Origin of the sequence: Enterobacter sp. EC_64, assembly GCF_019584165.1 — a bacterium.
GTDB classification, from domain to species: domain Bacteria; phylum Pseudomonadota; class Gammaproteobacteria; order Enterobacterales; family Enterobacteriaceae; genus Enterobacter; species Enterobacter roggenkampii.
Genome location: NZ_VDAS01000001.1, coordinates 1 through 57325, shown reverse-complemented (window position 1 = coordinate 57325; position 57325 = coordinate 1). Strand labels below are relative to the sequence as shown.

General features: G+C 56.8%; 51 protein-coding genes and 3 tRNA genes (1 of these 54 cut by a window edge). 39 read left to right on the top strand and 15 right to left on the bottom strand.

Features of this window, described 5'->3' with window-relative positions; translation table 11 throughout:
- Positions 1 to 1200, top strand: partial view of an N-acetylmuramoyl-L-alanine amidase AmiC gene (amiC, locus tag FHC52_RS00270; protein ID WP_021242006.1) — the 3' portion only. The gene continues 54 nt to the left of window position 1, outside the view; only the last 1200 of its 1254 coding nucleotides appear in the window; its start codon lies beyond the left edge, outside the window; its stop codon occupies positions 1198 to 1200.
- 87 nt (positions 1201 to 1287) lie between these two features.
- Here amiC and FHC52_RS00265 read toward each other — a convergent pair.
- From FHC52_RS00265 to FHC52_RS00255, 3 genes are all read right to left on the bottom strand, one after another.
- Positions 1288 to 1364, bottom strand: a tRNA-Met gene (locus FHC52_RS00265).
- A 44-nt stretch (positions 1365 to 1408) separates the two neighbouring features.
- A tRNA-Met gene (locus tag FHC52_RS00260) sits at positions 1409 to 1485 on the bottom strand.
- 44 nt (positions 1486 to 1529) lie between these two features.
- A tRNA-Met gene (locus FHC52_RS00255) sits at positions 1530 to 1606 on the bottom strand.
- 208 nt (positions 1607 to 1814) lie between these two features.
- Between FHC52_RS00255 and mltA the strand changes: the two genes are divergently transcribed.
- Together mltA and tcdA are read left to right on the top strand one after the other, a co-directional pair.
- Positions 1815 to 2912 (top strand): murein transglycosylase A, encoded by a 1098-nt coding sequence (mltA, locus tag FHC52_RS00250; protein WP_021241890.1) that lies wholly within the window; start codon positions 1815 to 1817, stop codon positions 2910 to 2912.
- Positions 2913 to 2987: 75 nt separating this feature from the next.
- Positions 2988 to 3794, top strand: a complete 807-nt coding sequence (tcdA, locus tag FHC52_RS00245) for a tRNA cyclic N6-threonylcarbamoyladenosine(37) synthase TcdA (protein WP_008499651.1) — start codon at positions 2988 to 2990, stop codon at positions 3792 to 3794.
- Here the strand turns inward: tcdA and csdE are convergent.
- Together csdE and csdA are read right to left on the bottom strand one after the other, a co-directional pair.
- Positions 3785 to 4231, bottom strand: coding sequence for a cysteine desulfurase sulfur acceptor subunit CsdE (csdE, locus tag FHC52_RS00240; protein WP_008499650.1), 447 nt, complete (start codon positions 4229 to 4231; stop codon positions 3785 to 3787). The genes tcdA and csdE overlap by 10 nt on opposite strands.
- Positions 4231 to 5436 carry a cysteine desulfurase CsdA gene (csdA, locus tag FHC52_RS00235; protein WP_070533312.1) on the bottom strand — a complete coding sequence of 402 codons (1206 nt, stop codon included), beginning with the start codon at positions 5434 to 5436 and terminating at the stop codon, positions 4231 to 4233. The genes csdE and csdA overlap by 1 nt, the downstream gene beginning before the upstream one ends.
- 192 nt (positions 5437 to 5628) lie before the next feature.
- Here csdA and FHC52_RS00230 point away from each other — a divergent pair, with 192 nt between their 5' ends.
- The 4 genes from FHC52_RS00230 to rlmM all read left to right on the top strand — a co-directional run bounded on the left by FHC52_RS00230 (position 5629) and on the right by rlmM (position 8651).
- The gene (locus FHC52_RS00230) at positions 5629 to 5856 is read left to right on the top strand and encodes a YgdI/YgdR family lipoprotein (protein ID WP_008499648.1); all 228 of its coding nucleotides are present in this window, start codon (positions 5629 to 5631) and stop codon (positions 5854 to 5856) included.
- 349 nt (positions 5857 to 6205) lie between these two features.
- Positions 6206 to 7123, top strand: a complete 918-nt coding sequence (gene gcvA, locus FHC52_RS00225) for a glycine cleavage system transcriptional regulator GcvA (RefSeq protein ID WP_008499647.1) — start codon at positions 6206 to 6208, stop codon at positions 7121 to 7123.
- Between the two features lie 39 nt (positions 7124 to 7162).
- Positions 7163 to 7558 carry a DUF423 domain-containing protein gene (locus FHC52_RS00220; RefSeq protein WP_008499646.1) on the top strand — a complete coding sequence of 132 codons (396 nt, stop codon included), beginning with the start codon at positions 7163 to 7165 and terminating at the stop codon, positions 7556 to 7558.
- Positions 7551 to 8651, top strand: coding sequence for a 23S rRNA (cytidine(2498)-2'-O)-methyltransferase RlmM (gene rlmM, locus FHC52_RS00215; RefSeq protein ID WP_220419847.1), 1101 nt, complete (start codon positions 7551 to 7553; stop codon positions 8649 to 8651). Before FHC52_RS00220 ends, rlmM begins: the two co-directional genes overlap by 8 nt.
- A gap of 63 nt (positions 8652 to 8714) precedes the next feature.
- On the opposite strand, the gene xni is transcribed toward rlmM, so the two are convergent.
- From xni to queF, 5 genes are all read right to left on the bottom strand, one after another.
- The gene (gene xni / locus FHC52_RS00210; RefSeq protein ID WP_021241892.1) at positions 8715 to 9470 is read right to left on the bottom strand and encodes a flap endonuclease Xni; all 756 of its coding nucleotides are present in this window, start codon (positions 9468 to 9470) and stop codon (positions 8715 to 8717) included.
- 112 nt (positions 9471 to 9582) lie between these two features.
- Positions 9583 to 10950, bottom strand: a complete 1368-nt coding sequence (sdaB, locus tag FHC52_RS00205) for an L-serine ammonia-lyase II (protein ID WP_023294463.1) — start codon at positions 10948 to 10950, stop codon at positions 9583 to 9585.
- Between the two features lie 65 nt (positions 10951 to 11015).
- Positions 11016 to 12311 (bottom strand): HAAAP family serine/threonine permease, encoded by a 1296-nt coding sequence (locus FHC52_RS00200; RefSeq protein WP_008499642.1) that lies wholly within the window; start codon positions 12309 to 12311, stop codon positions 11016 to 11018.
- Positions 12312 to 12826: 515 nt separating this feature from the next.
- A complete protein-coding gene (ppnN, locus tag FHC52_RS00195) occupies positions 12827 to 14191 on the bottom strand; it encodes a nucleotide 5'-monophosphate nucleosidase PpnN (protein WP_126288470.1) in 1365 nt (454 codons plus the stop codon).
- 116 nt (positions 14192 to 14307) lie between these two features.
- Positions 14308 to 15150, bottom strand: coding sequence for an NADPH-dependent 7-cyano-7-deazaguanine reductase QueF (gene queF, locus FHC52_RS00190; RefSeq protein WP_021241894.1), 843 nt, complete (start codon positions 15148 to 15150; stop codon positions 14308 to 14310).
- 69 nt (positions 15151 to 15219) lie between these two features.
- Between queF and syd the strand changes: the two genes are divergently transcribed.
- The 8 genes from syd (at position 15220) to FHC52_RS00150 (ending at position 23574) form a co-directional block, all read left to right on the top strand.
- Positions 15220 to 15765, top strand: coding sequence for a SecY-interacting protein (gene syd, locus FHC52_RS00185; RefSeq protein WP_008499639.1), 546 nt, complete (start codon positions 15220 to 15222; stop codon positions 15763 to 15765).
- Positions 15766 to 16397: 632 nt separating this feature from the next.
- Positions 16398 to 16727 carry a YqcC family protein gene (locus FHC52_RS00180; RefSeq protein WP_023309024.1) on the top strand — a complete coding sequence of 110 codons (330 nt, stop codon included), beginning with the start codon at positions 16398 to 16400 and terminating at the stop codon, positions 16725 to 16727.
- A complete protein-coding gene (truC, locus tag FHC52_RS00175) occupies positions 16724 to 17500 on the top strand; it encodes a tRNA pseudouridine(65) synthase TruC (RefSeq protein ID WP_045908468.1) in 777 nt (258 codons plus the stop codon). Before FHC52_RS00180 ends, truC begins: the two co-directional genes overlap by 4 nt.
- Before the next feature lie 24 nt (positions 17501 to 17524).
- Positions 17525 to 17974: a flavodoxin gene (locus FHC52_RS00170; protein WP_008499636.1), complete on the top strand. Its 450-nt coding sequence runs from the start codon at positions 17525 to 17527 to the stop codon at positions 17972 to 17974.
- 334 nt (positions 17975 to 18308) lie between these two features.
- On the top strand, positions 18309 to 19664 hold the full coding sequence (gene gudP, locus FHC52_RS00165; protein WP_008499635.1) for a galactarate/glucarate/glycerate transporter GudP: 1356 nt from the start codon (positions 18309 to 18311) through the stop codon (positions 19662 to 19664).
- Complete coding sequence (locus FHC52_RS00160; RefSeq protein WP_126288472.1) at positions 19664 to 21004, top strand: enolase C-terminal domain-like protein; 1341 nt, start codon at positions 19664 to 19666, stop codon at positions 21002 to 21004. The genes gudP and FHC52_RS00160 overlap by 1 nt, the downstream gene beginning before the upstream one ends.
- 15 nt (positions 21005 to 21019) lie before the next feature.
- Positions 21020 to 22357, top strand: a complete 1338-nt coding sequence (gene gudD, locus FHC52_RS00155) for a glucarate dehydratase (RefSeq protein ID WP_220419846.1) — start codon at positions 21020 to 21022, stop codon at positions 22355 to 22357.
- A 77-nt stretch (positions 22358 to 22434) separates the two neighbouring features.
- Positions 22435 to 23574: a glycerate kinase gene (locus FHC52_RS00150; protein WP_220419845.1), complete on the top strand. Its 1140-nt coding sequence runs from the start codon at positions 22435 to 22437 to the stop codon at positions 23572 to 23574.
- An 89-nt stretch (positions 23575 to 23663) separates the two neighbouring features.
- Here FHC52_RS00150 and barA read toward each other — a convergent pair whose 3' ends face one another.
- Positions 23664 to 26423: a two-component sensor histidine kinase BarA gene (gene barA, locus FHC52_RS00145; RefSeq protein ID WP_220419844.1), complete on the bottom strand. Its 2760-nt coding sequence runs from the start codon at positions 26421 to 26423 to the stop codon at positions 23664 to 23666.
- Between the two features lie 57 nt (positions 26424 to 26480).
- On the opposite strand from barA, the gene rlmD reads away from it, so the two are divergent.
- The 5 genes from rlmD to eno all read left to right on the top strand — a co-directional run bounded on the left by rlmD (position 26481) and on the right by eno (position 34162).
- Entirely contained in the window at positions 26481 to 27779 is a 1299-nt protein-coding gene (gene rlmD, locus FHC52_RS00140) for a 23S rRNA (uracil(1939)-C(5))-methyltransferase RlmD (RefSeq protein ID WP_126288478.1), read from the top strand.
- A 51-nt stretch (positions 27780 to 27830) separates the two neighbouring features.
- Positions 27831 to 30062, top strand: coding sequence for a GTP diphosphokinase (gene relA / locus FHC52_RS00135; RefSeq protein WP_008499628.1), 2232 nt, complete (start codon positions 27831 to 27833; stop codon positions 30060 to 30062).
- A gap of 66 nt (positions 30063 to 30128) precedes the next feature.
- Positions 30129 to 30920 (top strand): nucleoside triphosphate pyrophosphohydrolase, encoded by a 792-nt coding sequence (gene mazG, locus FHC52_RS00130; RefSeq protein ID WP_220419843.1) that lies wholly within the window; start codon positions 30129 to 30131, stop codon positions 30918 to 30920.
- 223 nt (positions 30921 to 31143) lie between these two features.
- Complete coding sequence (pyrG, locus tag FHC52_RS00125; RefSeq protein WP_008499626.1) at positions 31144 to 32781, top strand: glutamine hydrolyzing CTP synthase; 1638 nt, start codon at positions 31144 to 31146, stop codon at positions 32779 to 32781.
- Between the two features lie 82 nt (positions 32782 to 32863).
- Positions 32864 to 34162 (top strand): phosphopyruvate hydratase, encoded by a 1299-nt coding sequence (gene eno, locus FHC52_RS00120; RefSeq protein ID WP_003862715.1) that lies wholly within the window; start codon positions 32864 to 32866, stop codon positions 34160 to 34162.
- Positions 34163 to 34215: 53 nt separating this feature from the next.
- Here the strand turns inward: eno and FHC52_RS00115 are convergent, their stop codons facing one another.
- Both FHC52_RS00115 and FHC52_RS00110 read right to left on the bottom strand, forming a co-directional pair.
- Positions 34216 to 35325, bottom strand: coding sequence for an SDR family oxidoreductase (locus FHC52_RS00115; RefSeq protein WP_032653198.1), 1110 nt, complete (start codon positions 35323 to 35325; stop codon positions 34216 to 34218).
- A 358-nt stretch (positions 35326 to 35683) separates the two neighbouring features.
- Positions 35684 to 36508, bottom strand: a complete 825-nt coding sequence (locus FHC52_RS00110) for a MurR/RpiR family transcriptional regulator (RefSeq protein ID WP_069598734.1) — start codon at positions 36506 to 36508, stop codon at positions 35684 to 35686.
- 165 nt (positions 36509 to 36673) lie between these two features.
- On the opposite strand from FHC52_RS00110, the gene FHC52_RS00105 reads away from it, so the two are divergent.
- The 3 genes from FHC52_RS00105 to queE all read left to right on the top strand — a co-directional run bounded on the left by FHC52_RS00105 (position 36674) and on the right by queE (position 39666).
- On the top strand, positions 36674 to 38233 hold the full coding sequence (locus FHC52_RS00105) for a PTS transporter subunit EIIC (protein ID WP_126288480.1): 1560 nt from the start codon (positions 36674 to 36676) through the stop codon (positions 38231 to 38233).
- Entirely contained in the window at positions 38233 to 38922 is a 690-nt protein-coding gene (locus FHC52_RS00100; RefSeq protein WP_126288481.1) for an N-acetylmannosamine-6-phosphate 2-epimerase, read from the top strand. Before FHC52_RS00105 ends, FHC52_RS00100 begins: the two co-directional genes overlap by 1 nt.
- Positions 38923 to 38994: 72 nt before the next feature.
- The gene (gene queE / locus FHC52_RS00095) at positions 38995 to 39666 is read left to right on the top strand and encodes a 7-carboxy-7-deazaguanine synthase QueE (RefSeq protein WP_021241905.1); all 672 of its coding nucleotides are present in this window, start codon (positions 38995 to 38997) and stop codon (positions 39664 to 39666) included.
- A gap of 88 nt (positions 39667 to 39754) precedes the next feature.
- Here queE and queD read toward each other — a convergent pair whose 3' ends face one another.
- The gene (gene queD, locus FHC52_RS00090; RefSeq protein ID WP_023325982.1) at positions 39755 to 40117 is read right to left on the bottom strand and encodes a 6-carboxytetrahydropterin synthase QueD; all 363 of its coding nucleotides are present in this window, start codon (positions 40115 to 40117) and stop codon (positions 39755 to 39757) included.
- 306 nt (positions 40118 to 40423) lie between these two features.
- On the opposite strand from queD, the gene cysJ reads away from it, so the two are divergent.
- From cysJ to cysH, 3 genes are read left to right on the top strand one after another with little or no spacing between them, the layout of a single operon-like run.
- Positions 40424 to 42229, top strand: a complete 1806-nt coding sequence (gene cysJ / locus FHC52_RS00085; protein WP_126288483.1) for an NADPH-dependent assimilatory sulfite reductase flavoprotein subunit — start codon at positions 40424 to 40426, stop codon at positions 42227 to 42229.
- Complete coding sequence (gene cysI, locus FHC52_RS00080) at positions 42229 to 43941, top strand: assimilatory sulfite reductase (NADPH) hemoprotein subunit (RefSeq protein WP_023325980.1); 1713 nt, start codon at positions 42229 to 42231, stop codon at positions 43939 to 43941. Before cysJ ends, cysI begins: the two co-directional genes overlap by 1 nt.
- Positions 43942 to 43956: 15 nt before the next feature.
- On the top strand, positions 43957 to 44691 hold the full coding sequence (gene cysH / locus FHC52_RS00075; RefSeq protein WP_008499616.1) for a phosphoadenosine phosphosulfate reductase: 735 nt from the start codon (positions 43957 to 43959) through the stop codon (positions 44689 to 44691).
- 98 nt (positions 44692 to 44789) lie between these two features.
- On the opposite strand, the gene FHC52_RS00070 is transcribed toward cysH, so the two are convergent.
- Entirely contained in the window at positions 44790 to 45833 is a 1044-nt protein-coding gene (locus FHC52_RS00070; protein ID WP_220419842.1) for an aminopeptidase, read from the bottom strand.
- A gap of 237 nt (positions 45834 to 46070) precedes the next feature.
- On the opposite strand from FHC52_RS00070, the gene cysG reads away from it, so the two are divergent.
- The 13 genes from cysG (at position 46071) to rpoS (ending at position 57159) form a co-directional block, all read left to right on the top strand.
- On the top strand, positions 46071 to 47429 hold the full coding sequence (gene cysG, locus FHC52_RS00065) for a siroheme synthase CysG (RefSeq protein ID WP_045336505.1): 1359 nt from the start codon (positions 46071 to 46073) through the stop codon (positions 47427 to 47429).
- 9 nt (positions 47430 to 47438) lie between these two features.
- Positions 47439 to 48347, top strand: a complete 909-nt coding sequence (cysD, locus tag FHC52_RS00060; RefSeq protein ID WP_008499613.1) for a sulfate adenylyltransferase subunit CysD — start codon at positions 47439 to 47441, stop codon at positions 48345 to 48347.
- A gap of 9 nt (positions 48348 to 48356) precedes the next feature.
- Positions 48357 to 49781 carry a sulfate adenylyltransferase subunit CysN gene (gene cysN, locus FHC52_RS00055; RefSeq protein WP_008499612.1) on the top strand — a complete coding sequence of 475 codons (1425 nt, stop codon included), beginning with the start codon at positions 48357 to 48359 and terminating at the stop codon, positions 49779 to 49781.
- Positions 49781 to 50386 carry an adenylyl-sulfate kinase gene (gene cysC / locus FHC52_RS00050; RefSeq protein ID WP_025912398.1) on the top strand — a complete coding sequence of 202 codons (606 nt, stop codon included), beginning with the start codon at positions 49781 to 49783 and terminating at the stop codon, positions 50384 to 50386. The genes cysN and cysC overlap by 1 nt, the downstream gene beginning before the upstream one ends.
- A 58-nt stretch (positions 50387 to 50444) precedes the next feature.
- Positions 50445 to 50771: a DUF3561 family protein gene (locus tag FHC52_RS00045; RefSeq protein WP_008499610.1), complete on the top strand. Its 327-nt coding sequence runs from the start codon at positions 50445 to 50447 to the stop codon at positions 50769 to 50771.
- Between the two features lie 166 nt (positions 50772 to 50937).
- Complete coding sequence (ftsB, locus tag FHC52_RS00040) at positions 50938 to 51249, top strand: cell division protein FtsB (protein WP_008499609.1); 312 nt, start codon at positions 50938 to 50940, stop codon at positions 51247 to 51249.
- Between the two features lie 19 nt (positions 51250 to 51268).
- Complete coding sequence (gene ispD / locus FHC52_RS00035; protein WP_023616744.1) at positions 51269 to 51979, top strand: 2-C-methyl-D-erythritol 4-phosphate cytidylyltransferase; 711 nt, start codon at positions 51269 to 51271, stop codon at positions 51977 to 51979.
- Positions 51979 to 52458 (top strand): 2-C-methyl-D-erythritol 2,4-cyclodiphosphate synthase, encoded by a 480-nt coding sequence (gene ispF, locus FHC52_RS00030; protein WP_008499607.1) that lies wholly within the window; start codon positions 51979 to 51981, stop codon positions 52456 to 52458. Before ispD ends, ispF begins: the two co-directional genes overlap by 1 nt.
- On the top strand, positions 52455 to 53504 hold the full coding sequence (gene truD, locus FHC52_RS00025; protein ID WP_126288485.1) for a tRNA pseudouridine(13) synthase TruD: 1050 nt from the start codon (positions 52455 to 52457) through the stop codon (positions 53502 to 53504). Before ispF ends, truD begins: the two co-directional genes overlap by 4 nt.
- Complete coding sequence (gene surE, locus FHC52_RS00020; protein WP_021241911.1) at positions 53485 to 54246, top strand: 5'/3'-nucleotidase SurE; 762 nt, start codon at positions 53485 to 53487, stop codon at positions 54244 to 54246. Before truD ends, surE begins: the two co-directional genes overlap by 20 nt.
- On the top strand, positions 54240 to 54866 hold the full coding sequence (locus FHC52_RS00015) for a protein-L-isoaspartate(D-aspartate) O-methyltransferase (protein ID WP_126288487.1): 627 nt from the start codon (positions 54240 to 54242) through the stop codon (positions 54864 to 54866). The genes surE and FHC52_RS00015 overlap by 7 nt, the downstream gene beginning before the upstream one ends.
- A gap of 116 nt (positions 54867 to 54982) precedes the next feature.
- Positions 54983 to 56107: a murein hydrolase activator NlpD gene (nlpD, locus tag FHC52_RS00010; RefSeq protein WP_039024138.1), complete on the top strand. Its 1125-nt coding sequence runs from the start codon at positions 54983 to 54985 to the stop codon at positions 56105 to 56107.
- A gap of 59 nt (positions 56108 to 56166) precedes the next feature.
- Complete coding sequence (gene rpoS / locus FHC52_RS00005; protein ID WP_008499600.1) at positions 56167 to 57159, top strand: RNA polymerase sigma factor RpoS; 993 nt, start codon at positions 56167 to 56169, stop codon at positions 57157 to 57159.
- The last annotated feature ends 166 nt before the right edge of the window (positions 57160 to 57325 follow it).

The window sequence follows — 57325 nt, the reverse complement described above, 5'->3', positions numbered from 1 at the left end:
GCAATGTGGTTGCTTAGCGTCAGTCAGGTCGGTCTTGCCGCCACCAGTCAGGTCGTGGCGGTGCGCGTCTGGCCATCGTCGACCTATACGCGCGTGACGGTCGAATCCAATCGCGTGCTGAAATATAAGCAATTTGCTCTCAGCAACCCGGAACGTGTGGTGGTGGATCTCGAAGGCGTTAACCTCAACTCCGTGCTGAAAGGGATGGCGGCGCAGATCCGCGGCGACGATCCGTTTATTAAATCGGCGCGCGTCGGGCAGTTCGATCCGCAAACCGTGCGCATGGTGTTTGAACTGAAGCAGAACGTGAAGCCGCAGCTGTTTGCCCTGGCGCCTGTCGCGACGTTCAAAGAGCGCCTGGTCATGGATCTCTACCCGGCCAATGCGACGGATATTCAGGATCCGCTTCTTGCCCTGCTGGAAGATTACAACAAAGGCGATCTGCAGCGTCAGGTTCCGCCAGCGCAAAGCGGCCCGCAGCCGGGGAAAGCAGGGCGCGATCGCCCGATTGTGATCATGCTCGATCCAGGCCACGGCGGCGAAGACTCCGGTGCGGTGGGGAAATACCGCACGCGTGAAAAAGACGTGGTTCTGCAAATTGCCCGTCGTCTGAAGGCGCTGATTGATAAAGAAGGCAACATGCGCGCCTATATGACGCGTAATGAAGACGTCTTTATTCCGCTGAAGGTCAGGGTGGCGAAAGCGCAGAAACAGCGCGCAGATTTGTTCGTCTCGATCCATGCAGATGCGTTTACCAGCCGTCAGCCAAGCGGCTCGTCGGTGTTTGCGCTCTCAACCAAAGGCGCAACCAGTACCGCCGCGCGATACCTGGCGGACACCCAGAACGCCTCGGATCTGATCGGTGGCGTGAGCAAAAGCGGCGATCGCTACGTTGACCACACCATGTTCGATATGGTGCAGTCGCTGACCATTAACGACAGCCTGAAGTTTGGTAAAGCGGTGCTGGGCAAGCTGGGCAACATCAATAAGCTGCACAAGAACAGCGTTGAACAGGCCGGATTTGCGGTACTCAAGGCGCCGGATATCCCGTCCATCCTGGTTGAAACCGCGTTTATCAGTAACGTGGAAGAGGAGCGTAAGCTCAAGACGGCAAAATTCCAGCAGGAAGTGGCGGAGTCGATTCTGGCAGGGATTCGTGCGTATTTCTCTGACGGGGCGACGCTGGCGCGGCGCGGGTAGATCTTTTGGCCGGGTAAACGCCCGGCAAATTCACAAACGACAGATACAAAAAAACACCCTTAAGGGTGTTTATTGTTTTAGAAGTGTTGGTTGCGGGGGCCGGATTTGAACCGACGACCTTCGGGTTATGAGCCCGACGAGCTACCAGGCTGCTCCACCCCGCGTCCGTCTTTCTACTCTCGCAGAAACTTACTTCTTCAAATTTGATTGGTTGCGGGGGCCGGATTTGAACCGACGACCTTCGGGTTATGAGCCCGACGAGCTACCAGGCTGCTCCACCCCGCGTCCGTCTTTCTACAGTCGTAGAAGATACTTCATCAAATTTTAATTGGTTGCGGGGGCCGGATTTGAACCGACGACCTTCGGGTTATGAGCCCGACGAGCTACCAGGCTGCTCCACCCCGCGTCCGTGGATGCGCACTATACTCGGATAGACTTGTGATGCAACCCCTTTTTCACATTTATCATGATTTTGTATGCAAATTGAACGACATGGCGCTGTTTGGACTATTTTTTGCGCAAAATTTGCCAAAGGGCATGCGATCGCATTTCATTAGCCCTGGCGGTTTGTTATCTTCATCACGCGGAAATGGGCAACTTAAAGACGAGACAGAATGAAAGGACGTTGGGCGAAGTATCTGATGGCGGGCGCAATGGTAGCGATTCTTGCGGCCTGTTCTTCCAAACCGACCGATCGCGGTCAACAGTATAAAGACGGGAAGTTATCCCAGCCTTTCTCTTTAGTTAATCAGCCTGATGCGGTCGGCGCACCGATCAATGCCGGAGATTTCTCCGAGCAGGTCTACCAGATCCGCAACGCGTCACCGCGTCTGTACAGCGCACAGAACAACGTTTATAGCGCGGTGCAGGACTGGCTGCGCGCGGGCGGCGATACGCGCAACATGCGCCAGTTTGGTATCGACGCCTGGCAGATGGAAGGGGCCGATAACTACGGCAACGTCCAGTTCACCGGCTATTACACCCCGGTTATTCAGGCACGACACACGCGTCAGGGCGAGTTCCAGTACCCTATCTACCGTATGCCGCCAAAACGCGGCCGTCTGCCGTCGCGCGCCGAGATCTACGCCGGTGCGCTGAGCGAAAACTACGTTCTTGCTTACAGCAACTCCCTGATGGACAACTTCATCATGGACGTTCAGGGCAGCGGCTATATTGATTTTGGCGATGGCTCGCCGCTTAACTTCTTCAGCTATTCCGGTAAAAACGGCCACGCCTATCGCAGTATTGGCAAGGTGCTGATCGACCGCGGCGAAGTGAAGAAAGAAGACATGTCGATGCAGGCGATCCGCGAATGGGGCGAAAAGCACAGCGAAGCCGAGGTGCGTGAGCTGCTGGAGCAGAACCCGTCGTTCGTCTTCTTTAAACCGCAAAATTTCGCGCCGGTGAAAGGGGCGAGCGCGGTACCGCTGATTGGCCGTGCGTCGGTGGCATCGGATCGTTCGATTATTCCTGCGGGCACCACGCTGCTGGCAGAGGTCCCGCTGCTGGATAACAACGGCAAGTTCAACGGCCAGTATGAGCTGCGTCTGATGGTGGCGCTGGACGTTGGCGGCGCGATCAAAGGGCAGCACTTCGATATCTATCAGGGCATTGGCCCGGATGCAGGCCACCGCGCAGGCTGGTATAACCACTACGGACGCGTGTGGGTGCTTAAGGCGGCACCGGGTGCCGGAAACGTATTCAGCGGCTGATTGTGGTATTCTGAGCGCAATACGGATTACTGTTCAGGGTGAGGAGAACCTCACCCTTTTTACATCTGAGGTGTTATGTCTGTGGTAATCAGCGATGCCTGGCGCCAGCGTTTTGGCGGCACGGCACGTCTCTATGGTGAAAAAGCCCTGCAGCTGTTTGCGGATGCGCACGTCTGCGTCGTGGGCATTGGTGGTGTGGGGTCGTGGGCCGCAGAAGCGCTGGCGAGAACCGGTATTGGCGCAATCACGCTGATTGATATGGATGACGTGTGCGTCACCAACACCAACCGTCAAATTCACGCCCTGCGTGATAGCGTCGGCCTGGCAAAATCGGAGGTCATGGCGGAACGTATCCGCCTGATTAACCCGGAATGTCGGGTCACGGTGATTGATGATTTTGTGACGGCAGATAACGTCGCCGAATACATGAGCAAAGGCTACAGCTATGTGATTGACGCCATCGACAGCGTGCGTCCAAAAGCGGCGCTGATCGCCTACTGTCGTCGTTACAAGGTTCCCCTGGTGACGACCGGCGGCGCGGGCGGGCAAATCGACCCTACGCAGATTCAGGTGGCCGATCTGGCGAAAACCATTCAGGATCCACTGGCCGCCAAGCTGCGTGAACGCCTGAAGAGCGACTTCAACGTGGTGAAGAACAGCAAGGGCAAGCTGGGCGTAGACTGCGTGTTCTCGACCGAAGCGCTGGTCTACCCGCAGGCCGATGGTTCCGTGTGTGCGATGAAAAGCACGGCGGAAGGGCCAAAAAGAATGGATTGCGCCTCAGGCTTTGGCGCGGCCACCATGGTGACCGCTTCCTTCGGCTTTGTGGCGGTGTCTCACGCCCTGAAGAAGATGATGGCGAAGGCGGAACGTCAGGCCTGAGCCTGACGAGCGGCGTCCAGTACCGCCTCGTTGAGCGCGATCAACCCCTGACCGCGCGAGGCGCTAAGCTGCGCGCGCAGCCCCAGCTCATCAAATAACGCCAGCGGCGAATGCGCCAGCAGTTCCGCCGCGCTTTTCCCTTCCACTGCCGTCAACAATACGGCCAACAGGCCCCGGACGATGCGGCCTTCGCTGTCGCCGAAGAAGTGCAGCTTCTCACCGGAAACGCTCACGCCCAGCCAGACGCGATTTTCACAGCCTGCAATCTCTTTCGCCTGCGCCTTGAGATCGTCAGAGAGGGTCGGTAACTGCTTACCGAGAAGAATCAGCTGGCGATATTTATCTTCCCACTGTGAAAGCGGGGCAAAGGTCTGTTTTAACGTCTCTTCAGTGATGACGGTGCCAAACGGATGTCCGGCTAAAGCAGCGTGAGTCATTAATCCACCAGTATTTCAAGCGCGCGGTCGACGGCGGCAACCAGCGCGTCAACATCGCTTTGTGTGTTATAAGGCGCGAACGAGGCGCGCAGCGTGCCGCTCACGCCGAGCGCCGACAGTAGCGGCTGCGCGCAGTGCTGCCCGGCGCGCAGGGCGATGCCATACCCCGCCAGCAGCGTCACCATGTCGCTGTGATGCACGCCCACAAAATCAAAGGCGAGCAGGCTTGAATCCTGAACGCGGAACGAGCGGAAACCCGGGCGCTTTTTCAGTTCTTCCTCTGTCAGCGTCGCCAGCCCCCGGCTCCAGCTTTCAGCCTGAACACTGTCTGTTTCTGCCAGCCACTCCAGCGCCGCGCTTAGGCCAATCACGCCGGCCACGTTCGGCGTACCGGCTTCCAGGCGGTAAGGCACATCCTGCGTTTTGAAACCGTCAAAAGTCACTTCAGCGATCATCTTGCCGCCCCCGAGCCACGGGGTCATTTTTGCCAGCAATTCCGGCTTGCCGTACAACACCCCAATACCGGTTGGCCCGTAGAGCTTATGTCCTGAGAAGGCATAGAAGTCGATATCCAGCGCCTGCACGTCGGCGGGGAAATGCACCACGCCCTGCGCACCGTCGACCATCACCACCATCCCGTTGGCATGCGCGATGCGAATCGCCTGAGCCAGGTCCGGGCAACCACCGGTGACGTTAGACATCTGTCCGAGCGCCAGAATGCGGCTACGGGGGGTAATCAACTCGGGGAGACGGGCCACATCGGGCAGAAGGTCTGCGCCCAGCGGAAGCTTCACCACGCGTGCACCCGTTTGTTCGGCCACCATCAGCCACGGCACCAGGTTGGCGTGATGTTCCGCCTCGCTGACGACGATCTCATCGCCCGGCTGAAGCAGCGGGCGCGCGTAGCACTGGGCCACCATATTGATGGCCTCGGTGGTGCCGCGCGTCCAGACGATATTTTTCCCGCTTTCGGCATTGATCAGGTGCGCCACGCGATCGCGTGCGGCTTCGTAGCGCGCGGTTAATCGCTGCGCCTCGGCAAACTGGCTGCGATGCACGTTCCCGGCGCTCAGGCTGTAAAATTGCTGCGTGGCGTCAATGACCGCCTGTGGCTTAAGGGCGGTGGCGGCACTGTCCAGATAAATACCGGCATCGGCCAGCGCCGGAAACTGTGCGCGGAACTGCGCAGGACTGAAAGCGTTCATGGGATTCCTCATTTCAATATCACGATCGTCGCGCAATTTCCGCGGCAGGGCAAGGAGGTTGATATCTATCAGAATTGTCTGCTTATCCTCATGACCCCAAAAAAGCAGGTTATGCTAAATAGTGTTAGGCGGATGTTTTAGCCTGTTATAAATCGAGGTTTGAATAGCATTAATTGCTAAAGGAGAATAATCATGAATAAGACAGCTGCAATCATCTCTGCCTGTGCGTTTACTTTTGCCCTGAGCGCCTGTTCCGGTAACAACTACGTGATGCACACCAACGATGGTCGTTCCATCGTTTCGGAAGGGAAACCGACAACCGATAACGATACCGGGATGATTTCGTACAAAGATGCTAACGGGAACAAGCAGCAGATCAACCGCACGGACGTGAAAGAGATGAAAGAGATCGAGCATTAACCGATCGCAGGCGAAAAAAAAGCACCGCAAGTTGGCGGTGCTACATTAATCACTATGGACAGACAGGGTAAATGTACAGGAAGTGAAAAATTGGTAGCGTTGCTACCGTGGTCTGAATCGCAGACCAATTGCAAACACAACAACACAACATCACAACCGTAAGCCAAAAGCCCTTCAGAACACGCATTCCGAAAAAAGCTCTTCGTTCCGGCTCAGGAAGTGCCGCCACTATAGGTATTTGCTGGTAGTTCCTCAACGGACAAATTATAATGGCTCAGATAAAAAAAACTAATAGGTTAAACGTTGTTTCCTATTTGTTAAATTCCTTTAACATCTAAGCCATATAACCATGTCAAAGCGATTGCCCCCCCTCAACGCATTACGTGTTTTTGATGCAGCAGCACGTCACCTGAGCTTCACCCGCGCAGCCGATGAGCTTTTTGTGACACAGGCCGCAGTAAGTCACCAAATCAAGTCTCTGGAGGATTTTCTGGGCCTTAAGCTGTTTCGTCGACGCAACCGCTCGTTGCTGTTGACCGAAGAGGGGCAGAGCTATTTTCAGGATATTAAAGAGATTTTTTCGCAGCTTACTGAAGCCACGCGTAAGCTACAGGCCCGCAGTGCAAAAGGTGCTCTGACTGTTAGTTTATTGCCCAGTTTTGCCATTCAGTGGCTGGTGCCAAGACTCTCAAGCTTTAACTCAGCTTATCCGGGGATAGACGTTCGAATCCAGGCCGTGGATCGTCAGGAAGACAAGCTGGCCGATGACGTGGACGTCGCGATTTTTTATGGGCGCGGTAACTGGCCGGGCTTGCGTGTTGAGAAATTATACGCAGAATATCTCCTGCCGGTCTGTTCCCCTCTGCTGTTAACGGGCGACAAAGCGCTGAAGTCTCCCGCTGACCTGGCGCAGCATACGCTTTTGCATGATGCCTCTCGACGCGACTGGCAAACTTATACCCGTCAATTAGGTCTTACACATATAAACGTGCAGCAGGGACCCATCTTTAGCCACAGTGCGATGGTGTTACAGGCTGCCATTCACGGGCAGGGCGTGGCGTTGGCGAACAACGTCATGGCGCAGTCCGAAATAGAGGCAGGTCGCCTGGTCTGCCCATTTAATGATGTACTGGTCAGCAAGAATGCGTTTTATCTGGTTTGTCATGACAGTCAGGCAGAACTGGGTAAAATAGCCGCCTTCCGGCAGTGGATACTGGCGAAAGCGGCAAGCGAGCAAGAAAAATTCCGCTTCAGGTATGAACAATAACGTTTGTGTGCCGGGCACGCATCATTTCAGGACTTAAACATGACCAGCCGATTCATGCTGATTTTTGCCGCGGTGAGTGGCTTTATTTTTGTTGCACTGGGCGCCTTTGGCGCACATGTCTTAAGCAAGTCGTTGGGCGCTGTAGAGATGGGCTGGATCCAGACCGGCCTTGAATATCAGGCGTTCCATACGCTGGCAATCTTTGGGCTGGCGGTGGCGATGCAGCGCCGTATCAGCATCTGGTTTTACTGGAGCAGCGTCTTTCTGGCGCTGGGTACGGTGCTTTTCAGCGGCAGCCTTTACTGTCTGGCACTTTCGCATTTACGCCTGTGGGCGTTTGTTACACCTGTCGGTGGCGTCAGCTTCCTGGCGGGTTGGGTATTAATGTTTATCGGAGCTATCCGTCTGAAACGCAAGGGCGTTGTTCATGAATAAGGTTGTTTTATATTGTCGCCCGGGGTTTGAGAAAGAGTGCGCCGCGGAAATTACCGATAAAGCGGCGAAGCGCGAAATCTTCGGCTTCGCCCGCGCAAAAGAAAACGCGGGCTATGTGGTATTCGAATGCTATCAGCCTGAAGATGCGGATAAGCTGGCGCGCGAGCTGCCGTTCAGCTCGCTGATTTTTGCGCGCCAGATGTTTGTCGCGGGTGAGCTGCTCAAAGACCTTCCCCCGGAAGACCGCATCACGCCAATCGTGGGCATGCTGCAGGGCGTGGTGGAGAAGGGCGGCGATCTGCGCGTTGAAGTGGCGGATACCAACGAAAGTAAAGAGCTGATGAAGTTCTGCCGTAAGTTCACCGTTCCGCTGCGCGCGGCGCTGCGTGATGCGGGCGTGCTGACGAACTACGAAACGCCGAAGCGTCCGGTGGTGCATATCTTCTTTATTGCACCGGGCTGCTGCTATACGGGCTACTCGTACACCACTAACAACTCTCCTTTCTTTATGGGCATCCCGCGTTTGCGCTTCCCGGCCGATGCGCCAAGCCGTTCTACGCTGAAGCTGGAAGAGGCGTTCCACGTCTTTATCCCGGCGGATGAGTGGGATGAGCGTCTGGCAAACGGCATGTACGCTGTCGATCTCGGCGCGTGCCCGGGCGGCTGGACCTATCAGCTGGTGAAACGCAACATGTGGGTATCGTCCGTTGATAACGGCCCAATGGCGCAAAGCCTGATGGACACCGGACAGGTCACCTGGCTGCGTGAAGACGGTTTCCGCTATCGCCCGAACCGCAACAACATCTCATGGATGGTGTGCGACATGGTTGAGAAACCGGCGAAAGTGGCCGCGCTGATGGCCTCCTGGCTGGTGAACGGCTGGTGTCGCGAGACCATTTTCAACCTCAAGCTGCCGATGAAAAAGCGCTATGAGGAGGTGTCGCAGAACTTGGCCTACATTCAGGAGCAACTGGACGAACACGGGATTAACGTGGAGATCCAGGCGCGTCAGCTGTATCACGACCGCGAAGAGGTGACGGTGCATATTCGTCGCTGGTGGGCGGCCGTAGGCGGGCGTCGCGACGAGCGATAGCACGTACTTTGTTTTGCCCGGTGGCGCTGCGCTTACCGGGCCTACAAAAACCCTGTAGTCGTTTTAACGTTCTAAGCGCAATTGCTGTAAATTCCCGTCCAGCTGTAAATCCGTCTGTAGCGTTGCGATTTCCCGGCAGATAAACGCCATCTCTTTATGCGCCTCCAGCTTCTTGCGCCATTTTTCGGGCACCTCGTCCAGACGGGCGTAAATGCCCTCCAGACTCTGAAAATCGGTCAGCAACTGCGCGGCGCTCTTCGGCCCAATACCGGCCACGCCCGGAACTTTAGAGCTGCTGATGCCTGCCAGGCCCCAGTAATCCGGCAATTGCTCAGGCGATACGCCAAACTCGCTGGCAATGAACGGCGCGTCCAGCCAGCGTTTTTGAAAATAGTCGCGAATGCGAATAGTCGGGGAGAGCAGCTGGCAGTAGCCTTTATCCGTTGAAACGATCGTGGCCTGATGCCCGGCACTCGCCACCTTTACGGCCAGGGTGGCCGCGAGATCGTCGGCTTCATTTCCCTGTGCGCCCCAGCAGGGGACGCCCCGCTGTTCAAATGCGGCGCGCAGCATGGGTAATTCGGCGTGAAGATCGTCCGGCATCGGTGCGCGTCCGGCTTTGTAGTCGGGCAGACGCTGGTGCCGCCAGCCCGTGTTGCGGGCTTCGTCATCAAAAACCGCGACCGCGTGGGTGGGCTCGCTGTGGCGGATAAGCTGTTCCAGCGCGTGCAGGCAGGTGTCTTTACAGGGCGTCCCCTGTACCGCATGGATACGGCGAATCAGGTTAAGTGCATCGACGATAAGTAAATGAACGGCCACAGATAATCTCCCTTCTATCTCATGCAAGAAGGGTAACACTGTCAGCAGCGTGAAACTATGAATGGTGGGGAAATCAGGAAGAAGCCTCGCAAAACGAGGCTTCCTGAGAGGCTTAATCGCAGGTCACGATCTTCATCGCCAGGCCGCCGCGAGAGGTTTCGCGGTATTTGGCGTTCATATCTTTACCCGTTTCGTACATGGTTTCGATAACCTTATCGAGACAGACGCGCGGTTCGCTGGTGCGGCGCAGCGCCATACGCGCCGCGTTTACCGCCTTCACGGAGGCAATCGCGTTACGCTCGATGCACGGAACCTGTACCTGTCCGGCAACCGGATCGCAGGTCAGCCCCAGGTTGTGTTCCATGCCGATTTCCGCAGCGATGCACACCTGCGCCGGGCTTGCGCCTAACAGCTCCGCCAGACCTGCCGCCGCCATGGAGCACGCCACGCCGACTTCACCCTGACAGCCCACTTCCGCACCGGAAATGGAGGCGTTCATCTTATACAGCGAACCAATCGCACTGGCCACCAGCAGGTAGCGTGCCAGCGAGTTCGCGTTCACTTCACGGATAAACTTGTCGTAGTACGCCAGTACGGCCGGAACGATGCCGCAGGCACCGTTGGTTGGCGCGGTGACCACACGGCCCCCTGCGGCGTTTTCTTCGTTTACCGCCAGGGCGAACATGTTGATCCAGTCCACCACGGCCATTGGGTCCGTAGTCGTTTTGTCGGTGCTTACCAGCATACGGCGCAGCGCTGCCGCACGACGCGGTACGCGAAGCTTGCCCGGCAGAACGCCTTCGGTGGTGATCCCGCGCTCAATACCGCCGCGCATCACTTCCCAGACGTTAGCGAAGTGCTGTTCCAGCTCCTCTTTGCTGTGCAGCGCCAGCTCGTTTTTCATCATCAGACCGGAGAGGGAAAGTCCCGTCTCCTGGCAGTGGCGCTGGAGGTCTGCCGCCGTTTTGTACGGATACGGCACCTCGACAGAAGAGGTACTGGTTTGACCAAAGTGGTCTTCGTCGACGATAAAACCGCCGCCGATAGAGTAGTAAGTCTGGCTGTATACCGCTTTGTCGCCGGCCAGCGCGGTAATGCGCATGCCGTTTTCGTGTAGCGACAGGTTGTCCGCATGGAAATTCATGCAGTGGTCAACCGGGAATTCAACCTCATGCTCGCCGTTCGCCAGCAGCAGGCGCCCGTGGGTGTTCACGTCCTGGATAAAGCCAGGGATCGCATCAATATCAACGGTGTCCGGCAGGTTTCCCGCCAGGCCCATGATAATGGCGATATCGGTGTGGTGGCCTTTCCCGGTCAGGGAAAGTGAGCCGTATACATCGACAACCACGCGGGTGATGTCGTGCAGGATGCCGCGTGCAATCAAGTCATCCGTGAACTGCTTACCGGCTTTCATCGGTCCGACGGTGTGAGAGCTGGAAGGACCAATACCGATTTTGAAGATATCGAATACGCTAATCATGATGCGTCCATTGCTTTCAGTCAGAGAGGAGGGTGTGCGCCGTCCGGGGACGGCGCGGGTGAGAATCAGAACATGGTGTACAGGGAGTAGAAGATCGCAGAGATAGCGATAAGCCCCATGATAACCACAAAGACGTTGCTGACATGACCGCTGTACTTACGCATAGCCGGGACTTTCTGAATCGCGTACATCGGCATCAGGAACAGAATCATCGCGATGACCGGGCCGCCCAAGGTTTCAATCATGCCCAGGATGCTTGGGTTCAGCGTCGCTACCGCCCAGGTGGTGAGCAGCATGAACAGTGCAGTGATTTTGTTCAGCTTGTTGATTTCAATGCTCTTGCCTTTACCGCGCAGAGATTTGATCACCATACCGTTGAAGCCTTCACGTGCGCCCAGGTAGTGGCCCAGGAAGGATTTGGTGATGGCGATCATCGCGATGATCGGTGCCATCCACGCAATCAGCGGTGCGTTAAAGTGGTTCGCCAGGTAAGACAGAATTGAGATGTTCTGCTCTTTCGCTGCCGCCAGGTCCGCCGGGGAGAGGCTCAGTACGCAGCTGAAGACGAAGAACATAACGGTCAGCACCATCATGATGTGAGCGCGTGCCAGGATGCTGGAGCACTTCTTCTCTGCGCCATTACCGTACTCTTCACGTTTCGCCACGGCGAAAGAGGAGATGATTGGGGAGTGGTTGAAGGAGAAGACCATTACCGGGATCGCCAGCCACAGGGTCATCAGCAGGCCGTTACCGGTTGCAGACGCGCTGCTCAGGGACAGGGTTTCCAGCGCTGCGCCGTTCCACTGTGGGATCAGGTAGCAGGCCAGCAGCATCAGTGCGGCCACAAACGGGAACACCAGCACGCTCATCGCTTTCACAATCATCTGCTCACCGAAGCGCACGATGGTCATCATGCCGACAATCAGGATCAGAGACAGGATGGCACGCGGTGGCGGCGTCATGTGCAGCTGGTGCAGCATGAAGCTTTCAACGGTGTTGGTGATCGCCACGCTGTAAACCAGCAGGATAGGGTAAATCGCGAAGAAGTAGAGTAGGGTAATCAGTTTACCTGCGCCCACGCCGAAATGCTCTTCAACCACTTCAGTGATGTCTTCGCCCGGGTTTTTACCGGACAGCACGAAGCGGGTCAGACCGCGGTGTGCAAAGAAGGTCATCGGGAAAGCAATGATAGCCATAATGATCAGCGGAATCAGACCACCGACGCCTGCGTTGATAGGAAGGAACAGTACACCAGCGCCGATTGCCGTGCCGTAAAGGCCAAGCATCCACATGGTATCCGTTTTGCGCCAACCACTTCGGGATTCAATCGAAGCAACGGTGCTGGTTTGAGTGGTTTCCATCTGTATCTCCTGGAGGAAGCAAATTGTCAGGTTTTTAGTCAAATCCGATGAAAAAGTGCCTGACGGTAATATGAAATTCGTTCAGTGACGGTTTTTTAATAATTTTCGCCCGTAACTATTGGCGGGCGGAAAGATACATTCTCGTTATGAATCTATCAGTGATCGCGATCCCAAATGCAATAATCCACTTATGATGTGGGCATCTTTAGACCATTTATCTGTTAAAAAAACATCAAAGAGAATTTACGCGCGCGAAGGCTACCACCAACGACATGTGCGCTGAAAGACTGGCCCTTGATATAGGTGTCTTTCGCTGTAAAGAAATGGGTTTTTAGTATTTTCTGGCAGGTAATTTGGATTAAGGCTGATAATTTACGGTTGAAAAATACAGGTAATCGTTTGCGTTTGTGGCGATTTTGTAAAAGATATAAGTGATGCCTATGAATTACATCAGGAATAAAAAAAGCCGGAACGCGCGACAGGGCGACCCGGCTTTGATGAGATGCCGCTAAGCGTTATGTGCAGATTTCGTAGCAAGGAATATAGGCGGAGCCCGGCAGCTTCATGCGGTGCTGGGCGACAAAGCCCTGCAGCATGTCATCCATGCGGCGCATCATCTCCGGATCGCCGTGGATCTTGTACGGACCGTACTGCTCAATGGCGCGTATACCGACCTCTTTGACGTTGCCCGCCACAATCCCGGAGAAGGCGCGACGCAGATCGGCGGCCAGGACTTCCACCGGCTGATCCGGGTAAAGTTTCAGGTTCGCCATGTTCTCGTGTGAAGGCTCGAACGGAATCTGCAGATCCGGTGCAATGCGGATTGACCAGTTAAAGCTGTAGGCATCCCCGGTATCGCGACGGTTCTCCTTCACCAGCGGCATCGCTTTTTTCATCTGGCGCGCCACTTCCGCAGCATCGTCGATGATGATGCGATAGTGACGACGCGCGGCTTCACCCAGCGTGTGTACGATAAACTCGTCCAGCACGCGGAAGTAGTCGGCGCTCTCTTTTGGCCCGGTCAGGATCAGCGGCAGGACCTGATCTTTGTTGGCCGGGTTAATCAGAATACCCAGCAGATAGAGCAGCTCTTCCGCTGTCCCCACGCCGCCCGGGAAGATGATGATGCCGTGGGCGATACGGACAAACGCTTCAAGACGTTTCTCGATATCCGGCATGATAATCAGCTCGTTAACCAGCGGGTTAGGTGGCTCTGCGGCGATGATGGACGGCTCGGTCATGCCGATAAACCGTCCCTCTTTGTAGCGCTGCTGCGCGTGACCCACTGCGGCACCTTTCATTGGCGCTTCCATCGCACCCGGACCACAGCCGGTACAGATATTCAGCTCGCGCAGGCCAAGCTGGGTGCCCACCCGACGTGCATAAAGGTATTCGGTTTCGTTAATGGAGTGACCGCCCCAGCAGACAACCATGTTCGGCGCTTCACCCACGTGCAGGGCACGGGCGTTGCGCAAAATGGAGAACACCAGGTTGGTGATATGGACCGAACTTTCCAGGTCGAGATGCTGGAAGCGGCCTGCGTTGTGGATCTGCCCGTTAACAAACAGGATGTCACGCAGCACCGCAAACAGGTTAGCCTGAAGTGAACGGATGATGCGTCCGTCGACGAATGCCTCTTCCGGCGGGTTGATGACTTCAAGCTTCACGCCGCGCTCGCGGCGCAGCACGTTGATATCAAAGCTTTCGAAGCGGGACAGCAGTTCTTTACTGTTATCTGTCAGGCTTCCGGAGTTCAGAACGGCAAGTGAACAGTTACGAAACAGTTGATAAAGATCGCTGCTGGCCGTGCGTTTAAGCATGTCCACTTCCAGCTGCGACAACATATCCATTGAGCCAAGCGGGCTAATATGTGTAATCAAGTGAGCTCCTTACGGGACGATTATCGTCTTTCCCTGTTGATTACAATAGCCCTGCCGCGTGACGTTTCACAACCTAAAGCGCGGAAGATACCGCGCATATTGTGAAAATATTTATATTACTGACGCACCAGCCGGCCCGTCGCCGGTACAAAATCGGTATTGGTGCGCCACGGGTTGATGTCCAGGCCGCCGCGGCGGGTGTAGCGCGCGTAAACGCTCAATTTTTCTGGCTGGCAGAAGCGTTGGATATCGCTAAAGATGCGCTCCACGCACTGCTCGTGGAATTCATTGTGATGGCGGAACGACACCAGATAGCGCAGCAGCTTTTCCCGGTCGATTTTTGGCCCGCGATACTGGATCTGCACCGAGCCCCAGTCCGGCTGGTGGGTAATCAGGCAGTTGGATTTCAGCAGATGGCTCACCAGCGTCTCTTCAACCACCTTGCCGCTCGCCGCGTTTTCGAGGTAATCGGCGCTGAATTCATAATTCTCCACCTCGATATCCTGATCGTCGATGCAGGTCCCGTTGAAGTGGGCGACTGGCTGGCCTTCCAGCTCGTGCAGGCGATACAGTGAAACGCTCACCTTTCCCTGCGCGCAGGCGCTTAAATCACGTTCCAGGGTGTGCTGAACGTCGTCCCAGCTGTTGAATTTGGTCTGGTTAAAACTGTTGAGATAGAGCTTAAAGCTTTTGGACTCGACGAGATTCACGCTGGCATAGTCCAGCTCAACGTGTCCCACTGCCACCTGCGGCAGGCCGCGCGCGTTGAGCCACGAGAGTTCGTACAGCGTCCAGATATCGCCACCCACGAACGGCAGCGCGTCCGCGTGCAGTCCCAGAGGATCGCGGTTCAGGCTACGCGGCACGCCCTGCAGCAGGCTTGCATCGTAGGTATCGCGGTAATCGGTCGATTTACCCAGCGTTAAGCCGGTTAACGCCTGATGATTTTCGTAAGACATGTTTCATAGCCACTTTACAGGTACACTTATGGCCTGAGTTTATCCTGTCTGACAAGAAGAGAGAAATCGGTGGACATCGAAACTGCAAATGCCCTCACTACCTTCACGACCCGCTACTGCGACGCATGGCATGAAAAGCAGGGCACGTGGCCGCAAAGTGCTGATTTATATGGCGTCCCTTCGCCGTGCATTATCTCTTCGCTTGAGGATTACGTGATCTGGCAGCCGAAGCCGAATAACGGTGAGCAGAATGTAAATGCGGTTGAACGGGCAATGGACATTGTGGTACAACCAGCGGTTCATGCGTTTTATGCCACGCAGTTTGCAGGGGATATGCCCGCGCGCTTTGCGGACATGACGCTGACGCTGTTGCAGACCTGGAGCGAAGACGATCTGCAGCGTGTTCAGGAAAACCTGATTGGTCATCTGGTCACGCAAAAACGCCTTAAGCTTTCTCCGACGCTCTTTATTGCCACGCTGGACAGCGAGCTGGACGTTATCTCCGTCTGTAACCTGTCAGGCGAAGTGATTAAAGAGACTATCGGTACCCGCAATCGCGAGACTCTCGCCCCTTCTCTTGCGGATTTCCTCACCCGACTTGAGCCCCTTCTGTAATCCATGCTGCTACAGCGCGTGTGAGAGATCTCTTACAAGGTTTGTGAGAGATCGCTGGAACATTCAGTATTACCTCATTAAATTCAGATTAATATCACTCTATTTTTCAACGAATTAGTTGTTCCTCCTATTATTTTTAGGGAGTCCCCGCGTCTTACAACGCTGGCTGAGTGGGTTGTAAGACGAAGCGGAATAGCGGATTCTATCTCCGTCGACAGGAAGCCGACACGAGAAACGAACATCAGGATGATGGCGTTTCTCACACAGGACTCGTCAGGATGGCGCAGCAGGAAGGCTTCTGGATGAAGCGAAGTGGATAACGCAGGATGCGTAAGGGACACCTCCAGGAAGGAGAACGAGAGCCGGTCAGGATGGTCGGTGGGTCAGGAAGGCCAGGACGTTTCAGGATGAAACAAACACGTCAGGAAGATGTGTGCAGGATGCGAAAGGTAGACGGATGACCAGGCCTTCGGGCTTCAGGAAAAGTTGTCACGGATGAGCAGGGAGCACGAATTGTAGCTGGAATGCTGCGGAACGAACCGGGAGCACTGTTTTTACAGTGCTCCCTTTTTTTATTTCTGCCTTTCGCAATGCTATGCTGCGCGCCGTTCACATTTTCAGTTGAGGTTACTATGACGCAACACGATAGCGTTCGTGCTCAGTTGCACGCCATCGAAGCCCTTTTGCGCCAACATCAGCTGTGGCAGGAGACCGCGCCGCAGCCAGAAGCGTTCGCCAGCACCCAGCCCTTTTGCCTGGATACGCTGGCCCCTTTCGAGTGGCTGCAGTGGGTGTTAATTCCGCGTATGCACGCTCTGCTTGAGGGGGGGCATCCCTTACCGCAGGCGTTTGCTGTCTCTCCCTATTATGAAATGGCGCTCGAAGCGACGCACCCTGCGCGCGACGTCATGCTGGTCGAACTGGAAAAGCTGGATGCCCTGTTTGCCGGTGAAGATGCATGACGCTTGAGATCCTCTATCAGGACGAGTGGCTGGTGGCGGTGAATAAACCGTCAGGCTGGCTGGTGCACCGCAGCTGGCTGGATCGTGACGAGAAAGTGGTGGTGATGCAGACCGTGCGCGACCAGATTGGTCAGCATGTGTTTACCGCCCATCGCCTCGACAGGCCGACCTCCGGCGTGCTGCTGATGGGGCTTTCCAGCGAAGCTGGCCGTCTGCTGGCGCAGCAGTTCGAACAGCACCAGATCCAGAAGCGCTACCACGCGGTCGTGCGTGGCTGGCTGACCGAGTCTGCCACCCTGGACTACCCGCTGGTGGAGGAACTGGACAAAATCGCCGATAAATTTGCCCGGGATGACAAAGGCCCGCAGCCCGCCGTGACGGATTATCGCGGCATGGCGACGACGGAAATGCCGGTGGCCACCAGCAAATTTCCGACCACACGCTACAGCCTGGTCGAGCTTCTGCCCAAAACCGGGCGTAAGCACCAGCTGCGACGCCATCTTGCGCATCTGCGCCACCCGATTATTGGCGACAGCAAACACGGTGATTTGCGCCAGAACCGCAGCGCGGCCGAACACTTTGGCTGCCATCGTCTGATGTTACACGCAAGCGAGCTCAGCCTGACGCACCCGTTTACCGGCGAGCCGCTGACTATCCGCGCGGGGCTGGACGACGTCTGGATGCAGGCGCTGTCACAGTTTGGCTGGCTGGGACAACTCCCCGAAAATGAAAGGGTTGAGTTTGTATCGGGCAACGTTCAGGATGAAGAGTAAGCGTATTCACTATGGGAAAATAGCATGGCTGAAGTAGGCATTTTTGTCGGTACAATGTACGGCAACTCGCTGCTGGTCGCGGAAGAGGCGGAGGCGATTCTGGCAAGCCAGGGTCATAAAGCCACGGTCTATGAAGATCCGGAGCTGGCGGACTGGGAAAAGTATAAAGATAAATACATTCTGGTGGTGACCTCCACCACCGGGCAGGGCGATCTGCCGGACAGCATCGTGCCGCTGTTCCAGGGCATTAAAGACCAGCTTGGCTATCAGCCAGACGTTCGCTACGGCATCATCGCCCTCGGCGACAGCGCTTACGCCAACTTCTGCGGCGGCGGCAAGCAGTTCGATGCGCTGTTGCAGGAGCAGAGCGCCCAGCGCGTCGGCGAGATGCTGCTGATTGATGCGGGTGAGCACCCGGAGCCAGAAAGCGAATCAAACCCGTGGGTGGAGAACTGGGCCTCACTTCTCAAATAACACTCTGCCCGGCGGCGCTTCGCTTGCGCGGGCCTACGGGTTTTCCAGGCCGGGTCAGGCGTAGCCGCCACCCGGCATTACACTTCGCACCAAACGCCATTTCCGTGAACCACCTTCCACTCCTCTGGGCTTATGCCCTAAACAACCTCCCTCACGCCCTTTAATACTGTGTTTTTGCACGGTGAGGTGAAGAGGCACTCCTTCATATACTTTCCCGGTCACGATAAAACGGCTTCAGGCCGTACCAAAACGACAAAAACCAATCTCATTCTGCTTACCCTACCGGTGCTGTACAGAATGAACCAGGCGAAAGCTATGTTTCAGGAGTGCAACAATGAGTTCATTAAGCCACGCAGCGAGCAGCGCTGAAAAGCGCACCAATGCACGCTACTGGATAGTGGTGATGCTGTTTATCGTCACGTCCTTTAACTATGGTGACCGCGCCACGCTGTCGATTGCCGGCTCGGAAATGGCAAAAGATATCGGCCTTGATCCCGTGGGCATGGGTTACGTTTTCTCCGCCTTCTCGTGGGCCTACGTCATCGGGCAAATTCCTGGCGGCTGGCTGCTCGACCGCTTTGGCTCGAAACGGGTCTACTTCTGGTCCATCTTCATCTGGTCTGCCTTTACCCTGCTGCAGGGCTTCGTCGATATCTTCAGCGGCTTCGGCATTATCGTCGCGCTCTTCACGCTGCGCTTCCTGGTGGGCTTAGCGGAAGCGCCTTCCTTCCCGGGCAACAGCCGCATTGTGGCGGCCTGGTTCCCGGCGCAGGAGAGGGGAACGGCGGTGGCGATTTTCAACTCCGCACAGTACTTCGCGACGGTGATCTTTGCGCCCATTATGGGCTGGCTAACCCATGAGGTGGGCTGGTCGCACGTGTTCTTCTTTATGGGCGGACTCGGGATCGTCATCAGCTTTATCTGGCTGAAAGTGATCCACGAACCCAACCTGCACCCTGGCGTAAACAAAAAAGAGCTGGAGTACATCGCTGAAGGCGGCGCGCTGATCAACATGGATCAGAAATCCTCGACGGCGAAAGTGCCGTTCAGCCAGAAATGGGCGCAGATCAGGCAGCTTGTCGGCTCGCGCATGATGATCGGGATCTATCTGGGCCAGTACTGTATCAACGCCTTGACCTACTTTTTCATCACCTGGTTCCCGGTGTACCTGGTGCAGGCACGCGGCATGTCGATTCTGAAAGCGGGGTTTGTTGCCTCGGTCCCGGCCATCTGTGGCTTCGTCGGTGGCGTGCTCGGCGGGGTGATTTCCGACTGGCTGATGCGCCGCACGGGTTCACTGAACATCGCGCGTAAAACGCCCATCGTGCTCGGCATGCTGCTCTCCATGACCATGGTGTTCTGTAACTACGTCAATGCCGAGTGGATGATTATCGGCTTTATGGCGATGGCCTTCTTCGGCAAAGGCATTGGCGCGCTGGGCTGGGCGGTGATGGCGGATACGGCCCCGAAAGAGATCAGCGGCCTGAGCGGCGGTCTGTTCAACATGTTCGGCAACATCTCCGGGATTGTGACGCCCATCGCTATCGGCTACATCGTCGGTACCACCGGCTCGTTCAACGGTGCGCTAATCTACGTGGGTGTGCATGCGCTGGTGGCGGTCCTGAGTTACCTGGTGCTGGTGGGGGATATCAAACGCGTCGAACTTAAACCTGTTGCGGAGCGTGGCTGATGACAACGCAATCGAGCCCTATCGTCACTGAGATGAAGGTCATCCCGGTGGCCGGGCAGGACAGCATGCTGCTCAATATTGGCGGCGCGCATAACGCCTGGTTTACCCGTAATATCGTCGTGCTAAAAGACAGCGCAGGGAATACCGGCGTGGGCGAGGCCCCTGGCGGAGAGGTGATTTACCAGACGCTGGTCGATGCCATTCCGCTGGTGGTGGGGCAGGAGATTGCCCGTCTGAACAAGGTGGTTCAGCGGGTGCATAAAGGCAACCAGTCGGCAGACTTTGAGACGTTCGGTAACGGTGCCTGGACGTTTGAACTGCGCGTCAATGCGGTCGCCGCCCTGGAAGCGGCTCTGCTTGATTTACTGGGTAAGGCGCTCAATGTCCCGGTCTGCGAACTGCTGGGGCCCGGCAAACAGCGCGATGCGGTCACCGTGCTGGGCTATCTGTTCTACATTGGCGATCGCAATAAAACCGATCTCCCCTATCTGGCTCGCGCCAGGGGCGAACACGACTGGTATCAGTTGCGCCACCAGGAAGCGCTCTCCAGCGACGCGGTGGTGCGGCTGGCCGAGGCGGCGCAGGATCGCTACGGCTTTAAGGATTTCAAGCTGAAGGGCGGCGTGCTGTCCGGCGAGCAGGAGATTGAAACGGCCCGGGCGCTGAAAAAGCGCTTCCCGGATGCGCGGATCACCGTCGATCCCAACGGTGCATGGCTGCTGGATGAAGCGATTAGCCTGTGCAAAGGGCTGGGGGATGTCCTGACCTATGCGGAAGATCCCTGCGGCGCGGAACAGGGCTTCTCGGGCCGCGAAGTCATGGCCGAGTTCCGTCGCGCCACCGGGCTGCCGGTGGCGACCAATATGATCGCCACCAACTGGCGCGAAATGGGTCATGCGGTGATGCTCAACGCCGTGGACATACCGCTGGCGGACCCGCACTTCTGGACGCTCTCAGGCGCGGTCCGCGTGGCGCAGCTGTGCGATGACTGGGGACTCACCTGGGGCTGTCATTCGAACAATCACTTTGATATTTCGCTGGCGATGTTTACCCACGTTGGCGCCGCTGCGCCGGGTAACCCGACCGCCATCGACACGCACTGGATTTGGCAGGAAGGCGAAGCCCGCCTGACGAAAAATCCGCTGGAAATCATCAATGGCAAGATTGCCGTACCGGATGCGCCGGGCCTGGGCGTGGAGCTGGACTGGGATCGGATCCATAAAGCCCATGAGGCGTATAAAAAATTGCCGGGCGGCGCGCGTAACGATGCGGGCCCGATGCAGTACCTTATTCCCGGCTGGACATTTGACCGTAAGCGCCCTGTTTTCGGACGTCACTGATAAAAGGATTACACGATGAGTACTTTTACGACCCCTGTCGTCACTTCCATGCAAATCATTCCGGTTGCGGGCCATGACAGCATGCTGATGAATCTGAGCGGCGCGCACGCGCCGTTCTTCACGCGCAATATTGTCATTATCAAAGACAATGCCGGCCATACCGGCGTGGGTGAAATTCCGGGCGGGGAGAAGATCCGCAAAACGCTGGAGGACGCCATTCCGCTGGTGGTGGGCAAAACGCTGGGTGAGTACAAAAATGTCCTTAACACCGTGCGTAACACCTTTGCCGATCGCGATGCCGGGGGCCGGGGTCTGCAGACCTTCGATCTGCGCACCACTATCCACGTGGTGACAGGCATTGAAGCCGCGATGCTGGATCTGCTGGGCCAGCATCTGGGCGTTAACGTTGCGTCGCTGCTGGGCGAGGGGCAGCAGCGTAGCGAAGTGGAAATGCTGGGCTATCTGTTCTTTGTCGGCGACCGCAAGCTGACGCCACTGCCGTATCAGAGCCAGCCGGATGAACAATGCGACTGGTACCGGCTTCGCCACGACGAGGCAATGACCCCGGATGCGGTGGTGCGCCTGGCGGAAGCGGCATACGAAAAATATGGCTTCAACGATTTCAAACTGAAGGGCGGCGTGCTGGCCGGGGAAGAAGAGGCGGAAGCCGTCACCGCGCTGGCAAAACGTTTCCCGCAGGCGCGCGTGACGCTCGATCCGAACGGGGCCTGGTCCCTTGATGAAGCGATTGCGATCGGCAAGCAGCTGAAAGGCGTGCTGGCCTACGCGGAGGACCCGTGCGGGGCTGAGCAAGGCTTCTCTGGCCGTGAAGTGATGGCGGAATTCCGTCGCGCTACGGGGCTGCCGACCGCGACCAATATGATTGCGACCGACTGGCGTCAGTTGGGACACACCTTATCCCTCCAGTCAGTCGATATTCCGCTGGCTGACCCGCACTTCTGGACGATGCAGGGGTCGGTTCGCGTGGCGCAGATGTGCCATGAGTTTGGCCTGACCTGGGGTTCGCACTCCAACAACCACTTCGATATCTCGCTGGCGATGTTCACGCACGTCGCCGCCGCTGCGCCGGGCACGATCACTGCTATCGACACCCACTGGATCTGGCAGGAAGGTAATCAGCATCTCACTAAGCAGCCGTTTGAGATCAAAGGTGGCATGGTGCAGGTGCCTTCCACGCCGGGGCTGGGGGTTGAGCTGGATATGGATCAGGTCATGAAGGCCCATGAGCTGTATCAGAAACACGGTCTGGGCGCGCGCGACGATGCGATGGCGATGCAGTATCTCATCCCTGACTGGACATTCGACAATAAACGCCCGTGCATGGTACGATAAACGCATTGGGACCGCTCCCATGAGCGGTCTTTTACGTGGTGTATGCTTAACGTAACGACTATGCGTAAGGATGGCTTATGAAAATTGTTATCGCACCGGACTCGTATAAGGAAAGTTTGAGTGCGCTTGAGGTTGCGACAGCGATAGAACGTGGTTTTCGCGAGATCTTTCCCGAGGCGGTTTACGTGAAGCTGCCGGTCGCGGACGGTGGCGAAGGGACGGTTGAGGCGATGATCGCGGCAACGCAGGGAAGCATTGTACATGTTCCGGTGACCGGCCCGCTGGGCGAGCGCGTGGAGGGATTCTATGGCTTGTCCGGAGATAAGCAGAGCGCCTTTATTGAAATGGCGGCGGCAAGCGGCCTGGAGCGGGTTGCGCCTTCGCAGCGTAATCCGCTGAAAACCACCTCCTGGGGCACGGGCGAACTGATTCGTCACGCGCTGGATGCGGGCGTTAAGCATATTATTATTGGCATTGGCGGCAGCGCTACCAACGACGGCGGCGCAGGGATGGTGCAGGCGCTGGGGGCGAAGCTGCTGGACGACAATGAACAGCCTCTTGGGCAGGGCGGGGGCGAGCTGGGAAAACTCGCGCGTATCGACCTGAGTGGGCTGGACAAGCGTCTGGCGGAATGCCGGATTGAGGTGGCCTGCGATGTAACCAATCCGCTTACCGGGAACGATGGCGCGTCAGCGGTATTCGGCCCGCAGAAGGGGGCCACTCCCGAGATGATCGTCACCCTGGACAATGCGCTTGCGCACTATGCGAGCGTCATTGCCCGGGATCTGGATATCGACGTACTGAACCTTGCTGGCGGCGGCGCGGCAGGGGGCATGGGCGCGGCGCTCTACGCCTTTTGCGGCGCGCAGCTGCGCCAGGGCATTGAGATCGTGACCGATGCGCTACACCTGGCCGACCAGGTGGCCGATGCGGATCTGGTGATCACGGGGGAAGGCCGCATTGACAGCCAGACGATCCACGGCAAAGTCCCGGTGGGGGTGGCGAAGGTGGCAAAACGCTTTAACAAACCCGTTATTGGCATTGCAGGCAGCCTGACGGCGGACGTTGGCGTGGTACACGATCACGGCATTGATGCCGTGTTTAGCGTGATCTACACCATCTGCACGCTGGAAGACGCGCTGGAAAATGCCAGCGAGAACGTCAGGATGGCCGCAAGGAATATCGCGGCGGTGCTGAAAGTGGGGCAGGCATTTTAACTGTGATTGCCGGGTGGCGGCTTCGCCTTACCCTGCCTACGTTAGTGCACCTGTAGGCCCGGCAAGCGTAGCGCTACCGGGCTTTTACCTCAGCTCCCCAACACCTTCATCGCTTCCCGCGTCACGTTATCCATTTCATCCAGCAGCTCCAGGAACTCCGGTTCAAGCTCCGATTCCGGCGTGCCCGCACGCAGCTGCTGCTCCAGAAGCTGACAGAGGTTTTTCAGTCGCGGTACGCCGCTGTACCCGCAGCTGCCGTGCAGCTTGTGGATTGCGTCCAGCAGATCTTCCGGGTTTTCACCCACCAGCTGCTCTTCCACCTTGTTGCGAATTTCTGGCAGAAACGCGACCAGCATTTGCAGCATGTCGCGGGCCAAATCGGGTTTACCTGCCGCCTGGCGCAGCGCGAGCTGCCAGTCAAAGGTCGCGTTTTGATTGATGCTGATTTCAACCGGTTCGCTGGAAACCGTGTACGTTCCGCCAATATGACCCGGCTTGTAGCGCAACAGCAGGCTATGAAGTTTCTCTTCATCGATGGGCTTTGCCAGATAGTCATTCATCCCGGCGCTCAGCAGCTTCTCCTTCTGGCCCGCCATCGCGTGCGCGGTGACAGCAATAACCGGCGTTTGCTGCTGATGCGGCAACTGGTGGATCAGCTCGCAGGCTCGGATGCCGTCCATGCCCGGCATCTGAATATCCATCAGGATTAAATCGAACTGCATCTGCTTAGCCTGTTCAACCGCCTGCGCGCCGCTGGTGCACAGCTCCACATGCTGAACCTGGTCCTCAAGCAATGCGCCAATGAGCTTCAGGTTGGCCGGATTATCATCCACCGCCATCACGCTCATCGGCAATTTTTGCTCATCGTTAATCAGCGGAAGGGCATGCTGGCTAAGACGGCAATATTCCGTGAGCGCGGGCAGCAGGCGGGTCGCGGTGAGCGGTTTAAGCAAGCAGGCGGCGGCCCCGTCATTTTTCAACTCTTCTGCATTCAACTGCGCGTGGCAAGGCAGCGCCAGCAGCAGGTAGTCGGTCATCGACGCGGCTTTCGCCAGCCGCTCCTGCTGCATGGTCAGCTCGCCGGTGAAGGTGACCGGGATCCCCATCAGCAGGATGTCATAATGCTCAACGGCCAGAGCGGAGAAGGTTGGGCTGTAGACCACCTCCAGCGGCGTGGTGCTTAAGATGTCGAGCGCACACTGCGCCGCCGCAGCGTTAGGTTCAACGTAGGCCAGACGCTTGCCTTTCAGGCAGTCCGTCACCGGGCCATCGGTCAGCACGTTCGGATTGAGGTCCAGATTAATGTGGAACCAGAAAGTTGAACCGCGATTTGGCTGGCTGTGGAAAGAGATATCGCCGCCCATCTCGTTAACCAGACGCTGGGTGATCACCAGCCCCAGACCGGTGCCGCCATGACGGCGGGAGATACTGGCATCCGCCTGACGGAATGCCTGGAACAGACGCGACTGGTCGCGCTCCGGAATGCCGATGCCGGTATCGCGGATCTGGACTTCAATCTGGACCTTATTGCTGCTGATCGAGCGTTTCTCTACCAGGACGTCGATATTACCGCTTTCGGTGAATTTAATGGCGTTCCCGACAAGGTTAGTAATGACCTGCTGCAGGCGCAGCGGATCGCCAATGACGTTATCCGGCACATCGTTTTTAATATTAAGCGTCAGCTCAAGGCCTTTGTCGTGCGACGAGTGCGCGAGCAGCGTCACCACTTCATCGAGCGTGCTGCGCAGCGGGAAGGGAATACTCTCGAGGATCAGCTTGCCCGCTTCCAGCTTGGAGAAGTCCAGCACGTCGTTGATGATCGCCAGCAGGTTGTTGGCCGAGCGTTCAATGGTGTGCAGGTGATCGCGCTGAGTAGGATTCAGCTCGCTTTTCAGGGTCAGACGGGTAAAGCCGATCACGCCATTGAGCGGCGTGCGCAGCTCGTGCGACATATTGGCAAGGAATTCCGATTTGATACGCGCCGCTTCCTGAGCGCGCTTTTTCGCCAGATCCAGCTCAACGTTCTGGATCTCCATCTGCTCCAGCGTTTCGCGCAGGTCGGACGTCGCCTGGTCAACGTTGTGCTGCATCTCTTCGTGATAGGCCGCCAGCGACATCGCCATCGAGTTGATGCCGTTTTTCAGCATATCCAGCTCACCCAGCATAAACCCTTCCACACGGCTGTCGAGCTGTCCCCGGCGGATGCGGTCAACCGTGTTAACCATGTTGCGGATGGGACCCGTCACGTCGCGCATCAGGCGCCAGCCGAAGATCAGCGCAATGCCGATGCAGAACAGCATCATCACGCCGGAAATGAAGATCTCTTTGTACTGCTGTAGCCGGACCGACTTGAGATCCAGCTCCAGCGCCACATATCCCAGCATATTATTGCTGGATTTGGCATCGGACTGCGCAGACTCATCGGGGGAATAGCTTTCCGACACGATCGGCGTGCGCAGGATCATGATATCGCCGCGCCGCAATACGGTGAGGTGGCGCGGGAACGGCGTACCGTCAGGGATCTTCAGTGCTGCCGGATCGAGATGAAAGTTTGAGGTCACAAACAGGCGGTTATGTTCGTCGTAAACGGAAATGGCGCGTACGATGTCCGAGTGGCGGCGGTGGAGTACGCTGATTAACTGCCCAATGGATTCGCGGTTTTGCAGGTTCATGCCGTACTCGCTGGAGACGGCAAGCGGTTCGATAATGCTGGCGCCTGCATCTTCCAGCTGTCGCTGCAAATCGTTATAGCGGTGCACCACAAAGAAGATACTCAGCAGCAAACCGATGAGAACGGTGGGGGCGAGGATCAAAATCATCATGCGCGCGCGCAGGCTGTAGTTGGTCATGGCGTTCCGTTATGGGACAATTAAGATAATTATGGTTATGTGAGAAAAATCTCGGCGATGGCGCAATTCTACTCTGCAAAGCGACGCGTGACGACGCGTCAAATCATCACTGTTGAGGCCACGGACCTCGATCCGTTTGGCCAGGGAGTGGCACGTCACAATGGTAAGGCTCTGTTTATAAAAGGTTTACTGCCAGCAGAACGAGCAGAAATTACGCTGACGGAAGATAAACGCCAGTTCGCACGCGGGCAGGTTAAGCGTCGCCTCAACGATAGCCCGGAGCGTGTGGCACCCCGATGTCCCCATTTTGGCGTGTGCGGCGGCTGCCAGCAACAGCATGCGAGCACAGAATTACAGCAAAAAAGCAAAAGCAACGCGCTGGCGCGTCTGCTTAAACATGACGTTAACGAAATTGTTGCCGATGAGCCCTGGGGCTATCGTCGTCGCGCGCGTCTGAGCCTCAGCTATCAGCCAAAAACGGAGCGGCTGGAGATGGGGTTTCGCAAGGCCGGCTCCAGCGACATCGTTGACGTGAAGCAGTGCCCCATTTTGGTGCCCCATCTTGAGGTATTGCTTCCGGAAGTGCGCATCTGCCTCTCCGGGCTGGACGGCGTACGCCATCTTGGGCACGTCGAACTGGTCATGGCAAACAATGGCCCGCTGATGGTGCTGCGCCATACCGCGCCGTTGTCGAAGAAAGATCGCGAAAAACTGGAACGCTTTTCGCATTCCCACGACCTGGCGCTTTTCCTTGCACCACAAAGCGAGATACTTGAACAGGTTACCGGTGAGGCGCCCTGGTATGCGTCAAACGGGCTACGCTTAACGTTCAGCCCGCGGGATTTCATTCAGGTGAATGATGGCGTTAACCAGCAGATGGTGGCGAAAGCGCTGGCGTGGCTGGACGTTCAGAAAAGCGACCGGGTGCTCGATCTGTTCTGCGGAATGGGCAACTTCACGCTGCCGCTGGCGCGAGAAGCGGCCAGCGTCGTCGGTGTGGAAGGCGTTGAGGCGCTGGTGGCGAAAGGGCAGGAGAACGCGCGGCAGAACGGCTTGCAAAATGTGACATTCTTTCATCAAAATCTTGAGGACGATGTCACCCAACAGCCGTGGGCAAAGCAGGGCTTTGATAAAATTTTGCTCGACCCGGCGCGTGCCGGTGCCCCGGGCGTGATGGCACATATTATTAAACTCGCGCCAAAGCGTGTGGTCTATGTTTCCTGTAACCCGGCAACGCTTGCCCGGGACAGCGAGGCACTGCTCAGCGCGGGTTACCAGATTCAGCGTCTGGCAATGCTGGACATGTTCCCGCACACTGGGCATCTGGAATCGATGGTGTTGTTCGAGCACATCTAATTTGTTTGGCTTGTCGACTTCGACAGGCCCTGGTCCCTAAAGGAGAGGACAATGGTTGCGGTAAGAAGTGCACATCTCAATAAAGCTGGGGAGTTTGACCCACAAAAATGGATCGCAAGTCTGGGAATTTCCAGCCAGCAGTCGTGTGAACGCTTAACCGAAACCTGGGCCTATTGTCTGCGCACCACGCAGGGGCATCCCGACGCCGATCTTCTCCTGTGGCGCGGCGTGGAGATGGTTGAAATCCTGTCCATGCTGAACATGGACATCGAAACGCTGCAGGCCGCGCTGCTCTTCCCCCTCGCGGATGCGGACGTGGTCAGCGAAGACGTGCTGCGCGACAGCGTCGGAAAATCCGTCGTTGCGCTGATCCACGGCGTGCGCGATATGGCAGCCATTCGTCAGCTCAAAGCCGCGCATACGGATTCCGTCTCCTCAGAGCAGGTCGATAACGTTCGCCGGATGCTGCTGGCCATGGTGGATGATTTCCGCTGCGTGGTCATCAAGCTGGCCGAGCGTATTGCCCATCTGCGAGAGGTGAAGGATGCGCCGGAAGACGAGCGCGTGCTGGCTGCCAAAGAGTGTACAAACATCTATGCGCCGCTGGCGAACCGGCTGGGGATTGGTCAGCTGAAGTGGGAGCTGGAAGATTACTGCTTCCGCTATCTGCACCCGGCGGAATACAAACGGATTGCCAAACTCCTGCACGAGCGCCGCATCGACCGCGAGCACTATATTGAGGAGTTTGTCGGCGGCCTGCGCCAGGCGATGAAAGAAGAGAACGTGCGCGCCGAAGTCTACGGTCGACCAAAGCACATCTACAGCATCTGGCGCAAAATGCAGAAGAAACACCTCGCCTTCGACGAGCTGTTTGACGTGCGCGCCGTGCGTATCGTGGCGGAGCGTCTGCAGGACTGCTACGCCGCGCTGGGGATAGTGCACACGCACTTCCGCCATCTGCCCGATGAGTTTGACGACTATGTCGCCAATCCCAAACCGAACGGCTATCAGTCAATCCATACCGTGGTGCTTGGCCCTGGCGGTAAAACGGTCGAGATTCAGATCCGCACCAAACAGATGCACGAGGACGCCGAGCTGGGCGTTGCCGCGCACTGGAAATACAAAGAAGGCACGTCCGGCGGGGCGCGTTCAGGCCACGAAGACCGCATTGCCTGGCTGCGTAAGCTGATTGCGTGGCAGGAAGAGATGGCCGATTCCGGCGAGATGCTCGACGAAGTGCGCAGCCAGGTCTTTGACGATCGCGTCTACGTCTTTACCCCGAAAGGGGACGTTGTCGACCTGCCGGCCGGCTCTACGCCGCTCGATTTTGCCTACCACATCCATAGCGATGTGGGGCACCGCTGCATCGGGGCGAAAATTGGCGGGCGTATCGTACCGTTCACCTATCAGCTGCAGATGGGCGACCAGATTGAAATCATTACCCAGAAGCAGCCGAACCCGAGCCGGGACTGGCTTAACCCGAACCTGGGGTATGTCACCACCAGCCGCGGGCGCTCGAAGATTCACGCCTGGTTCCGTAAACAGGATCGAGACAAGAATATCCTTGCCGGTCGCCAGATCCTTGACGACGAGCTGGAGCATATCGGGATCAGCCTGAAAGAGGCGGAGAAATTCCTGCTGCCGCGCTACAACTTCAACGAGCTTGATGAGCTGTTAGCGGCGATTGGCGGCGGTGATATTCGTCTGAACCAGATGGTGAACTTCCTGCAGGCGCAGTTCAATAAGCCAAGCGCGGAAGAGCAGGACGCGGCGGCGCTGAAGCAGCTGCAGCAGAAAACCTACGCGCCGCAGCAGCGCAGCAAAGACAACGGCCGCGTGGTGGTCGAAGGTGTCGGTAACCTGATGCACCACATTGCCCGCTGCTGTCAGCCAATTCCAGGCGACGATATCGTCGGCTTTATCACTCAGGGGCGCGGAATTTCGATTCATCGTTCCGACTGCGACCAGCTTGCCGAGCTGCAGTCCCATGCGCCGGAGCGCATCGTGGAAGCGGTCTGGGGGGAAAGCTATTCCGCTGGCTACTCGCTGGTGGTGCGTGTCACCGCCAACGACCGCAGCGGCCTGCTGCGCGATATCACGACCATTCTCGCCAACGAGAAGGTCAACGTGCTGGGCGTCGCCAGCCGCAGCGATACCCGCGAGCAGCTTGCCACCATCGATATGACCATCGAAATCTATAACCTGCAGGTGCTGGGCCGCGTGCTTGGCAAGCTGAACCAGGTGCCGGATGTGATTGACGCGCGTCGTCTGCACGGCGGCTAAACATCCTCTTCCGTAGGCCGGGTAAGGCAACGCCGCCACCCGGCATTTTTTCATCAGGACAGTATTATGACTCAAATCGACCGCCTGCTCGGCATCATGAAACGCCTGCGCGACCCGGAAAACGGCTGCCCGTGGAACAAAGAGCAGACTTTCGCCACCATCGCCCCGTACACCCTTGAAGAGACCTACGAGGTGCTGGACGCGATTTCCCGTGAAGATTTTGACGACCTGCGCGGCGAGCTGGGCGATCTGCTTTTCCAGGTTGTGTTCTACGCGCAGATGGCGCAGGAAGAGGGGCGCTTTAACTTTGACGATATCTGCGCTGCCATCAGCGACAAGCTTGAGCGCCGCCATCCCCATATTTTCGGTGACGCTACCGCAGGAACCAGCACCGAAGTCCTGGCCCGCTGGGAGCAGATCAAGAGCGCCGAGCGGGCAGAAAAATCCCAGCACTCCGCGCTGGACGACATTCCGCTGAGCCTGCCCGCGCTGATGCGCGCGCACAAAATCCAGAAACGCTGCTCCGCCGTGGGGTTTGACTGGACCTCACTCGGCCCGGTGCTGGATAAAGTGCACGAAGAGATTGACGAGGTGATGCACGAAGCGCAGCAGGCGGTGGTGGATGAAGCAAAGCTTGAGGAAGAGATGGGCGATCTGCTGTTTGCGACCGTCAACCTTTCTCGCCACCTGGGTGTAAAAGCGGAAACGGCGCTGCAAAAAGCCAACCTTAAGTTCGAACGCCGCTTTCGCGAAGTGGAGCGGATTGTCGCCTCGCGAGGCCTGGAAATGAGCGGTATTGACCTCGACGCGATGGAAGAAGTCTGGCAGGAAGTAAAGCGCCAGGAATCTGATCTCTAACGAAATTTTGCGATCAAGCGCAATTTGTGTGATTTTTTAAATGACAAGCGCTTGATTTGCGTCAAAAACATTTACCCAAAAGGGGCTATTTTCTCACTCCTTATGTTTGTCATGGCCTGGAATGGAGACGGAGAATGAAAGTTTGTGGCGCTCGCCGTGTTCGGGTATACTACTTTCCCGTCCTGGTTATTCCATCGTTTCACCCTAACTTCTCAGGTTCAGCATGACAACGAACTATATTTTTGTGACCGGCGGGGTCGTATCCTCTCTGGGTAAAGGCATTGCCGCAGCCTCCCTCGCAGCCATTCTTGAAGCCCGTGGCCTCAATGTGACCATGATGAAACTGGATCCGTACATCAACGTCGATCCTGGCACCATGAGCCCAACCCAACACGGGGAAGTGTTCGTTACTGAAGACGGCGCTGAAACCGATCTGGATCTTGGCCACTACGAGCGTTTCATTCGTACCAAAATGACCCGTCGTAATAACTTCACGACTGGCCGCATCTACTCTGACGTTCTGCGTAAAGAGCGCCGTGGTGACTATCTGGGCGCGACCGTGCAGGTTATCCCACACATCACTAACGCCATCAAAGAGCGTGTCCTTGCCGGTGGCGAAGGGCACGACGTGGTGCTGGTTGAAATCGGCGGTACCGTGGGTGATATCGAATCCCTGCCGTTCCTCGAAGCGATTCGTCAGCTGGCGGTAGACATTGGTCGTGAACACGCGCTGTTCATGCACCTGACGCTGGTGCCTTACATGGCGGCGGCAGGTGAAGTGAAAACGAAACCGACCCAGCACTCTGTTAAAGAGCTGCTCTCTATCGGTATTCAGCCTGACATCCTGGTTTGCCGTTCCGATCGCGCCATTCCGGCGAACGAACGTGCGAAAATTGCATTGTTCTGTAACGTGCCTGAAAAAGCCGTTATTTCAATGAAAGATGTCGATTCCATTTATAAAATCCCGGGCCTGTTGAAATCACAGGGTCTGGACGATTATATTTGTAAACGATTCAGCTTGAACTGTCCGGAAGCTAACCTGTCTGAATGGGAACAGGTTATTTACGAAGAAGCCAACCCGGCAGGCGAAGTGACTATCGGTATGGTCGGCAAGTACATTGAGCTGCCGGATGCCTATAAGTCCGTGATCGAAGCGCTGAAACACGGTGGTCTGAAGAACCGTGTCTCCGTGAACATCAAGCTGATTGATTCGCAGGATGTTGAAACGCGTGGCGTTGAAATCCTGAAAGATCTGGATGCTATCCTTATCCCTGGCGGCTTTGGCTACCGTGGTGTAGAAGGCAAGATCGCCACCGCGCGTTATGCGCGTGAAAACAATATTCCATACCTCGGCATCTGTCTGGGTATGCAGGTTGCGCTGATCGAATTTGCGCGCAACGTAGCGGGAATGGAAAACGCGAACTCTACGGAATTTGTGCCAGACTGTAAGTACCCTGTTGTGGCGCTTATCACTGAATGGCGTGATGAAGACGGTAACGTCGAAGTCCGTACCGAGAAGAGCGATCTGGGTGGCACTATGCGTCTCGGCGCACAGGCCTGCCAGCTGACTGACGATAGCGTGGTTCGCAAGCTGTACGGCGAGCCGGTCATCACCGAGCGCCATCGTCACCGCTATGAAGTCAACAACATGCTGTTGAAACAAATTGAAGCTGCGGGTCTGCGTGTTGCGGGCCGCTCCGGGGATGATCAGTTAGTCGAGATCATCGAAGTGCCAAACCATCCGTGGTTTGTCGCCTGCCAGTTCCACCCGGAATTTACTTCAACGCCACGTGACGGGCATCCGCTGTTTGCAGGCTTCGTGAAAGCCGCCAGCGACTACCAGAAGCGTCAGGCGAAGTAAAAAAAGTTAGAACGGCAACGCGTACCTTTGGTACGCGTTGTTTGTCTGGAGTTTTAGTTTAACTTGTACTGAGGAAAATCTAATGTCCAAAATCGTTAAAGTCATCGGTCGTGAAATCATCGACTCCCGTGGTAACCCGACCGTTGAAGCCGAAGTTCATCTGGAAGGTGGTTTCGTCGGTATGGCAGCTGCTCCATCAGGTGCTTCTACCGGTTCCCGCGAAGCGCTGGAACTGCGTGATGGCGACAAATCCCGTTTCATGGGCAAAGGCGTACTGAAAGCGGTTGGCGCTGTTAACGGTCCTATTGCTCAGGCTATCGTTGGCAAAGATGCCAAAGATCAGGCTGGCATCGACAAGATCATGATCGATCTGGACGGTACTGAAAACAAATCTAACTTCGGTGCGAACGCAATCCTGGCCGTTTCCCTGGCGAACGCCAAAGCGGCTGCGGCGGCTAAAGGTATGCCACTGTTCGAGCACATCGCTGAACTGAACGGCACCCCAGGCAAATACTCCATGCCTGTACCAATGATGAACATCATCAACGGTGGTGAGCACGCAGACAACAACGTTGATATTCAGGAATTCATGATTCAGCCAGTTGGCGCGAAATCCCTGAAAGAAGCAGTACGTATGGGTTCTGAAGTGTTCCACAACCTGGCTAAAGTTCTGAAAGCTAAAGGTATGAACACGGCTGTGGGTGACGAAGGTGGCTATGCGCCAAACCTGGGTTCTAACGCAGAAGCACTGGCTGTTATCGCAGAAGCGGTAAAAGCAGCGGGCTACGAGCTGGGCAAAGACATCACCCTGGCGATGGACTGTGCAGCATCTGAATTCTACAAAGACGGTAAATACGTTCTGGCTGGCGAAGGCAACAAAGCGTTCACCTCCGAAGAGTTCACTCACTTCCTGGAAGACCTGACCAAACAGTACCCAATCGTGTCTATCGAAGACGGTCTGGATGAGTCTGACTGGGCTGGCTTCGCATACCAGACTAAAGTACTGGGCGACAAAATCCAGCTGGTGGGTGACGACCTGTTCGTAACCAACACCAAGATCCTGAAAGAAGGTATCGAGAAAGGCATCGTTAACTCCATCCTGATCAAATTCAACCAGATCGGTTCCCTGACCGAAACGCTGGCTGCGATCAAAATGGCGAAAGACGCTGGCTACACCGCGGTTATCTCTCACCGTTCTGGCGAAACTGAAGACGCGACCATTGCTGACCTGGCTGTGGGTACCGCTGCTGGCCAGATCAAAACGGGTTCTATGAGCCGTTCTGACCGTGTTGCTAAATACAACCAGCTGATTCGTATCGAAGAAGCGCTGGGCGAAAAAGCACCATACAACGGTCGTAAAGAGATCAAAGGCCAGGCGTAATCGCCTAAGCCTTAACATGAAAATGCCAGTCGAATGACTGGCATTTTTTTTGGCTATTTAAAATCGACCGCCATTTGCTCCGGAATGGTCAGCCCCCGGGTGGTTTGCACGCAGCGGGCAATATAATCCGTAAACCGGGGTGGCTTCGGCATCCCCATGCTCAGCAGCTTATCATTGCTGAAGCGCACGTTAAGCGTGGCAAACGCGCCGTATAACCGCATGGCTCTCAGCATCAGACGTTCGTTGCACGGGCCAAAAATCGTTTTCAGTTCACGGCGCATTCTGACCAGCGTTTCGTAGCTGACCTGGGCATATTTATCTCCGACGGGGGCTTTCTCCAGCGCCTGCGCCATCGCATTATCAATATCCGCAAAGCGAACGCTGTTCTCTTCTCCGGCCGAAATGTGTACCACTTCCCCCGGACGCGCGTTGCTGTTGAGCAGCATTAACAGCGCGTCGGCGCAATAATCCACCGGGACAACGTCGATCCGGTCCTCCATCGAGCACATAAACTTCTGCAGCATCAGGCCCATGCTGAAGACCCAGAAAATACTGCTCGAGGGCGTGCAGCCGTGGCGGGTATGGCCGACAACGATGGACGGACGCGCGATGAGCAACGGCAGGTTCGGACATTCCTGGCGCATCAGCTGTTCGATGGTTGACTTCGAAAACGTGTATTCCACCAGGTGTTCAGCATTCTCTCTGAATTCGGCGCTTTCGGCGACCAGGGAATCCTGCTCCGGCGTACATGACATTGCCGTGCCCACGTGGAGGAAGCGTTGTAGCGTTGAAACCTGCTCCATGCGGCGCGCCAGTGCCAGCGTTCCTTCCACGTTGACCTTCCAGATGAGCGGGTTGTTACCAAATGAGGCAACAGCTGCACAGTTGACGACATGCGTGACCTGGTCCAGACGCGGATCGTTCAGGAAGGCTTCAGGCTGGCTGAGATCGCCAATGAGAATATTGTCCACGCTCAGAGTGGCCAGTTTGTTCTCAGGAACGTTGAACTTGCGCATGTTCTCCAGCACGCGCTCCAGCCCGCTCTGCGGATCGCTGGCACGCGCGAGCAAAAGCAGTTTTACGGATTGATCGCTGGTCAGAATTTTTTCCAGTACTGCACCGCCCAGAAACCCCGTCACGCCTGTAATCATTAACATCTTCATTAATACCGTCTCATTATGATTGATGAGGCGGATTGTAGGCGTGCAAAAGTAAACGGCATTTAAATAATAAAACGCCGAAATAGACAGCATCTTAAGCTTATTTTAAGGAAAGGAATTCGGGTGGAGATATTGGACATTACAGGCAGGGTGAAAATTCAATTTATTAAAATGAATATTTCAACGTGATGATTTTAAAGTCCTTTTTGTGGCGCTCATCGGATGGTGAACTTAATTCGAAATGTAATAAATATAATACTTTGTTACACCAAACATTTACCGGATAAATGATTTAAACACCACTTAACTTAAAACAGGCGACATTAAGCGCAGGCTATTTTATTTAGCCTGCGAAGGGTTTTTAGAGTAACAGAGGAAGCGTGGCGCTGGCCGTTTGCTGGCTAACGTCGCCGTAACGGCCATCCAGCGCAATCATGGACGTGGTCAGCAGTTCGACCAGCAGCATGACCCCAACTTTGGCATTGAGCGCGCCCGCGCTAAGCGGCCCCTCTGGCTTGGCGGCCACCAGCTGCATGTCGCTCAGGGACGCCAGCGGGCTGCGGGGCGTATTGCTGAGTGCCAGAACCTTAGCGCCGCGCTTGCGGGCAAGCTTCACCACGTGGAGTAGATCCCGCGTTGAGCCGGAACTGGAGATTGCCACCACCAGGGTTTCTGACGAAAGCGTTGTCGCATTCATGGCCGCGCGGTGCATATCGCTAAACAGCTGTGCGGGTTTGCCCAGACGCAACAGCTTGTAGTGCAGATACTCCCCGAGGATCGCGCTGGCCGCAACGCCATAAATCTGCACCGACTGCGCCTGATGCAGCGCCAGCGCGGCCTTTTCAAGCAGCGTGCGGTCAAGGAGCCGGGCGGTGTCCTGCAAAGCCTGCACCGACTCATCCACGACGTTATCAATCTCATCCCCCGCCTGACGCGCGGGCTGGCCCTGCTGAATATCCAGCGCAAGCGCCATTTTAAATTCGTTATAGCCCTTGCAGCCCAGCGTGCGGCAAAGACGCGTCACGCTGGCCTCGCTGGTGTGGCTCTCGCGCGCCAGTTCGGTGATCGTCAGGTAGAGCACCCGGGCAGGATCGCTGAGAACAAACTCACCGAGTTTTTGTTGTGTTGGGCTGTACCCGGAAGCCTCCTGGCGTAGCTTCAGCAGCAGGTTTTCATGGTCTGACATGCTCGATCCTTAATGCGTTTCTCTGCGACTAGTGTGGCGGAAAGCGGGGGCAGGATGCCAGTCATTTCGAAAAAGTATGATCGTTGTCCTGGTTTTTGATGATAATTTTCACTATTTAAAATTAATATGGTAAAAATTTTCATCTGTTAATGGGGGGATGAAAAAATGATGCAAATATTCAGTGGGGCTTCTTCAGGGGGATGGTTTGAAAAAGCGCAGCGCTTTGGCAAATCCTTTATGTTGCCGATTGCCGTGCTGCCTGCGGCGGGTCTGCTGCTGGGGATAGGCGGCGCGCTATCCAATCCCAACACGCTGGCGGCCTATCCGTTTTTAGACGTGAGCTGGCTGCAGGCCATTTTCACCATCATGAGCAGCGCAGGATCCATCGTGTTTGCGAACCTCTCGGTGCTGTTTGCGGTTGGGGTCGCCGTCGGGCTGGCAAAAAGCGATAAGGGCACGGCGGGGCTGGCGGCGCTTCTCGCGTTTCTGGTGATGAATGCCACCATCAACGCGCTGCTGATCCTCACCGACAAACTGGCGCATGAGAACCCGGGTGCGGTGGGGCAGGGCATGACGCTGGGTATTCAGACGCTGGAAACCGGCGTCTTTGGCGGCGTGGTGATTGGGCTGGTAACCTGCGCGCTCCATCATCGGTTTAACAAGATTGCACTTCCGCAGTTCCTGGGCTTTTTTGGCGGCTCGCGCTTTGTTCCTATCATCAGCTCGCTGGCGGCGATACTCGTCGGTGCGCTCATGACCGTGGTCTGGCCGCATTTCCAGAAACTGATTTTTGGTCTCGGCGGGCTGGTGGATGCGACCGGCTATCTGGGCACTTTGCTGTACGGCTTCATTTTACGCATGCTGGGTCCGTTCGGTCTGCACCACATCTTCTATCTGCCTTTCTGGACCACCGCGCTTGGCGGGAGTGAAATCGTCAACGGACACCTCGTGGAAGGCACGCAGCGGATCTTCTTCGCTCAGCTGGCTGACCCGAACACGCAACATTTCTATGAGGGCACGTCACGCTTCATGTCCGGGCGCTTTATTACGATGATGTTTGGCCTGCTCGGGGCGTGCCTGGCGATGTACCACACGGCAAAACCCGAGAACAAAAAACGCGTTGCCGGGCTGCTGCTTTCTGCGGCGTTAACCTCGTTCCTGACCGGGATTACCGAGCCTATCGAATTCTCGTTCCTGTTTATTGCGCCGGTGCTCTACGTCATCCATGCGCTGTTTGACGGGCTGGCATTCATGCTCGCGCACATGCTGCATATCACCATCGGGCAAACCTTCTCCGGCGGTTTCATCGACTTCGTGCTGTTCGGCATTTTGCAGGGAGAAGCCAAAACCAACTGGATGTTCGTTCCGCTGGTCGGCGTACCGTGGTTCTTCCTTTACTACTTTACCTTCCGCTATCTGATTAACCGCTTTGATTTCGCGACGCCAGGTCGGGAAAAGGAGGCAATGGCTGATGAGGTCAGTCTGCCGCAAAACGAACGCGCAGCCGCGGTGATCGCCGGATTAGGCGGAAAAGAGAATCTGGACGAGGTGGACTGCTGCGCCACGCGTCTTCGCGTCACGGTTAAAGACGGCAGCAAATTGAATGAGTCGGCACTGAAAGCCACCGGGGCGCGCGGCGTTATCGTGCGCGGCAACGGCGTTCAGGTCATTTATGGCCCGCACGTCACGATTATCAAAAACGAAGTGGAAGAGATCTTATCGTAATGAAAACTGTACTGGATAACCTGAAGGGAAAACTAGTCGTCTCCTGTCAGGCGCTGGAAAATGAACCGCTGCACAGCCCGTTTATTATGTCGCGCATGGCGCTGGCTGCGGCACAGGGCGGGGCTGCCGCCATTCGCGCGAACAGCGTGGTGGATATCGAGGCCATCAGGCAGCAGGTGTCTTTGCCGGTCATCGGCATCATCAAACGGGATTATCCCGAAAGCGAGGTGTTTATCACCGCGACAATGAAAGAAGTGGATGAGCTCATGAGCGTCTCGCCGGACATCATTGCGCTTGATGCGACGGCGCGGCCACGTCCCGGCGGAGAATCTCTGGAAACGCTGGTCTCACGCATCCGCGCACGTTATCCCGCGGTGCTGCTGATGGCGGATATCTCCTCCGTGGACGAAGCCGTGACGGCGCAGGCGCTGGGCTTTGACTGCGTCGGCACCACGCTTTACGGCTACACGGCGGAAACGGCGGGCCATTCACTTCCGGAAAACGACAGCGCGTTCCTGAAGGCGGTGCTGGCCGCCGTGACGGTGCCCGTGGTTGCCGAAGGCAACGTGGATACCCCCGAGCGTGCGGCCAGGTGTCTGGCGCTGGGCGCGCATACGGTGGTGGTCGGCGGCGCGATCACCCGTCCGCAGCAAATCACGGAACGGTTTATGGCGGCGATTGGCGCGTAAAGCACCGATGGAGCATGACCATCCGGCGGGGATCTGCGATACTTATCGTTTATCCCCTTTACTGAGATGACTATGCAGTACCCGATTAACGAGATGTTCCAGACCCTGCAAGGCGAGGGTTACTTTACCGGCGTTCCCGCTATTTTCATTCGTTTACAGGGATGCCCGGTTGGCTGTGCCTGGTGTGATACCAAACATACGTGGGATAAGCTCGCAGATCGGGAAGTGTCGCTGTTTAGCATTCTGGCGAAAACCAAAGAGAGCGATAAGTGGGGCGCGGGCAGTGCCGAAGATCTGCTCGCCATCATTGGTCGTCAGGGCTGGACGGCGCGTCACGTGGTGATCACCGGCGGTGAACCCTGCATCCACGATCTGACGCCGCTGACCGAGCTGCTCGAAAAGAACGGCTACAGCTGCCAGATCGAAACCAGCGGCACCCATGAAGTGCGCTGCTCGCACACCACCTGGGTGACGGTATCGCCAAAAGTGAATATGCGCGGTGGGTATGACGTGCTGTCTCAGGCGCTGGAGCGCGCGGATGAGATTAAGCACCCGGTAGGACGCGTGCGTGATATCGAAGCGCTGGATGAACTGCTGGCCACGCTGACGGACGAAAAGCAGCGGGTCATTGCCCTGCAGCCTATTAGCCAGAAAGACGATGCAACGCGCCTGTGCATTGAAACCTGTATTGCGCGCAACTGGCGCCTGTCGATGCAGACGCACAAGTATCTGAATATTGCCTGAAAAAAAGCCCGGTGGCGCGAGCGCTTACCGGGCCTGGGTTTCGAGGCTTTTGTAGGCCGGGTAAGGCGAAGCCGCCACCCGGCAAGCATCACTCGCCGCGATACACGCAGCCTGCCGTACAGGTCTCTTTGATCATCACCGCGCTCAGCAGCGGTACCTGCGGTTTCATCTGATCCCAAATCCATTTTGCCAGCACTTCGCTGGTCGGGTTTTCAAGGCCCGGGATCTCATTCAGGTAGTAGTGATCCAGACGATCGTAGGTCGGCTTAAACGCCGCCTTCAGCTCGGCAAAATCCATGATCCAACCGGTATGCGGATCAACTTCACCGGTGATCTCAAGACGCACCATGAACGAATGCCCGTGCAGACGGCCACATTTATGCCCTTCAGGGACATGCGGAAGGTGGTGGGCGGCTTCGAAGGTGAAATCTTTAAACAGTGTGGTGGACATGATCGCTCTCAGTAATGCGGAAAAAACCGCCGCATAGTACCGGAAAGCACAATTTTTAGCATTAACTAAAACGGCTCTGAGCGGCAACCGCCTCGTATACGGGGTGTTTATCGCTATTTGTTCTTATATTTCAAATAATTATTTAATCGGTTTTATCGCTAAGCATGACAACCAAAACAGGTTAGTCCATTTGGTTATTTATTATTTCCATCCCTTCTTTAATTGTTATTATCCTCGCCGTTAACCTTATCTTCAGTTTGGATTTATTCGATTAAAGTCCGCTTGGCTACTGGAACATAACGACGCATGACAATACAGGCCCCACCTTCAAACTTGCTTCCCCTGAACCCGGAGCAGCTGGCGCGCCTTCAGGCTGCCACCTCTGATTTTTCTCCCACTCAGCTTGCCTGGGTCTCCGGTTATTTCTGGGGAATGCTCAATCAACAGCCTGGCGCTGTGGCGGGTGCTCCGGCCACGGCCGTTGAAATTCCGGCCATTACCCTGATTTCGGCCTCGCAGACGGGCAATGCCCGCCGCGTGGCCGAAGCACTGCGCGACGACCTGCTGGCCGCGAAACTGAACGTGAACCTGGTCAACGCCGGGGATTACAAATTTAAGCAAATCGCGTCGGAAAAACTGCTGGTGGTGGTTGCCTCTACGCAGGGTGAAGGTGAACCCGCTGAAGAAGCGGTGGCGCTGCATAAGTTCCTGTTCTCGAAAAAAGCGCCGAAGCTGGATGGCACGGCGTTTGCCGTCTTTGGCCTGGGCGACACCTCCTATGAATTCTTCTGCCAGTCCGGCAAAGACTTCGACAGCAAGCTGGCGGAGCTGGGCGCGGAGCGCCTGCTGGACCGCGTTGACGCGGATGTCGAATACCAGGCCGCCGCCGCCGAATGGCGCGCCCGCATCGTTGAGGTCCTAAAAGCGCGCGTGCCGAAAGAGACGTCGGCGCAGGCCGCGTTCACCGCGACGGGTGCTGTTAACGACATCCACACCAGCCCGTACACCAAAGAGGCGCCGCTGACGGCGAGCCTGTCGGTGAACCAGAAAATTACCGGCCGCGATTCAGAAAAAGATGTGCGCCATATCGAAATCGATCTGGGCGACTCGGGCCTGCGCTATCAGCCTGGTGATGCGCTGGGCGTCTGGTATCAGAACGATCCGGCGCTGGTGAAAGAGCTGGTTGAGCTGCTGTGGCTGAAAGGCGACGAGCCCGTCACCGTTGACGGCAAAACGCAGCCGCTTTCTGAAGCGTTGCAGTGGCATTTTGAGCTGACGGTGAATACCCCGAATATCGTCGAAAATTATGCCACCTTAACGCGCAGCGAATCCCTGCTGCCGCTGGTGGGCGACAAGGCGAAGCTGCAGCATTACGCCGCGACGACGCCAATTGTCGATATGGTGCGCTTCTCTCCGGCTCAGCTGGATGCCGATGCGCTGATCGGCCTGCTGCGTCCGCTGACCCCACGCCTGTATTCCATTGCCTCGTCTCAGGCCGAGGTAGAGAGCGAAGTGCATATCACCGTCGGCGTGGTGCGCTACGACATCGAAGGCCGCGCCCGTACGGGTGGAGCATCGGGCTTCCTGGCAGACCGCGTGGAAGAAGAGGGCGAAGTGCGCGTCTTTATCGAGCACAACGATAACTTCCGCCTGCCGGCAAACCCGGAAACGCCGGTCATTATGATTGGCCCGGGCACCGGCATTGCGCCGTTCCGCGCCTTCATGCAGCAGCGCGCGGCAGACGGCGCGCCGGGTAAAAACTGGCTGTTCTTTGGCAATCCGCACTTTACCGAAGATTTCCTCTACCAGGTTGAGTGGCAGCGCTATGTGAAAGAAGGCGTACTGACCCGCATCGATCTGGCCTGGTCCCGCGACCAGAAAGAAAAAGTATACGTACAAGACAAACTGCGCGAACAGGGCGCAGAGCTGTGGCGCTGGATCAATGACGGTGCCCACATTTATGTCTGCGGCGACGCCAATCGCATGGCGAAAGACGTTGAGCAGACTTTGCTGGAAGTGATTGCCGAATTCGGCGGTATGGATGCCGAAGCGGCGGATGAATTTTTAAGTGAGCTGCGCGTTGAGCGCCGTTATCAGCGAGATGTCTACTAATGAGCGAAAAACATCCAGGGCCACTGGTGGTCGAAGGTAAACTGACAGACGCCGAGCGCATGAAGCTGGAAAGCAACTATCTGCGTGGCACCATTGCTGAAGATCTGAATGACGGTCTCACCGGCGGTTTCAAAGGCGACAACTTCCTGCTGATCCGTTTCCACGGCATGTACCAGCAGGACGACCGCGACATCCGCGCCGAGCGTGCAGAGCAGAAGCTGGAGCCGCGTCACGCGATGCTGCTGCGCTGCCGTCTGCCGGGCGGGGTGATCACCACCAAACAGTGGCAGGCGATCGACAAGTTTGCCGGTGAAAACACGATCTACGGCAGCATCCGTCTGACCAACCGTCAGACCTTCCAGTTCCACGGCATTCTGAAGAAGAACGTCAAGCCGGTGCACCAGATGCTGCACTCCGTTGGGCTGGACGCGCTGGCGACCGCCAACGACATGAACCGTAACGTGCTCTGCACCTCGAACCCGTATGAGTCCGAGCTGCATGCCGAAGCGTACGAGTGGGCGAAGAAGATCTCCGAGCACCTGCTGCCGCGCACCCGCGCCTATGCGGAGATCTGGCTCGATCAGGAAAAAGTCGCGACTACGGACGAAGAACCGATCCTCGGCCAGACCTACCTGCCGCGTAAGTTTAAAACCACGGTGGTGATCCCGCCGCAGAACGATATCGACCTGCACGCCAACGACATGAACTTCGTGGCGATTGCCGAAAACGGCAAGCTGGTCGGCTTTAACCTGCTGGTGGGCGGCGGCCTGTCCATCGAACACGGTAACAAGAAAACCTACGCCCGTACCGCGAGCGAGTTCGGCTTCCTGCCGCTGGAGCATACGCTGGCCGTGGCGGAAGCGGTGGTGACGACCCAGCGCGACTGGGGTAACCGTACCGACCGTAAAAACGCGAAAACCAAATACACCCTGGAGCGCGTGGGCGTGGAGACGTTCAAAGCGGAAGTGGAGCGTCGCGCGGGCATCAAGTTTGAGCCGATCCGCCCTTACGAATTCACCGGTCGCGGCGATCGCATTGGCTGGGTGAAGGGTATCGACAATAAATGGCACCTGACGCTGTTTATCGAAAACGGCCGTATTCTGGATTATCCGGGGCGTCCGCTGAAAACCGGTCTGCTGGAAATTGCGAAGATCCATAAGGGCGAGTTCCGCATCACCGCTAACCAGAACCTGATCATTGCCGGCGTGCCGGAAAGCCAGAAGGCGAAGATCGAGAAGCTGGCGCGCGATCACGGGTTAATGGATGCGGTCAAACCGCAGCGTGAAAACTCAATGGCCTGCGTGTCGTTCCCGACCTGTCCGCTGGCGATGGCGGAAGCGGAACGTTTCCTGCCGTCATTCACTGACAAGGTAGAAGCGATTCTGGAAAAACACGGCATTCCGGACGAGCATATTGTTATGCGCGTGACGGGCTGCCCGAACGGCTGCGGTCGCGCGATGCTGGCCGAACTGGGGCTGGTGGGGAAAGCGCCGGGGCGCTACAACCTGCACCTGGGCGGTAACCGTATCGGCACGCGCATTCCGCGTATGTTCCGCGAGAACATCACCGAGCCGGAAATTCTTGATTCCATCGACGAGCTTGTCGGGCGCTGGGCGAAAGAGCGCGAAGCGGGTGAAGGCTTCGGCGACTTTACGGTGCGTGCGGGCATCATTCGCCCGGTGCTCGATCCCGCCAGGGATTTCTGGGAGTAAACACGAGAGGTAATTATGTCCGTACTCGATCTAAACGCCCTTAATGACCTGCCAAAAGTCGAACGTATTCTGGCGCTGGCAGAAACCAATGCCCACCTTGAAAAGCTGGACGCCGAAGGGCGCGTGGCGTGGGCCCTGGAAAACCTGCCGGGAGAGTATGTGCTCTCGTCGAGCTTTGGTATTCAGGCGGCGGTCAGTCTGCATCTGGTGAATCAGATCCGTCCGGACATTCCGGTGATCCTCACCGATACCGGCTACCTGTTCCCGGAGACCTACCAGTTTATTGACGAGCTGACGGACAAGCTCAGGCTGAACCTCAAAGTTTACCGCGCGACGGAAAGCGCGGCCTGGCAGGAGGCGCGCTACGGCAAGCTGTGGGAGCAGGGCGTTGAGGGCATTGAGAAATACAATGAGATCAACAAGGTCGAGCCGATGAACCGGGCGCTGAAAGAGCTTAATGCCCAGACGTGGTTCGCGGGCCTGCGCCGCGAGCAGTCCGGCAGCCGGGCAACCTTACCGGTGCTGGCGGTGCAGCGCGGGGTGTTTAAAGTGCTGCCGATTATCGACTGGGACAACCGGACGGTGTACCAGTACCTGCAAAAGCACGGGCTGAAATACCATCCGCTGTGGGACCAGGGCTATCTGTCGGTGGGCGATACCCACACCACGCGTAAGTGGGAACCGGGCATGGCGGAAGAAGAGACGCGATTCTTCGGGCTGAAGCGCGAGTGCGGGTTGCACGAAGGGTGATAACCTTTTTGCCCGGTGGCGCTGCGCTTACCGGGCCTACTAAGGCTCGTTCCATATGTAGGCCCGGTAAGGCGTAGCCGCCACCGGGCTTAACGGCCTCAGGCTTTCCCCGCTTTCGCCAGCTCCTTCACCAGCGGCAGCATCACCTTCACCACATCACGACTGCGGTGTTCAATCCGCTGCGGCAGCGCGCGATCGATGTGCTGCTGATTGTCCAGCATCACGTTGTGCCAGCTCGTCCCGTCCGGGAAGGCCTTCGATTTAGCCCGCTGCTGGTAGCCATCTTTTTTGCCCAGCGCCCAGTTCGTCGCTTCCACGTACAGCACCGGAATGCCCGCCTTATCGAACACTTCCCCGTCGTTGCAGCAGCCTGTGCCTCGCGGATAATCCGGGTTACCGCCGGGATTGCTGGTGGCATAAACCCCATGGCTGCGGGCTATCGCCAGCGCCCGGTCGCGCGTCAGTTTCCGCACGGTACCCGGCGTACTCTGCCCACTGTTGAAATAGAGCTTATCGCCGACGATCAGGTTGTCGAGGTTGATCACCAGCAGCGTATTTTTCTTCTCCTCAGTGCTCATGCGCTTAAGGAGATTCTCAGCGCCGAGTTTGCCCTCTTCCTCACCGCTGGTGGCAACAAAACGAATGCCATATTGGGTGGGAATATCTTTCATCCGCTCGGCCAGTTCGAGCATCACACCCAGGCCTGCGGCATTGTCGTCCATGCCCTGCAGCGTCAGCCCGCCAAGATTGTTATCCGTATCGGCGTCACTCATCGGGGCGTAGGTATCAAGGTGCGCCATAATGATAATTTGCTCTTTTGCGCTGCCTTCGTGGGCCGCAATCACCGTACTGCCGGTCACGTTATGCCAGTTTTTCGTTTTATTTCGCGAGGTATAGACGTAGCGGCTATGAAACGATCGGATATCGCTCTGGTAACCCATGTCGGCAAACTGCTGGCGAAGATAGTCCGCGGAGAGCATTTCCGCAGGCGAGCCGGTCATGCGGCCAGGGAAAACGGTGGCAATATGCCGCGCCTGCATAGTGGCGATTTCACCATAAGGTTGGTTTTTTGCCTGGGCAGGAAGAATAAAGCAAACGCCGAGCGCCAGGGCAGCAATACGGTGGCGCGTTGCGGAAAACATAGTGAGTCCTTAAAAACAGAGCAAAATAATAACCCGCCTAGTATGAAACTGTGATCGTCCATACACAATTTGAATCGTTCTTAAATGCCCGAAATTTCGCGCGTTAAGCACTTTTTGGTATTAGCTTTTTCGCAGCGTTATTCCATTGAGTAACTACTCATTCCAATTCGTAATTTCATTCGGTCTAAGCCGCCCCCTATAGTCCCTCTATTCCTCGTTGTTAGTGAGTTGTTGCCTGTGGACTATCTGCCCTTATTTGCTGCGATTAAAGAGAAACCGGTGCTGGTGGTTGGCACGGGTGAAATCGCCGATCGCAAAATCGCGTTTCTGCAGCGCGCAGGGGCCCAGGTGCAGGTCGTTGAAGAGGCGGATTTCGACGAGTCACAAATCGACAGCGTCGTGCTGGTAATTGCGGCGACCGAAGATCGTGAACTGAACCAGCGGATCTCCGACGCCGCTCAGGCCCGTTACCGCCTGGTGAACGTGGTGGACGACCAGCCTTTATGCTCGTTTATTTTCCCGTCGATCGTTGACCGTTCGCCGCTGCTGGTGGCGATCTCCTCCGGCGGTACCGCACCGGTGCTGGCGCGCGTGCTGCGGGAAAAAATCGAAGCGCTGCTGCCGACCAGCCTCGGGCGCATGGCGGAGAAAGCCAGCTACTGGCGCAACCATCTGAAAACCCGCCTGACCAGCGTGACGGAGCGCCGTCGCTTCTGGGAACGCGTGTTTCGCGGCCGCTTTGCCAGCCTGATGCATGCCGGTAATGAGACAGCGGCGCAGAAAATCCTCGAGGACGAACTGGATAACCCCGGCAGTACGGGCGGGGAGATCATTCTGGTGGGCGCGGGGCCGGGCGATGCCGGGCTCCTGACGCTGCGCGGCCTGCAGGTGCTGCAGGATGCGGACGTGGTGTTCTACGACCACCTGGTCACCGACGGCGTGCGCGAGCTGATCCGTCGCGACGCGGAGCAAATCTGCGTCGGCAAACGTGCGGGCGAACACTCGGTGCCGCAGCACGACACCAACCAGATGCTAATTGACGCCGCGAAAGCGGGCAAAACCGTGGTGCGCCTGAAGGGGGGCGATCCGTTCATTTTCGGTCGCGGCGGCGAAGAGCTGCAGGCGGCAGCCGAAGCGGGCGTTCCGTTCCAGGTGGTGCCCGGCATCACGGCGGCTTCTGCGGTAACGGCCTACGCCGGTATCCCGTTGACCCACCGCGATTACGCCCAGAGCGTCACCTTTGTGACCGGCCACTACAAGGCGGACAGCACGCCGTTCGACTGGTCGCATCTCGCCCAGAGCCGCCAGACGCTGGCGATATACATGGGCACGATGAAGGCGGCGGACATCAGCGAACAGCTTATTCAGCACGGTCGCGAGGCGACGACCCCCGTTGCCGTCATTTCTCGCGGCACGCGCGTCGATCAGCATGTTGCTGTCGGCACACTTCAAGACCTTGCAACCCTGGCGAAAGACGCCCCGATGCCCGCCCTGATCGTGGTGGGGGAAGTGGTGCAGCTGCACAGCACGCTCGCCTGGTTTCAGCACACAACCGATACAGAAGGCTTTGGTTCTTCTGTTGTAAATTTGGCTTAAGGAACGGTTATGGACCAAAAACGTCTTACACACCTGCGGCAGCTCGAAGCGGAAAGTATCCATATTATCCGCGAAGTGGCCGCCGAGTTTTCTAACCCGGTGATGATGTACTCCATCGGCAAAGATTCCAGCGTCATGCTGCATCTGGCGCGTAAAGCGTTTTATCCGGGCACGCTGCCGTTCCCGCTGCTGCACGTGGACACCGGCTGGAAATTCCGCGAGATGTACGAGTTCCGCGACCGTACCGCGAAAGCCTACGGCTGCGAGCTGCTGGTGCATAAAAACCCGGAAGGGGTGGCGATGGGCATTAACCCGTTCGTGCACGGCAGCGCCAAACACACCGATATCATGAAGACCGAAGGGCTGAAGCAGGCGCTGAATAAATACGGTTTTGACGCGGCCTTCGGCGGCGCGCGGCGTGACGAAGAGAAATCCCGCGCCAAAGAGCGTATCTACTCCTTCCGCGATCGCTTCCACCGCTGGGACCCCAAAAACCAGCGTCCGGAGCTGTGGCACAACTACAACGGCCAGATTAACAAGGGCGAAAGCATCCGCGTCTTCCCGCTCTCCAACTGGACCGAGCTGGATATCTGGCAGTACATCTATCTGGAAAACATCGAGATCGTTCCGCTGTATCTGGCCGCCGAGCGCCCGGTGCTGGAGCGTGACGGCATGCTGATGATGATCGACGACGATCGCATCGACCTGCAGCCGGGTGAAGTGATCAAAAAACAGATGGTGCGTTTCCGCACCCTCGGCTGCTGGCCGCTGACCGGCGCGGTGGAATCCAACGCCCAGACGCTGCCGGAGATCATCGAAGAGATGCTGGTGTCGACCACCAGCGAGCGACAGGGGCGCGTGATTGACCGCGACCAGGCAGGCTCCATGGAGCTGAAGAAACGTCAGGGTTATTTCTAAGGAGCCGCCATGAATACCACTATTGCTCAACAAATTGCCAACGAAGGCGGCGTGGAAGCGTATCTGCACGCGCAACAACACAAAAGCCTGCTGCGTTTTCTGACCTGCGGCAGCGTGGATGACGGGAAAAGTACCCTGATTGGCCGCCTGCTGCACGATACGCGCCAGATTTATGAAGATCAGCTCTCCTCCCTGCATAACGACAGTAAGCGTCACGGTACCCAGGGCGAAAAGCTGGATCTGGCGCTGCTGGTTGACGGCCTGCAGGCGGAGCGCGAGCAGGGCATCACGATTGACGTGGCCTACCGCTATTTCTCTACCGAGAAGCGCAAATTTATTATTGCCGACACCCCGGGGCACGAACAGTACACCCGCAATATGGCGACCGGCGCGTCGACCTGCGACCTGGCGATCCTGCTGATCGACGCCCGTAAAGGCGTGCTGGATCAGACCCGTCGCCACAGCTTTATCTCCACGCTGCTGGGGATCAAACACCTGGTGGTGGCGGTCAACAAGATGGATCTGGTGAACTTCAGCGAAGAGAAGTTCGAGGAGATCCGCCAGAGCTACCTGACCTTTGCCGAACAGCTGCCGGGCAACCTGGATATCCGCTTTGTGCCGCTCTCGGCGCTGGAAGGGGATAACGTTGCCTCCCAGAGCGCGAACATGCCGTGGTACAGCGGCCCGACGCTGCTGGAGGTGCTGGAGACGGTTGAAATTCAGCGCGTGGTCGACACTCAGCCGATGCGCTTCCCGGTGCAGTACGTCAACCGTCCAAACCTTGATTTCCGCGGCTTCTCCGGCACGATTGCCTCCGGGACCGTGAAGGTAGGGCAGCGCGTCAAGGTGCTGCCATCCGGCGTGGAATCGACCATCGCACGCATCGTCACCTTCGACGGTGACCTGCAGGACGCAGGCGCCGGTGAAGCGGTTACGCTGGTGCTGAAAGACGAGATTGATATCAGCCGGGGCGATCTACTGGTGGATGCCCAGGAAACGCTGGCCGCCGTGCAGGGGGCTTCCGTGGATGTGGTGTGGATGGCGGAACAGCCGCTGACGCCGGGCCAGAGCTACGACATCAAAATCGCCGGCAAGAAGACCCGCGCTCGCGTGGACGGTATTCAGTTCCAGGTGGACATCAACAACCTGACCCAGCGCGAGGTCACCGAGCTGCCGCTGAACGGTATTGGTCTGGTCGATCTGACCTTTGACGAACCGCTGGTGCTGGATCCGTATCAGCAAAATCCGGTGACGGGCGGGCTTATCTTTATTGACCGCCTGACGAACGTCACCGTCGGCGCGGGGATGGTCCGTGAGCCAAACGAACAGGCGTCCGCAGCTTCAGAATTCAGCGCCTTTGAGCTGGAGCTGAACGCGCTGGTGCGTAAGCACTTCCCGCACTGGGGCGCGCGCGATCTGCTGGGAGGCAAGTAATGGCTGCCCATGATGAGAACGTCGTCTGGCATCCTCATCCAGTCACCGTCGCCCAGCGCGAACAGCTCCACGGTCACCGTGGAGTTGTGCTGTGGTTTACCGGGCTGTCCGGCTCGGGTAAATCGACGGTGGCGGGCGCGCTGGAAGAGGCGCTGTATCAGCAGGGCGTAAGCACGTACCTGCTGGATGGCGACAACGTGCGCCATGGCCTGTGCAGCGATTTAGGGTTCAGCGACGACGACCGCAAAGAGAACATCCGCCGGGTCGGGGAGGTCGCCAGCCTGATGGCCGACGCCGGGCTGGTGGTGCTGACCGCATTTATCTCTCCACACCGCGCCGAGCGCCAGATGGTGCGCGAACGGGTCGGTCAGGATCGCTTTATCGAAGTGTTTGTGGATACGCCGCTGGAGGTTTGCGAAGCGCGCGACCCGAAAGGGCTGTACAAAAAAGCGCGTGCCGGAGAATTGCGCAACTTCACCGGCATTGACGCGGTATACGAAGCGCCTGAATCGCCAGAAATTCACCTGGAGGGTCAACAATTGGTAACAAATTTAGTAAGCCAATTATTAGACCTGCTCAGACGGGACGATATTATCAGATCCTGAGACGGTATCGTTCGGGAGCTGTCTTCCCGAACGATGAGTCACGGTCACAGGACTAGCTATGCGCAACAGTGAACATTACATCACCACCACCGGGTCGGAGCCGCTTGCGACCGACGACGAAACGACCTGGTCATTTCCTGGGGCCATCATTGGCTTCGTCTCATGGTTGCTGGCGCTGGGTATCCCGTTTCTTATCTACGGCGGCAACACGCTGTTCTTCTTTCTCTACACCTGGCCTTTCTTTCTGGCGCTGATGCCCGTGGCGGTTGTCGTCGGCATTGCGCTTCACTCGCTGCTTAACGGCAAGCTCCTGTACAGTACCGTGGTCACGATTGTGACGGTGGTGCTGATGTTTGGTCTGTTATTTTTGTGGCTCATGGGCTAACTTCAGCCATAATTCAAACCGTAACCAACTGTGTAACGATATTGAGCAGGACGATTCTGCGGAAAAAATGTGGTACATTTGCCCGCGATGTTGCGGCATCTCTGTTACCCCGGCGTAGTGCTCTGGGGAAGTCTTGGGATGATGATGCCGTTTTTCAGGGGGCAGGATGGGTAAACTAACGCTGCTGTTGCTGGCTTTGCTAATCTGGCTGCAATATTCACTGTGGTTCGGTAAGAACGGACTGCACGACTATAGCCGGGTGAGCGATGACGTCGCGGCTCAGCAGGCAACAAACGCCAAACTTAAGGCGCGAAACGATCAACTCTTCGCTGAAATTGATGACCTCAATGGCGGGCAAGAGGCGATTGAGGAACGCGCACGCAATGAACTCAGTATGACTAAGCCGGGCGAAACCTTTTATCGTCTGGTTCCGGATGCGTCTAAACGCAATCAGGGCTCAGCACAAAACAATCGATAATCAGGCCCAGGATTACGACATGGCAGTAACTTTTTCGGACGTATGCGCCGTGGTGCCGGCCGCAGGTTTTGGCCGGCGCATGCAGACAGAATGTCCCAAGCAATACCTCTCTATTGGCGATAAAACGATCCTCGAGCACGCCGTGGCGGCGCTGCTGGCGCACCCGCGGGTGACGCGGGCGATCATCGCTATCAGCCCCGGCGATGCGCGCTTCGCGCAGCTCCCGCTGGCAAATCATCCACAGATTACCGTTGTCGATGGCGGTGCCGAGCGCGCCGATTCCGTGCTGGCAGGCATTCAGGCGGCCGGTAACGCGCCGTGGGTGCTGGTGCATGACGCGGCGCGTCCGTGCCTGCATCAGGACGATCTCGCTCGCCTGCTGGCATTGAGCGAAACCAGCAAAGTGGGCGGCATTCTGGCCGCTCCCGTGCGCGACACCATGAAGCGTGCCGAGCCGGGCAAACGGGCTATCGCCCATACCGTCGATCGCGTCGATCTCTGGCACGCGCTGACGCCGCAATTTTTCCCCCGCGAACTGCTCCACGATTGCTTAACGCGTGCGCTTAACGAAGGTGCGACCATCACGGACGAAGCTTCTGCGCTGGAGTACTGCGGTTTCCACCCTGAGCTTGTTGAAGGACGTGCTGATAATATTAAAGTGACGCGTCCGGAAGATTTACAGCTCGCGGAATTTTATCTTACCCGTTCGACCCATCAGGAGAAGGCATAATGCGAATTGGACACGGTTTTGATGTACACGCCTTTGGCGGCGAAGGCCCAATTATCATTGGCGGCGTGCGCATTCCTTATGAAAAAGGGCTGCTGGCGCATTCTGATGGCGACGTGGCGCTGCATGCGCTGACCGACGCGCTGCTGGGCGCGGCCGCACTGGGTGATATCGGCAAGCTGTTCCCGGACACCGACCCGGCGTTTAAAGGGGCGGACAGCCGTGAACTGCTGCGCGAAGCGTGGCGCCGCATCCAGGCGAAAGGCTATACCCTTGGCAACGTCGACGTGACGATTATCGCCCAGGCCCCAAAAATGCTGCCGCACATTCCGCAGATGCGCGTATTTATTGCAGAAGATCTGGGCTGCCATATGGACGACGTGAACGTCAAAGCGACGACGACCGAGAAGCTGGGCTTTACCGGTCGCGGAGAAGGGATTGCCTGTGAAGCCGTGGCGCTGCTGGTGAAGGCGAGCAAATGACAGACTTTGACAACCTGACATACCTGCACGGTAAGCCGCAGGGGAGCGGGGTGCTGAAAGCCAGCCCTGAAGATTTCCTCGTGGTCGAGGATCTGGGCTTTGAGCCGGATGGCGAAGGCGAACATATCCTGGTGCGTATTCTGAAAAATGGCTGCAATACCCGCTTTGTGGCCGACGCGCTGGCAAAATTCCTCAAAATTCATGCCCGCGAGGTGAGCTTTGCCGGGCAGAAAGATAAACACGCCGTCACGGAACAGTGGCTCTGCGCGCGCGTTCCCGGCAATGCGATGCCTGATTTAAGCAAATTTGAGCTTGAGGGCTGTAAGGTACTGGAATATGCCCGCCACAAGCGCAAACTGCGTCTGGGCGCGTTAAAAGGCAACGCGTTTACGCTGGTGCTGCGCGAAGTGACTGACCGTGAAGACGTTGAAAAACGCCTGAATGCCATCAGCGACCGCGGCGTACCGAACTACTTTGGCGCGCAGCGCTTTGGCATCGGCGGCAGCAACCTGCAGGGCGCACTGCGCTGGGCGCAAAGCGACGCGCCGGTGCGGGACAGGAATAAACGCAGTTTTTGGTTGTCGGCGGCCCGCAGTGCGTTGTTTAATCAGATTGTGAGCGAAAGGCTGAAAAAACCAGACGCGAATCAAGTTGTTGTTGGCGATGCGCTACAATTAGCGGGACGCGGAAGCTGGTTTGTGGCAATGGCTGAAGAGATGGCCGATGTCCAGTCGCGCGTGGACGCAAAAGGGCTGCTGATCACCGCCGCGTTGCCCGGTACGGGCGACTGGGGAACCCAGGGGGAGGCCCTGGCCGCCGAGCAGTCAGCCGTGGCGGATGCGCCAGAATTGCAGTCCTTGCTGGTGCGGGAAAAAGTCGACGCGGCACGCCGCGCGATGCTGCTCTATCCGCAGCAGTTAAGCTGGAACTGGTGGGATGACGTGACCGTCGAGTTACGCTTCTGGCTGCCGGCAGGCAGCTTTGCCACCAGTGTTGTCAGGGAACTTATCAACACCTCGGGTGATTATGCGAATATTGCTGAGTAACGATGACGGGATCCACGCGCCAGGCATTCAGACCCTGGCGAAACACCTCCGTGAGTTTGCGGATGTGCAGGTTGTGGCGCCCGATCGTAACCGCAGTGGAGCGTCTAACTCGCTGACGCTGGAGTCGTCGCTTCGCACCTTTACCTTTGAAAATGGCGATATTGCCGTACAGATGGGCACGCCAACCGACTGTGTTTTTCTGGGCGTGAACGCGCTGATGCGGCCGCGTCCGGATATCGTCGTCTCCGGCATTAACGCCGGGCCTAACCTCGGCGATGACGTGATTTACTCCGGCACCGTGGCGGCCGCAATGGAAGGCCGCCATCTGGGGTTCCCGGCGCTGGCGGTCTCGTTGAACGGCTACACGCACTACGACACGGCCGCCGCGGTGACCTGTTCGATCCTGCGGGCGCTCGGCCGCGAGCCGTTGCGTACCGGGCGCATCCTCAACATCAACGTGCCGGATCTTCCTCTCGATGAAATTAAAGGCATCCGCGTCACCCGTTGCGGGAGTCGACATCCGGCCGATCAGGTGATCCCGCAGCAGGATCCGCGCGGCAACACGCTTTACTGGATCGGCCCTCCCGGCGATAAGTGCGATGCGGGTCCGGATACCGACTTTGCCGCCGTGGAGGAAGGCTATGTTTCGGTTACCCCGCTGCACGTAGATTTAACCGCGTATAGCGCGCATGATGTGGTGTCGGGCTGGCTGGATCGCGCAGGAGTGAACGCGCAATGGTAAACAAACGTGTACAAACTCTTCTGGAACAACTACGCGCGCAGGGGATCCGCGACGAGCACGTGCTTGAAGCGCTCGCCCTGGTTCCGCGTGAGAAATTTGTAGACGAGGCGTTTGAGCACAAAGCGTGGGAAAACGTGGCGCTGCCCATCGGGCAGGGCCAGACGATTTCGCAGCCTTACATGGTAGCTCGCATGACGGAGCTGCTGGAGCTGACGCCCGATTCGCGCGTGCTGGAGATTGGCACCGGATCGGGGTATCAGACCGCGATCCTGGCGCATCTGGTTCATCACGTATGCTCCGTTGAGCGGATTAAAGGTTTACAGTGGCAGGCGCGTCGTCGCCTGAAACAACTTGATTTACATAATGTTTCGACACGACACGGTGATGGATGGCAGGGTTGGAAGGCTCGCGCCCCGTTTGACGCGATCATCGTGACGGCGGCCCCGCCTGAAATTCCAGTTGCCCTGTTGTCGCAGCTGGATGAGGGAGGCATTCTGGTTTTGCCTGTCGGGGACGAGCAGCAGCTGTTGAAGCGCGTTCGTCGGCGCGGCGGCGAGTTTATTATCGACACCGTGGAAGCCGTGCGCTTTGTGCCTCTGGTGAAGGGGGAGTTGGCCTGAGACTCGGAATTATCCAGGGTTATTAAGGCAAATTCAGCGTATGGTGTGGCGCGAAAGATTCGTGCCATCACGGTAAATTTTAAGTCACTGGTAGTTAACACATTCCTGGGGGATAAATGAGCGCGGGAAGCCCTAAATTCACCATCAGCCGTGTTGCGGCATTATCACTGGTTTCGCTCTGGCTGGCAGGCTGTACAAGTTCTAACAACGCGCCTGCGCCCGTCAGTTCCGTCGGCGGAAACAGCGGTTCCGGTAACACGTCCAGCGGAATGTTAATCACGCCGCCACCTAAAATGGGGACGGCTGCGCCGCAGCAAACACCACAAATTCAGCCTGTGCAACATCCTGTTACACAGCCAGTGCAGGTTCAGCCAGTTGAACAGCCTGTTCAGACCCAAAACGGCCGCATAGTCTATAACCGTCAGTATGGGAACATTCCGAAAGGCAGCTACACCGGTGGCAGCACCTATACCGTGAAACGCGGCGATACGCTGTTCTACATTGCGTGGATCACCGGGAACGATTTCCGTGACCTCGCGCAGCGCAACAACGTCCAGGCCCCATATGGTCTGGAAGTCGGGCAAACGCTCCAGGTGGGCAACGCGACGGGTACGCCGCTTACGCCTGGCAACACGGTTTCAGCGGCCGATGTGACGGCTCAAAATAACAGCGTTAAGCCTGCACAAAAATCCACCACGGTGGTTGCTTCACAACCTGTAATTACGTATTCTGAGGATTCAGGTGATCAGACTGCTAACAAAATGTTGCCGAATAATAAAGGGACTGCGACTGCTGTCACAGCACCGGTTACGGCACCTGTGGTTAGCTCTACTGAACCGACTGCCAGCAGTATGACCTCCAGTTCGCCGATTTCTGCATGGCGCTGGCCGACTGACGGCAAGGTTATCGAGAACTTCTCTTCCTCCGAAGGGGGAAATAAAGGGATCGATATCGCAGGGAGTAAAGGACAGGCTATCATCGCGACCGCAGATGGACGCGTTGTGTATGCCGGTAACGCTCTGCGCGGTTACGGTAATCTTATCATCATCAAACACAACGATGATTACCTGAGTGCCTACGCCCATAACGACACAATGCTGGTCCGGGAACAACAAGAAGTTAAGGCGGGGCAAAAAATCGCTACCATGGGTAGCACCGGAACCAGTTCTACACGCTTGCATTTTGAAATTCGTTACAAGGGGAAATCCGTAAACCCGCTGCAGTACTTGCCGCAGCGATAATTTGACGGGGCATGCCAGCCAGGGTGTCTCGTTCAGGGATCACGGGTAGGAGCCACCTTATGAGTCAGAATACGCTGAAAGTTCATGATTTAAATGAAGACGCGGAATTTGATGAGAACGGAGTAGAGGCTTTTGACGAAAAAGCCTTAGTAGAAGAGGAACCCAGTGATAACGATTTGGCTGAAGAAGAGCTGTTATCGCAGGGCGCCACACAGCGTGTACTGGACGCGACTCAGCTTTACCTTGGGGAGATTGGTTACTCCCCACTGCTAACGGCCGAAGAAGAAGTCTATTTCGCACGTCGTGCTTTGCGTGGTGATGTTGCCTCGCGTCGTCGCATGATTGAAAGTAACCTGCGACTGGTCGTGAAAATTGCCCGCCGTTACGGCAATCGTGGTCTGGCTCTGCTGGATCTGATTGAAGAGGGCAACTTAGGTCTCATCCGCGCAGTTGAGAAGTTTGACCCGGAACGCGGGTTCCGTTTCTCAACCTACGCGACCTGGTGGATTCGTCAGACCATCGAACGGGCTATTATGAACCAGACCCGTACGATTCGCCTGCCGATTCACATCGTCAAAGAGTTGAACGTGTATCTGCGTACCGCGCGCGAGTTGTCCCATAAGTTGGACCACGAGCCAAGCGCAGAAGAAATTGCCGAACAACTCGATAAACCGGTTGATGACGTAAGCCGTATGCTGCGTCTCAACGAGCGCATTACCTCCGTTGACACCCCGCTGGGTGGCGACTCCGAAAAAGCGCTGCTGGACATCCTGGCCGATGAAAAAGATAACGGTCCGGAAGACACCACGCAGGACGATGACATGAAGCAGAGCATCGTCAAATGGCTGTTCGAACTGAACGCCAAACAGCGTGAAGTGCTGGCGCGTCGCTTCGGTTTACTGGGGTATGAAGCTGCGACACTGGAAGACGTCGGCCGCGAAATTGGCCTGACCCGTGAACGTGTTCGTCAGATTCAGGTTGAAGGTCTGCGTCGCCTGCGTGAAATCCTGCAGGGGCAAGGTCTGAATATCGAAGCGCTGTTCCGCGAATAAGCAACCTTTCGTCAAAAAAGGCCCGTCGTGAGACGGGCCTTTTTCTTGTCATCCCTAAACCACCTCCTGGGGAGGTGGTGATTGATCCTGTAAGGCTATAGCCTGAAGAATGCCCATGCCGGAATATCTCTTCTTACTCACCACAAGTAAAAGGAGACAGACTGAC

What these genes read in the sequence shown, in the direction of transcription:
- FHC52_RS00070 (WP_220419842.1), bottom strand. Translation starts at nt 45,833, where the DNA reads ATGTTTTCCGCAACGCGCCACCGTATTGCTGCCCTGGCGCTCGGCGTT.
- rpoS (WP_008499600.1), top strand. Translation starts at nt 56,167, where the DNA reads ATGAGTCAGAATACGCTGAAAGTTCATGATTTAAATGAAGACGCGGAA.
- gudD (WP_220419846.1), top strand. Translation starts at nt 21,020, where the DNA reads ATGAGTACTTTTACGACCCCTGTCGTCACTTCCATGCAAATCATTCCG.
- cysD (WP_008499613.1), top strand. Translation starts at nt 47,439, where the DNA reads ATGGACCAAAAACGTCTTACACACCTGCGGCAGCTCGAAGCGGAAAGT.
- mazG (WP_220419843.1), top strand. Translation starts at nt 30,129, where the DNA reads ATGACTCAAATCGACCGCCTGCTCGGCATCATGAAACGCCTGCGCGAC.
- FHC52_RS00180 (WP_023309024.1), top strand. Translation starts at nt 16,398, where the DNA reads ATGACGCAACACGATAGCGTTCGTGCTCAGTTGCACGCCATCGAAGCC.
- rlmM (WP_220419847.1), top strand. Translation starts at nt 7,551, where the DNA reads ATGAATAAGGTTGTTTTATATTGTCGCCCGGGGTTTGAGAAAGAGTGC.
- FHC52_RS00110 (WP_069598734.1), bottom strand. Translation starts at nt 36,508, where the DNA reads ATGTCAGACCATGAAAACCTGCTGCTGAAGCTACGCCAGGAGGCTTCC.
- FHC52_RS00150 (WP_220419845.1), top strand. Translation starts at nt 22,435, where the DNA reads ATGAAAATTGTTATCGCACCGGACTCGTATAAGGAAAGTTTGAGTGCG.
- FHC52_RS00170 (WP_008499636.1), top strand. Translation starts at nt 17,525, where the DNA reads ATGGCTGAAGTAGGCATTTTTGTCGGTACAATGTACGGCAACTCGCTG.
- FHC52_RS00160 (WP_126288472.1), top strand. Translation starts at nt 19,664, where the DNA reads ATGACAACGCAATCGAGCCCTATCGTCACTGAGATGAAGGTCATCCCG.
- ispD (WP_023616744.1), top strand. Translation starts at nt 51,269, where the DNA reads ATGGCAGTAACTTTTTCGGACGTATGCGCCGTGGTGCCGGCCGCAGGT.
- cysN (WP_008499612.1), top strand. Translation starts at nt 48,357, where the DNA reads ATGAATACCACTATTGCTCAACAAATTGCCAACGAAGGCGGCGTGGAA.
- FHC52_RS00230 (WP_008499648.1), top strand. Translation starts at nt 5,629, where the DNA reads ATGAATAAGACAGCTGCAATCATCTCTGCCTGTGCGTTTACTTTTGCC.
- gudP (WP_008499635.1), top strand. Translation starts at nt 18,309, where the DNA reads ATGAGTTCATTAAGCCACGCAGCGAGCAGCGCTGAAAAGCGCACCAAT.
- relA (WP_008499628.1), top strand. Translation starts at nt 27,831, where the DNA reads ATGGTTGCGGTAAGAAGTGCACATCTCAATAAAGCTGGGGAGTTTGAC.
- gcvA (WP_008499647.1), top strand. Translation starts at nt 6,206, where the DNA reads ATGTCAAAGCGATTGCCCCCCCTCAACGCATTACGTGTTTTTGATGCA.
- cysC (WP_025912398.1), top strand. Translation starts at nt 49,781, where the DNA reads ATGGCTGCCCATGATGAGAACGTCGTCTGGCATCCTCATCCAGTCACC.
- FHC52_RS00220 (WP_008499646.1), top strand. Translation starts at nt 7,163, where the DNA reads ATGACCAGCCGATTCATGCTGATTTTTGCCGCGGTGAGTGGCTTTATT.
- queF (WP_021241894.1), bottom strand. Translation starts at nt 15,150, where the DNA reads ATGTCTTACGAAAATCATCAGGCGTTAACCGGCTTAACGCTGGGTAAA.
- FHC52_RS00105 (WP_126288480.1), top strand. Translation starts at nt 36,674, where the DNA reads ATGATGCAAATATTCAGTGGGGCTTCTTCAGGGGGATGGTTTGAAAAA.
- sdaB (WP_023294463.1), bottom strand. Translation starts at nt 10,950, where the DNA reads ATGATTAGCGTATTCGATATCTTCAAAATCGGTATTGGTCCTTCCAGC.
- eno (WP_003862715.1), top strand. Translation starts at nt 32,864, where the DNA reads ATGTCCAAAATCGTTAAAGTCATCGGTCGTGAAATCATCGACTCCCGT.
- truD (WP_126288485.1), top strand. Translation starts at nt 52,455, where the DNA reads ATGACAGACTTTGACAACCTGACATACCTGCACGGTAAGCCGCAGGGG.
- FHC52_RS00200 (WP_008499642.1), bottom strand. Translation starts at nt 12,311, where the DNA reads ATGGAAACCACTCAAACCAGCACCGTTGCTTCGATTGAATCCCGAAGT.
- tcdA (WP_008499651.1), top strand. Translation starts at nt 2,988, where the DNA reads ATGTCTGTGGTAATCAGCGATGCCTGGCGCCAGCGTTTTGGCGGCACG.
- csdA (WP_070533312.1), bottom strand. Translation starts at nt 5,436, where the DNA reads ATGAACGCTTTCAGTCCTGCGCAGTTCCGCGCACAGTTTCCGGCGCTG.
- queE (WP_021241905.1), top strand. Translation starts at nt 38,995, where the DNA reads ATGCAGTACCCGATTAACGAGATGTTCCAGACCCTGCAAGGCGAGGGT.
- cysI (WP_023325980.1), top strand. Translation starts at nt 42,229, where the DNA reads ATGAGCGAAAAACATCCAGGGCCACTGGTGGTCGAAGGTAAACTGACA.
- truC (WP_045908468.1), top strand. Translation starts at nt 16,724, where the DNA reads ATGACGCTTGAGATCCTCTATCAGGACGAGTGGCTGGTGGCGGTGAAT.
- FHC52_RS00045 (WP_008499610.1), top strand. Translation starts at nt 50,445, where the DNA reads ATGCGCAACAGTGAACATTACATCACCACCACCGGGTCGGAGCCGCTT.
- surE (WP_021241911.1), top strand. Translation starts at nt 53,485, where the DNA reads ATGCGAATATTGCTGAGTAACGATGACGGGATCCACGCGCCAGGCATT.
- FHC52_RS00100 (WP_126288481.1), top strand. Translation starts at nt 38,233, where the DNA reads ATGAAAACTGTACTGGATAACCTGAAGGGAAAACTAGTCGTCTCCTGT.
- cysJ (WP_126288483.1), top strand. Translation starts at nt 40,424, where the DNA reads ATGACAATACAGGCCCCACCTTCAAACTTGCTTCCCCTGAACCCGGAG.
- FHC52_RS00115 (WP_032653198.1), bottom strand. Translation starts at nt 35,325, where the DNA reads ATGAAGATGTTAATGATTACAGGCGTGACGGGGTTTCTGGGCGGTGCA.
- FHC52_RS00015 (WP_126288487.1), top strand. Translation starts at nt 54,240, where the DNA reads ATGGTAAACAAACGTGTACAAACTCTTCTGGAACAACTACGCGCGCAG.
- barA (WP_220419844.1), bottom strand. Translation starts at nt 26,423, where the DNA reads ATGACCAACTACAGCCTGCGCGCGCGCATGATGATTTTGATCCTCGCC.
- queD (WP_023325982.1), bottom strand. Translation starts at nt 40,117, where the DNA reads ATGTCCACCACACTGTTTAAAGATTTCACCTTCGAAGCCGCCCACCAC.
- mltA (WP_021241890.1), top strand. Translation starts at nt 1,815, where the DNA reads ATGAAAGGACGTTGGGCGAAGTATCTGATGGCGGGCGCAATGGTAGCG.
- nlpD (WP_039024138.1), top strand. Translation starts at nt 54,983, where the DNA reads ATGAGCGCGGGAAGCCCTAAATTCACCATCAGCCGTGTTGCGGCATTA.
- pyrG (WP_008499626.1), top strand. Translation starts at nt 31,144, where the DNA reads ATGACAACGAACTATATTTTTGTGACCGGCGGGGTCGTATCCTCTCTG.
- ftsB (WP_008499609.1), top strand. Translation starts at nt 50,938, where the DNA reads ATGGGTAAACTAACGCTGCTGTTGCTGGCTTTGCTAATCTGGCTGCAA.
- ispF (WP_008499607.1), top strand. Translation starts at nt 51,979, where the DNA reads ATGCGAATTGGACACGGTTTTGATGTACACGCCTTTGGCGGCGAAGGC.
- rlmD (WP_126288478.1), top strand. Translation starts at nt 26,481, where the DNA reads ATGGCGCAATTCTACTCTGCAAAGCGACGCGTGACGACGCGTCAAATC.
- cysH (WP_008499616.1), top strand. Translation starts at nt 43,957, where the DNA reads ATGTCCGTACTCGATCTAAACGCCCTTAATGACCTGCCAAAAGTCGAA.
- csdE (WP_008499650.1), bottom strand. Translation starts at nt 4,231, where the DNA reads ATGACTCACGCTGCTTTAGCCGGACATCCGTTTGGCACCGTCATCACT.